This window comes from Streptomyces sp. NPDC050704 (assembly GCF_040654355.1).
Classification (GTDB): Bacteria; Actinomycetota; Actinomycetes; order Streptomycetales; family Streptomycetaceae; genus Streptomyces.
Genome location: NZ_JBFAHW010000084.1, coordinates 1 through 45939 on the forward strand (window position 1 = coordinate 1; position 45939 = coordinate 45939).

The 45939-nt window shown below is 70.3% G+C and carries 41 protein-coding genes and 4 pseudogenes; 25 read left to right on the plus strand and 20 right to left on the minus strand.

The window, feature by feature from the left end:
* Window positions 1–188 (plus strand): annotated as a pseudogene (locus AB0I18_RS36210) (MarR family transcriptional regulator); the annotation flags it as partial.
* A gap of 563 nt (window positions 189–751) precedes the next feature.
* Here the strand turns inward: AB0I18_RS36210 and AB0I18_RS36215 are convergent.
* A complete protein-coding gene (locus AB0I18_RS36215) occupies window positions 752–1279 on the minus strand; it encodes a MarR family winged helix-turn-helix transcriptional regulator (protein ID WP_363109936.1) in 528 nt (175 codons plus the stop codon).
* Window positions 1280–1525: 246 nt separating this feature from the next.
* Here AB0I18_RS36215 and AB0I18_RS36220 point away from each other — a divergent pair, with 246 nt between their 5' ends.
* Entirely contained in the window at window positions 1526–2599 is a 1074-nt protein-coding gene (locus AB0I18_RS36220) for an alkene reductase (protein ID WP_363109937.1), read from the plus strand.
* Between the two features lie 382 nt (window positions 2600–2981).
* Here AB0I18_RS36220 and AB0I18_RS36225 read toward each other — a convergent pair whose 3' ends face one another.
* Window positions 2982–3413, minus strand: coding sequence for a MarR family transcriptional regulator (locus tag AB0I18_RS36225; RefSeq protein ID WP_363109938.1), 432 nt, complete (start codon window positions 3411–3413; stop codon window positions 2982–2984).
* Window positions 3414–3523: 110 nt separating this feature from the next.
* Here AB0I18_RS36225 and AB0I18_RS36230 point away from each other — a divergent pair, with 110 nt between their 5' ends.
* From AB0I18_RS36230 to AB0I18_RS36250, 5 genes are all read left to right on the plus strand, one after another.
* Window positions 3524–5776: an LLM class flavin-dependent oxidoreductase gene (locus tag AB0I18_RS36230; protein WP_363109939.1), complete on the plus strand. Its 2253-nt coding sequence runs from the start codon at window positions 3524–3526 to the stop codon at window positions 5774–5776.
* A gap of 432 nt (window positions 5777–6208) precedes the next feature.
* The gene (locus AB0I18_RS36235) at window positions 6209–6433 is read left to right on the plus strand and encodes a hypothetical protein (RefSeq protein WP_363109940.1); all 225 of its coding nucleotides are present in this window, start codon (window positions 6209–6211) and stop codon (window positions 6431–6433) included.
* An 84-nt stretch (window positions 6434–6517) separates the two neighbouring features.
* Complete coding sequence (locus AB0I18_RS36240) at window positions 6518–7489, plus strand: sulfotransferase domain-containing protein (RefSeq protein WP_363109941.1); 972 nt, start codon at window positions 6518–6520, stop codon at window positions 7487–7489.
* A gap of 342 nt (window positions 7490–7831) precedes the next feature.
* A complete protein-coding gene (locus AB0I18_RS36245; protein WP_363109942.1) occupies window positions 7832–8020 on the plus strand; it encodes a hypothetical protein in 189 nt (62 codons plus the stop codon).
* A 101-nt stretch (window positions 8021–8121) separates the two neighbouring features.
* The gene (locus AB0I18_RS36250) at window positions 8122–8529 is read left to right on the plus strand and encodes a hypothetical protein (protein WP_363109943.1); all 408 of its coding nucleotides are present in this window, start codon (window positions 8122–8124) and stop codon (window positions 8527–8529) included.
* A gap of 258 nt (window positions 8530–8787) precedes the next feature.
* Here the strand turns inward: AB0I18_RS36250 and AB0I18_RS36255 are convergent, their stop codons facing one another.
* Entirely contained in the window at window positions 8788–9651 is an 864-nt protein-coding gene (locus AB0I18_RS36255; protein ID WP_363109944.1) for an AraC family transcriptional regulator, read from the minus strand.
* A gap of 310 nt (window positions 9652–9961) precedes the next feature.
* On the opposite strand from AB0I18_RS36255, the gene AB0I18_RS36260 reads away from it, so the two are divergent.
* The 5 genes from AB0I18_RS36260 to AB0I18_RS36280 all read left to right on the plus strand — a co-directional run bounded on the left by AB0I18_RS36260 (window position 9962) and on the right by AB0I18_RS36280 (window position 13486).
* On the plus strand, window positions 9962–10345 hold the full coding sequence (locus tag AB0I18_RS36260; RefSeq protein WP_363109945.1) for an MmcQ/YjbR family DNA-binding protein: 384 nt from the start codon (window positions 9962–9964) through the stop codon (window positions 10343–10345).
* An 8-nt stretch (window positions 10346–10353) separates the two neighbouring features.
* Window positions 10354–10716 carry an MmcQ/YjbR family DNA-binding protein gene (locus AB0I18_RS36265; protein WP_363109946.1) on the plus strand — a complete coding sequence of 121 codons (363 nt, stop codon included), beginning with the start codon at window positions 10354–10356 and terminating at the stop codon, window positions 10714–10716.
* Window positions 10717–10773: 57 nt separating this feature from the next.
* Entirely contained in the window at window positions 10774–11199 is a 426-nt protein-coding gene (locus AB0I18_RS36270) for a PPOX class F420-dependent oxidoreductase (protein WP_363109947.1), read from the plus strand.
* Between the two features lie 56 nt (window positions 11200–11255).
* Window positions 11256–12587: a replication-associated recombination protein A gene (locus tag AB0I18_RS36275; RefSeq protein WP_363109948.1), complete on the plus strand. Its 1332-nt coding sequence runs from the start codon at window positions 11256–11258 to the stop codon at window positions 12585–12587.
* A gap of 173 nt (window positions 12588–12760) precedes the next feature.
* Window positions 12761–13486 (plus strand): class I SAM-dependent methyltransferase, encoded by a 726-nt coding sequence (locus AB0I18_RS36280; RefSeq protein ID WP_363109949.1) that lies wholly within the window; start codon window positions 12761–12763, stop codon window positions 13484–13486.
* Window positions 13487–13573: 87 nt separating this feature from the next.
* On the opposite strand, the pseudogene tnpA reads toward AB0I18_RS36280, so the two are convergent.
* A pseudogene (tnpA, locus tag AB0I18_RS36285) lies at window positions 13574–13910 on the minus strand (IS200/IS605 family transposase); the annotation flags it as partial.
* Here tnpA and AB0I18_RS36290 point away from each other — a divergent pair.
* A pseudogene (locus tag AB0I18_RS36290) lies at window positions 13873–15095 on the plus strand (RNA-guided endonuclease TnpB family protein). The pseudogenes tnpA and AB0I18_RS36290 sit on opposite strands and share 38 nt — an antisense overlap.
* Before the next feature lie 56 nt (window positions 15096–15151).
* Here AB0I18_RS36290 and AB0I18_RS36295 read toward each other — a convergent pair.
* Entirely contained in the window at window positions 15152–15718 is a 567-nt protein-coding gene (locus AB0I18_RS36295; protein WP_363109950.1) for a hypothetical protein, read from the minus strand.
* A gap of 427 nt (window positions 15719–16145) precedes the next feature.
* Between AB0I18_RS36295 and kdpF the strand changes: the two genes are divergently transcribed.
* The 5 genes from kdpF to AB0I18_RS36320 all read left to right on the plus strand — a co-directional run bounded on the left by kdpF (window position 16146) and on the right by AB0I18_RS36320 (window position 21287).
* Window positions 16146–16235, plus strand: coding sequence for a K(+)-transporting ATPase subunit F (gene kdpF, locus AB0I18_RS36300; protein WP_266830789.1), 90 nt, complete (start codon window positions 16146–16148; stop codon window positions 16233–16235).
* Window positions 16236–16243: 8 nt separating this feature from the next.
* Entirely contained in the window at window positions 16244–17908 is a 1665-nt protein-coding gene (gene kdpA / locus AB0I18_RS36305; RefSeq protein ID WP_363109951.1) for a potassium-transporting ATPase subunit KdpA, read from the plus strand.
* Window positions 17905–20034, plus strand: a complete 2130-nt coding sequence (gene kdpB / locus AB0I18_RS36310) for a potassium-transporting ATPase subunit KdpB (RefSeq protein ID WP_363109952.1) — start codon at window positions 17905–17907, stop codon at window positions 20032–20034. The genes kdpA and kdpB overlap by 4 nt, the downstream gene beginning before the upstream one ends.
* A 24-nt stretch (window positions 20035–20058) precedes the next feature.
* Window positions 20059–20727: a potassium-transporting ATPase subunit C gene (locus AB0I18_RS36315; RefSeq protein WP_363109975.1), complete on the plus strand. Its 669-nt coding sequence runs from the start codon at window positions 20059–20061 to the stop codon at window positions 20725–20727.
* Between the two features lie 146 nt (window positions 20728–20873).
* Window positions 20874–21287: a VOC family protein gene (locus AB0I18_RS36320; RefSeq protein ID WP_363109953.1), complete on the plus strand. Its 414-nt coding sequence runs from the start codon at window positions 20874–20876 to the stop codon at window positions 21285–21287.
* Window positions 21288–21384: 97 nt separating this feature from the next.
* Here the strand turns inward: AB0I18_RS36320 and AB0I18_RS36325 are convergent.
* The 11 genes and pseudogenes from AB0I18_RS36325 to AB0I18_RS36375 form a co-directional block, all read right to left on the minus strand.
* A pseudogene (locus AB0I18_RS36325) lies at window positions 21385–23585 on the minus strand (MMPL family transporter).
* 2 nt (window positions 23586–23587) lie between these two features.
* Window positions 23588–23845, minus strand: coding sequence for a hypothetical protein (locus tag AB0I18_RS36330; RefSeq protein WP_363109954.1), 258 nt, complete (start codon window positions 23843–23845; stop codon window positions 23588–23590).
* 373 nt (window positions 23846–24218) lie between these two features.
* Window positions 24219–25673, minus strand: a complete 1455-nt coding sequence (locus AB0I18_RS36335; protein ID WP_363109955.1) for a nucleotide pyrophosphatase/phosphodiesterase family protein — start codon at window positions 25671–25673, stop codon at window positions 24219–24221.
* A complete protein-coding gene (eboE, locus tag AB0I18_RS36340; RefSeq protein ID WP_363109956.1) occupies window positions 25670–26857 on the minus strand; it encodes a metabolite traffic protein EboE in 1188 nt (395 codons plus the stop codon). The genes AB0I18_RS36335 and eboE overlap by 4 nt, the downstream gene beginning before the upstream one ends.
* Window positions 26858–26866: 9 nt before the next feature.
* Window positions 26867–27727: a TatD family hydrolase gene (locus AB0I18_RS36345; protein WP_363109957.1), complete on the minus strand. Its 861-nt coding sequence runs from the start codon at window positions 27725–27727 to the stop codon at window positions 26867–26869.
* Window positions 27727–28362, minus strand: coding sequence for an EboA domain-containing protein (locus AB0I18_RS36350; RefSeq protein ID WP_363109958.1), 636 nt, complete (start codon window positions 28360–28362; stop codon window positions 27727–27729). The genes AB0I18_RS36345 and AB0I18_RS36350 overlap by 1 nt, the downstream gene beginning before the upstream one ends.
* Before the next feature lie 130 nt (window positions 28363–28492).
* Window positions 28493–29389 carry a sugar phosphate isomerase/epimerase family protein gene (locus AB0I18_RS36355; protein ID WP_363109959.1) on the minus strand — a complete coding sequence of 299 codons (897 nt, stop codon included), beginning with the start codon at window positions 29387–29389 and terminating at the stop codon, window positions 28493–28495.
* Window positions 29386–30270 carry an SCO3242 family prenyltransferase gene (locus tag AB0I18_RS36360; protein WP_363109960.1) on the minus strand — a complete coding sequence of 295 codons (885 nt, stop codon included), beginning with the start codon at window positions 30268–30270 and terminating at the stop codon, window positions 29386–29388. Before AB0I18_RS36360 ends, AB0I18_RS36355 begins: the two co-directional genes overlap by 4 nt.
* Before the next feature lie 186 nt (window positions 30271–30456).
* Window positions 30457–31611, minus strand: coding sequence for a serine hydrolase domain-containing protein (locus AB0I18_RS36365; protein ID WP_363109961.1), 1155 nt, complete (start codon window positions 31609–31611; stop codon window positions 30457–30459).
* 104 nt (window positions 31612–31715) lie between these two features.
* Entirely contained in the window at window positions 31716–32120 is a 405-nt protein-coding gene (locus AB0I18_RS36370) for a nuclear transport factor 2 family protein (protein ID WP_363109962.1), read from the minus strand.
* A gap of 10 nt (window positions 32121–32130) precedes the next feature.
* Window positions 32131–33099 (minus strand): acetylxylan esterase, encoded by a 969-nt coding sequence (locus AB0I18_RS36375; RefSeq protein ID WP_363109963.1) that lies wholly within the window; start codon window positions 33097–33099, stop codon window positions 32131–32133.
* Window positions 33100–33221: 122 nt separating this feature from the next.
* Between AB0I18_RS36375 and AB0I18_RS36380 the strand changes: the two genes are divergently transcribed.
* A complete protein-coding gene (locus AB0I18_RS36380) occupies window positions 33222–34580 on the plus strand; it encodes an 8-oxoguanine deaminase (RefSeq protein ID WP_363109964.1) in 1359 nt (452 codons plus the stop codon).
* 68 nt (window positions 34581–34648) lie between these two features.
* Here AB0I18_RS36380 and AB0I18_RS36385 read toward each other — a convergent pair whose 3' ends face one another.
* Complete coding sequence (locus AB0I18_RS36385; RefSeq protein ID WP_363109965.1) at window positions 34649–35233, minus strand: hypothetical protein; 585 nt, start codon at window positions 35231–35233, stop codon at window positions 34649–34651.
* A 288-nt stretch (window positions 35234–35521) separates the two neighbouring features.
* Here AB0I18_RS36385 and AB0I18_RS36390 point away from each other — a divergent pair, with 288 nt between their 5' ends.
* Both AB0I18_RS36390 and AB0I18_RS36395 read left to right on the plus strand, forming a co-directional pair.
* Window positions 35522–37894, plus strand: a complete 2373-nt coding sequence (locus AB0I18_RS36390; protein ID WP_363109966.1) for a phosphoketolase family protein — start codon at window positions 35522–35524, stop codon at window positions 37892–37894.
* 97 nt (window positions 37895–37991) lie between these two features.
* Complete coding sequence (locus tag AB0I18_RS36395) at window positions 37992–38873, plus strand: universal stress protein (RefSeq protein ID WP_363109967.1); 882 nt, start codon at window positions 37992–37994, stop codon at window positions 38871–38873.
* A gap of 36 nt (window positions 38874–38909) precedes the next feature.
* On the opposite strand, the gene AB0I18_RS36400 is transcribed toward AB0I18_RS36395, so the two are convergent.
* Window positions 38910–39665 (minus strand): ferredoxin reductase, encoded by a 756-nt coding sequence (locus AB0I18_RS36400; protein WP_363109968.1) that lies wholly within the window; start codon window positions 39663–39665, stop codon window positions 38910–38912.
* Window positions 39658–40263 (minus strand): sulfite oxidase-like oxidoreductase, encoded by a 606-nt coding sequence (locus AB0I18_RS36405; RefSeq protein WP_363109969.1) that lies wholly within the window; start codon window positions 40261–40263, stop codon window positions 39658–39660. Before AB0I18_RS36405 ends, AB0I18_RS36400 begins: the two co-directional genes overlap by 8 nt.
* A gap of 218 nt (window positions 40264–40481) precedes the next feature.
* Between AB0I18_RS36405 and AB0I18_RS36410 the strand changes: the two genes are divergently transcribed.
* Both AB0I18_RS36410 and AB0I18_RS36415 read left to right on the plus strand, forming a co-directional pair.
* Window positions 40482–41402, plus strand: a complete 921-nt coding sequence (locus tag AB0I18_RS36410; RefSeq protein ID WP_363109970.1) for an NADP-dependent oxidoreductase — start codon at window positions 40482–40484, stop codon at window positions 41400–41402.
* Window positions 41399–42166, plus strand: coding sequence for a GNAT family N-acetyltransferase (locus AB0I18_RS36415; RefSeq protein ID WP_363109971.1), 768 nt, complete (start codon window positions 41399–41401; stop codon window positions 42164–42166). The genes AB0I18_RS36410 and AB0I18_RS36415 overlap by 4 nt, the downstream gene beginning before the upstream one ends.
* Here the strand turns inward: AB0I18_RS36415 and AB0I18_RS36420 are convergent.
* On the minus strand, window positions 42115–42570 hold the full coding sequence (locus tag AB0I18_RS36420; protein ID WP_363109972.1) for a MarR family winged helix-turn-helix transcriptional regulator: 456 nt from the start codon (window positions 42568–42570) through the stop codon (window positions 42115–42117). The genes AB0I18_RS36415 and AB0I18_RS36420 overlap by 52 nt on opposite strands.
* Window positions 42571–42883: 313 nt before the next feature.
* Here AB0I18_RS36420 and AB0I18_RS36425 point away from each other — a divergent pair, with 313 nt between their 5' ends.
* Together AB0I18_RS36425 and AB0I18_RS36430 are read left to right on the plus strand one after the other, a co-directional pair.
* Window positions 42884–43678 (plus strand): putative protein N(5)-glutamine methyltransferase, encoded by a 795-nt coding sequence (locus AB0I18_RS36425; protein WP_363109973.1) that lies wholly within the window; start codon window positions 42884–42886, stop codon window positions 43676–43678.
* A 158-nt stretch (window positions 43679–43836) separates the two neighbouring features.
* Window positions 43837–45852, plus strand: coding sequence for an NADPH-dependent 2,4-dienoyl-CoA reductase (locus tag AB0I18_RS36430; RefSeq protein WP_363109974.1), 2016 nt, complete (start codon window positions 43837–43839; stop codon window positions 45850–45852).
* Window positions 45853–45939 lie beyond the last annotated feature (87 nt).

A 45939-nucleotide genomic window follows, 5' to 3' on the forward strand; every position in this document is an offset into this window, starting at 1 on the left:
CCGAGGATGCGCGGGGGGCGTTCGTGGTGATCACGGATGCCGGGCGGGTGGCGATCGAGGCGGCGGCTCCGTTGCATGTGGAGGCGGTGCGGGAGTTGTTCCTGGACCATGTGACCCCGGCGGAGCTGCGGACGCTGGCCGACATCTCCGACCGAGTGGTGGCGAAGCTGGACGAGGACCCCGCCTGAGCGGCTGCACGGGTCTTCGGCCATGTCGGCAGGGCCGGTAGCCCGGCTCTTGTGGCTCGCGGCGATGGTTGGCCAATCGCAGTGCAGCTTGGCCGTGATGCCGTCCTGGCCATTGGTCTGGACGTCGAAGCGTGAAGCCAGTGAGCCCTCTCCGGCTGGTCAGGCATGAGGCGGGGCCGCTGGTGACTGGTGACGTCGTAGCGTCGGTTGGCGTCGAGGCGGTTGTCGGCGGTCACGGTGTGGAGTCGGAAGGGGGCTCCGGCGCCCTGAAGTCCCTGTCGCACCGCTTGCGCGATGGCCTGGAAACTCGTGCCGCATCACCCACGTCCGACCGCCCGCTCCGGTCCTGGCCAATACCGCAGACGCGGTGGGCGGCGTCGAGATCCCGGCGGTGCACGGCTTCCGCGTCTCCTGCTTGATCGCGACAGCCGCCACGGTCGGCGGACTGATTCCGGCCCTGCTTCCCGCCTGGCGGCGCCCGAGGTCCCGGACCGAGACGGCGGGCTGAGCAGCGATCCGTGCGGCGGCTCCGGATCCGGCGTGTGGTCTCTCGGCGCGGTCTCTCAGTCGAGTTGTGCTGCGACCCGCGTGAGGCTGTCCTCGATCCGGCCCAGGACCTCGAGAGCCTCGGCCTGCTCCTCAGAGGTCAGGTCGTTCACGGTGCTCGCCTCGAGATCGAGCCACGCGCGCTCCACCTCTTGCCGCAGGGCGTTGCTGGCGGCCGTGGGTTCCACGATGGTGGCCCGCTTGTCGCTGGGGGAGGGGCGGCGGCGTACGAAGCCCGCGTTCTCCAGACGTTGAATGGTGCGGGTCATGGTGGCGGCGTCGGATCCGAGCAGGCGGACGAGGTCGGTCTGACGCTGGGGGCCGCGGTCCCACAGCTGCATCATGACCAGTTCCTGACCGGGGTGGAGGCCGACGCGGCGCAGTAGCTGCCCGGCGAACATGCGGTGCAGGCGGGCCACGCGGAGGATCGCGTGGCTGAGGGGACCGGCCGCGACGGAAGGTGGCAGCGGCAAGGGGCCGTCCGCTGACGGCGTCGTCCGGGCTGCGGTCGAGTGACCTGCGTCCGCTCTCTCCGGCTGGGGCATTTCTTCCTCGCTGGGCGGTCGGAACTTGCTTGAACAGGTAGATGCTACCGCTCTCCCGGGTCCCAACGGGCCGACAAGAGCGCCTTCCGTTCCTGCGTAAGGACGGCCAGAGTGACGTGGATCACGGGTGCGTGGGGATGGCTCCGATACGATTTACTTGTTCGGACAGTTAACTGCGCGACCGGCGCTGGTACGTCATGGGCCGCGGGGAATGGCGGCCCGCCTGTGAGACAAGGAAATTGATCTATGTCAACGGCTTTCCAGTCCTACGCCCTCAGCGGCAAGCAGCTGGCCAATCGCATCGTGATGGCTCCGATGACTCGTAGTCGCGCATACGATGACGGGCAGTGCGTGACCGACCTGTCAGCCACCTACTACGCGCAGCGGGCGAGTGCCGGTCTGATCATCACGGAGGGCACCCAGCCGTCCGTGGTGGGCCAGGGCTACCCCGCCACGCCGGGCATTCACTCGGCCGAGCAGGTCGCGGCCTGGCGCAAGGTGACTGACGCCGTGCACGCCGAGGGCGGTGTGATCTACCTGCAGCTGATGCACACCGGCCGGGTCGGCCACCCGAGCCTGATGGGCCTTCAGCCGGTCGGCCCGTCCGCCGTCACAGCCAAGGGGCAGGTCTACACGCAGAGCGGCCCGCAGGACTTCGTGACGCCGAAGGAACTCACCGAGGCCGAGATCCTCGAGACGATCGCCGACTATGCCTCCTCCGCGCGCAACGCGATCGAGGCCGGCTTCGACGGCGTGGAGCTGCACGGCGCCAACGGCTACCTCATCCACCAGTTCCTGGCCCCGAGCTCCAACCGGCGCACCGACGGCTGGGGCGGTTCGCCGCAGGCCCGCATCCGCTTCGCCGTCGAGACCACCAAGGCCGTCGCCGAGGCCATCGGCGCGGACAAGGTCGGCTTCCGTCTCTCCCCCGGAAACCCCTTCAACGACATCGACGAGTCCGACCGGGCCGACGTGGAGGCCACCTACACCGCGCTGGTCGACGAGCTCGCCCCGCTCGGCCTGGCCTACCTGCACCAGATGGAGGCGCCCGAGAGCCGCGACCTGACCCTCCGTCTGCGCAAGCAGTTCCCGGGCACCTACATCCTCAACCCCTTCACCGCGCCGCAGCCCACAGGGCCGGAGGCGCTGGAGCTGATCGAGAACGGCACCGCCGACCTGATCTCCTTCGGTGCCCTGTTCCTGGCCAACCCCGACCTGCCCAAGCGGCTGGCCGCCGGCGGTCCCTTCAACGCCCCGGACCCCGCCGCGTTCTACGGCGGTGACCACACCGGTTACACCGACTACCCGACCCTCGACTGACCCTCGGCCGTCAGGCCTGCACGTGTGCCCCCGCCCGGTGGATCCGGCTGGGGGCACACGCGCGGGCGCGCATATTTTCCTGCCCGGACAACTCGGTGGGTCGACGGCATGGGTCTCACGACACGCCACGTGCTGCCGTCGATGCTCCTCGCCGGGAGGGGTGTCATCACGAACGTCTCGTCCGTCACGAGATGGCGGCCTGTCGGCGCGGTGCCGGTGAGGCTGGGAAGGCCGGTGGCGTCGCCCCGCCCGGGAGAGCGCTGACGACGACACTCCACTCCTGCGTCCCGGAACCGATCGGCTGCGGTGCAGGTCCATCCCCACGGTCTGCGGTACGTCCAGGCCGTCGTCGGTCTCACGTCCGCGTCGGTCCCCGAGGGCGTCACTCCTCGCAGGTGCTGGCGTCCCAGGTCTTGATCCGCCGAAGCAGCCGCCGCAGCTCCGTCAGCTCCTGCTCTTCGAGGCCGGCGAACAGCTCCGCCTCGGCGACGCGTACGGCGCGGTCGGCCCGGACGACCAGCGCGGTCCCGCGATCGGAGATCTCGACGACATGGCGGCGTCGGTCGGCGGGGTCGCGGCGGCGGGTCACCAGCCCGTTGTTCTCAAGGCCGTTGAGTACCGTGACCAGCACACTGGGGTCGACTTTCAGTTCCTCCAGCAACGCCTGCTGGCTCAGGCGCTCGCGTTCGGCCAGCAGCCCCAGCACATGGGCGTGGCTGAACTTGAGCCCCATTTCGGCCAGCGCCTGCCGGACTTCCGTCTCGGCGATCCGGCCCAAGCGGGCCAGGACGAAGCTGACGCGGTCGGTGATCACGAGACGATTCTATCAACCGTCACCGATGACAGGAATGATCAGATCGTTGGTAGCGTTCAATGATCTGTCGATATCCACGATCGAGCCCGCAAGGACAGGGGGCGGTTCGCATGACCGACTACGGTCACGACCTGCGCTTCGGATCATTCCTCACACCTCAGAACCAGGACCCCCAGCGTGTGGTGGACCTGGCAGTGCACTCCGAACAGGTGGGACTGGACCTGGTGACCTTCCAGGATCACCCCTACCAACCGGCCTTCCTCGACACCTGGACGCTGATCAGCTGGGTCGCCGCCCGTACCGAGCGTGTCCACCTGTCCGGGAACGTCACCAACCTGCCCCTGCGCCAGCCCGCGGTCCTGGCCCGCTCGTTGGCCGGTCTCGACCTGCTGTCGGGCGGCCGGATCGACCTCGGTCTGGGCGCGGGCGGCTTCTGGGACGCCATCGAGGCGATGGGCGGGCGGAAGCTGACACCGGGCGAGAGCGTCCAAGCGCTGAGCGAAGCCATTGACGTCATCCGCGGCATCTGGGCGGTCGCCGAGCGCGGCGCCCTGCGGATCGACGGCACGTACTACAAGGTCAACGGCGCCAAGCGCGGCCCGGCACCCGCCCATGACGTACCGATCTGGCTGGGCGCCTACAAGCCCCGCATGCTCCGGCTGATCGGCGAGAAGGCCGACGGCTGGCTGCCCAGTCTGAGCTTTCTGTCCTCGCCGACCCTGAGCGAGGGCAACGAGATCATCGACGAGTCGGCCGCACGGCACGGCCGCGACCCGCGCGAGATCCGCCGTCTGCTCAACATCCAGGGAGACTTCGGCACTTCGGGCGACTTCCTCAAGGGGCCGGCCGAGCAGTGGGTGGAACAGCTCCTCCCCTTCGTCCTGGAGGACGGCATCGGCACCTTCATCCTCGCCTCCGACGACCCCGTGACGCTCCAGACCTTCGCCGAGGACGTCGCCCCCGCCCTGCGGGAGCAGGCCGCCGCCGAACGCGAGTCCGCCGGCACGCCGACCGGCGGCGTCCGCCCGGCCGCCGCCCTGGCCAAGCGCCGCGGCGGCATCGACTACGACGGCCTGCCCGCGGACTTGGCCGACCGGGCCGTGGAGCCGGGGGACCGCGAGTACCGCAGCGTCCGCTCCACATACGTGTGGTCCGGCCAACCTGGGCTGGTATTGCGCCCCACCACACCGCGGCAGGTCTCCGAGGCGCTCGGCTACGCCCGAGCCCAGCACGTGCCGATAGCGGTCCGCAGCGGCGGACACGGGATCAGCAGTGCCTCCACCAACGACGGCGGCATCGTCCTCGACCTCGGTGCCCTCGACGGCATCGAGCTCATCGACCGTGAGCGGCGCCTGGTGCGCGTCGGACCCGGCGCCCGCTGGGGCGAGGTGGCCGCCGCGCTTGCCCCGTACGGTCTCGCGATCAGCTCGGGCGACTACGCCGGCGTGGGTGTCGGCGGACTGGCCACCACCGGCGGCCAGGGCTTCCTCGGCCGTTCCTACGGCCTCACCATCGACCACCTCAAGGGCGCGGACGTCGTCCTGGCCGACGGCTCCCTGGTACGCGCGGACGCCGAGCACCACCCCGACCTGTTCTGGGCCCTGCGCGGCGCCGGTGCCAACATGGGCATCGTCACCTCGTTCGACATCGAGGCCACCGAACTCGGCGACGTCGCCTTCGCCCAGATCCTGCACGACGCCACCGACACCGCGGGCTTCCTCCAAACGTGGGGCAAGGTGGTGGAGGACAGCCCGCGCGAGCTGACCGCGTTCCTCATCGTCGTCCATCAGGGAGGCCGGCGCATCGCCCAGACGTACGCCGTCTGGGCCGGCGACGACACCGAACGGGCGGCCCGGGCACTGGAGCGCTTCCTGCCCATCGCCCCCGTCCTCCAGCAAAGCGCGCAACTCGTCCCGTACGCGGCGGTCATGGCCCCGACGCACGACCAGCACGACGGCCAGTCCCTGATGCGCAGCCGCAGCGCACTGGTGGACCACATCGACGCCGACACCGCCGCCCTGGTGGCAGGCCTGTTCGACCGCAGGGACACCAGCTACTTCCAGATCCGCGCAGTCGGCGGAGCCATCAACGACGTACCGGCCGACGCCACCGCCTACGCCCACCGCACGCAGAACTTCTCCCTGTCCGTCCTGGTCCGCCAGGGCCACGAGCGACAGGCGGCCCAGGAATGGGAGAAGGTCCCGGCGACCGGCCTCTATCTCAGCTTCGAGACCCATGACCACGCTGCCGCCCTGACCAAGGCGTTCCCGCCGGTCACCCTGGCGCGGCTGCGGCAGGTGAAGGGCGCCTACGATCCGCAGAACGTCTTCCGCGACAACTTCCCCATCAGCCCGACGACATGACCCCGGGACGGAAGTGTCACGGCCCACGCCCGGCAATTCAGGTGGATCTCCAGTACCGGCCCCGTGCCCGGCAGCCGACGCCCCGGGAGACGCGCATCCTCGACGCCGTCCTCAGTGGTGTCTTTGACTACGCGCGAGAGAAGCCGGAAGGGTGAAAGGCCGAGCAATTTTACAATTCCTTCACGGTGTTTGCCGGCCGTTCTTGATAACTCGCAAGTAACAACGCCCCATTGATTGAACCATGACCCTCTCATGGGCGGTTGCGGGGATTCTGTTGAAGTTTCGAAGTCCGAGTGTTCTACTGATCTCGCTGCAGTGAGCTGCTGAATTGGCAAGGGCGCAGGGGTACTTCTACGTACCGGGATCCGCGCCCGTCCGCTTTCCCTGCTCCTTCTTGCAGTTGCTGTCACCCCCCTCACCGAAAGGCCCCCCATGAGGACCCCTGTTTCCGCGATATCCGCCGCCACGGGCGCTGCCGTCATCGCGCTGCTCAGCGTTCCCGCCACCGCGTTCACCGCCACCGCGGAAGGCACGACCGAGCGATCCACCTCCTACGTGGCCACCGGCAGTGTCTTCCAGGAAGCCCTGGCCGAGGGCGCTGTCGTCGGCACGCAGGACTACTGCGAGACGGGCCCCAACGAGCCGGGACGCTGCTGACCCTGCTGATCGACGCCCCGCCGGATCGGTCGATCCGGCGGGGTTGCCGACCGCGCGGAATGGAAAGGTCGGTGACGTTGCGGCATGACCGCATCGCACGCCCTGGTGGTGTCCCTGCGAAAGGCGGGGACGCATCTACTGAAGGAATTGATGACCGGGTTCGGCTACTCCCTCCACGGGGAGGTCTCGGCCGCCGCCGAAATTCAGCCGAAGCTGAGGGGCGACACGCTGTGGCGTGTACTGACCATGGTCTACGACGAAGAGGAACTGAGCCGGCTCACCGAGAGCAAGGAACGGGCCGTGGTCGACGCGGCCATCGCCGAGGCGGTCGCCGCGTTCTACGGGGCCTGGCGCATTCGGCTCGGTATTCCCTGGCGAGGCCCGGCAGAGGAGGCCCCTTCACCGGAACTCGTCGCCAGAACCCTGGCGCGGACCGCCGCCCGCGGCTTCGCCGACACTCCGGAAGACGTCTGCTGGTTTCTGCACCAGCTCGACCCGCACCGGGCCGACGAGGGTTTCCTGAGCGAGTGGCTGGACACGGGCAACCCCAGGATCGTCTTCAACTACCGCGATCCGCGCGACGTACTGCTGTCCATGGTCAACTTCCTCTCCGGTGAGAGCGGCCGCGGGGTCGGCCACTTCACCGACCACCGCGTCTACCGCGCCATCCTGCGAAACGCGGGCAGTTTCGAGGAACGGCTGACCATCGCCCTCACCGACCCCTGCTTTCCCGGCGCCGACGCCTTCGAGCGCGGGCTGTGGCTGCTGCGCCACCCCGCCGTCTGCAAGGTCTCCTTCGAGGAACTCGTCGGCCCGCGCGGCGGCGGTTCCCGGCAACTCCAGTCGGCGGCCGTCGTCCGGATCGCCGACTTCCTCGGCACGGACGGCGACCCTGTCCAGAACCCGGCCGACCTCGTCGACCAGCTCTTCAACGACCAGTCGTACTCGTTCCACCGGGGACGGATCGGCGCCTGGCGCGAACACTTCACACCGGAGCACGAGAAGCTCTTCGAGGAACGGTACGGCACCGTGCTGGACGCCTACGGATATCGCTGACCGGGGCCTCCCTTCCGGCCAGGTCACCTCTGGTCGGTGGTGTCGGGCGCCGTCACCCCCGGTCGGGAACCGACGCGATCGCCGACGGGAACCGGTACGTGAGATGGGTGTCCTGACCGACGGCTATGAGTCTCACCGGCCGAAGGCCGTCGAATGGGGAACCAACAGGGCTCCTGGGCCGGACGAGTGGAGACCCGGCGACCGGCAACAAACTAGCCTTGAATGGTTGTCGCGTCAACCATGTCCGAGGCTTCGTAGGGTGAGCCGGCGGCTAGGCTGCCGGACCGGACGACGCCCCTCGATGCCGACGAAGAGGCCGCCTGGCGGGCCTTCGCCCGGGTCGTGCTGGTCGTGCCACGCGTCCAGAAGGCCGATCTGTTCGCCGGGTGCGGGCTGAGCCTGGTCGAGTACATCGTCCTGGTGAACCTCTCTGAGGCCCCCGGCCAGGCCATGCGCATGCGCGAACCCGCCGCCGAGTCCGTCCTGTCCACCGGCGGCACGACCCGCCTGGTCGAGCCTGCTTGGGCTTGACGCCGAGGTGGGGCAGATAGATGATGCATCAACTCACTTCTCTCTGGGCGGCACATCTCACGTGCGCCCACGATGTCGAAGACGGAAGGCGTACGCATCTCATGAAGAAGCGTCTCATCAGCATGATCGTTGCAGGCGGCGCGGCAACAGCGGCACTGGCCGTGACCACAGGCCCGGCCCAGGCGGCGAGCGTGCCCCAGTGCGAGGCCGGCGCATCACTCGCCTGCGTGGCCGTCACGATGGAAACCAAAGCTCCGGTCCACAGCATCAGCGTCAACGGTGATTGCGTGCCGTTCAGCACGGGTACCACGGCTAGCACGAACGCGACTATCACGAACATTTACTTTCCCGAAGAGAGCGTGGCCCTCTCCGGGTCTCCCACCACACTGACCTATTCGGGCTACGACTGCGAGAAGACCACTCAGAACGTGCAGCGCGTGGGCTGGTCCACGGGTTCAGTGGGAGTCGGCAATTACCGCTGGGTGGCCATCGGCCGTATCTGGCAGTGACACACGCGGTGCGGTGGCCACCCTGGCGGCGGCCACCGCACCGGTTACCCGGCACATCGCTCACCGCTACCGGTGAGTTGGAACGACACAATCGGCCCGTACCTCCCCCTCCAGCACTGGCTCCGGCGGCGTTGCGGCTCAAGCGGCGGGACGCCTGAGGGCGCCGAGGCCTCACCGGCCGCCGAAGTCCCACCGGCGGCACGGCAGGCAACGTGCGCGAGCGGAACGTTCTGCTGGTTTCGACCCGGCGGGGGAGTCTCAGGGGTCCGGGGTGGCCTGACGAGCCGCGTAGGCGGCGGGTGCGAGACCGGTGTGCTGTCGGAAGAAGCGGCCGAAGTTGGCCGTGTCGGTGAAGCCGAGGTGGTCGGCGACCGCGCGGGCGGTCCACCGGGCGTGGCCGAGCAGACGGCGTGCTTCGAGCAGGCGGCGCTGATCGATGACCTGCCGTGCTCCGGTGCCGGCGGCGGCCTGGGCGGCGCGGCTGAGGGTTCGTACGGAACAGCCGAGCAGCCGGGCGTAGTCGTCGACGCGGTGCAGCTCGCGGTGGTGCAGCTCCAAGGCGTCCAGGAATCGTTCGTAGACCGGCATGACGCCCGGGTGCCTGGCATCGGCGTTGTTGGCCGAGGAGGTGTTTCCGGCGGTGACCGGAGCTTGTGCGACGCCCGGTGAGTTGGCGAGTCGTAGTAGCAGGACTTCGAGGAGACTGCACCGCAGGGCGTGATGGGCCGCGAGCGGGCGGCGTCCCAACGCACGGTGTTCGTCGAGGAGTTGGAACGCGGTCTGTGCCAGCCAGGGGGCGTCGTCGGGATGCGGCGTCAGTACGGCGGGGGCGTCGTGCGCGATGAGGGGAGCCAGCTCGCGGGCGGTGCCGGGCCGGAGCGCATCCGGCTCGAACAGGATGAAGGGACCACGCGCGGTGCCGGGGTCGTGCCAGCACTGCACGTGCCCGGGGCGCACCCACAGCCACTGGCCGGGAGCGACCGTGCGCGTGACGTGATCGACGTCGTGCCGCAGTTCACCCTCCGTCACGAGGATCAGGTAGTGGAAGGTGGCACGGCCCGGACGGGGCGGGTTCCACGGCCAGTCGTCGTGGTCGGCGTGGAAGTCCTCGACGGTGGTCACCTCCAGGCCGCGGGGTACCGACCGGGGGCTGGAAGCGGTACAGCGGGACGGACTCGGGCTCTGCGTATGCGGCGGAGTCGGGCCGCGAGACGAAGAGGGCGGAGGAACCTCGCTCGGACCGCCGCGGGTGTCGCCTGTCGACCATCATGTGTCCGCAGTCTACCGAGCGATTTGTCGTCCGCGGCGTAAGGATGGTGACCGCGGCCCACGCGGGTGCGTGCCGTCGGCGTCGTCCGATGCCTCCCCTCACCGCAGGCCACGAAGGTCCCCGCACAGCCGGGCGTTCGAATCGATGAAGGAGCTTTTGACCGTGGACGGAGAGACGCTGCAGAAGACCGCGGCCGACTGTGCCGAGGAACTTCCCGGGGCTGGGCTGGAGCACCCGTTCGGTCCCGAGTGGGAGGTGTACAAGGTGCGCGGCAAGGTCTTCATGCTCATGACGCAGGTGACGGGTGAACCGGTGGTGATTCTCAAATCGGCGCCCGACGAGGCGGCCGCCCTGCGGGACGAGCACGTGGAGATCACCCCTGGCTACCACATGAACAAGAAGCACTGGATCACGTTGGGGGGCGGAAACACGATCGAGGAGACGCTGGTGCAGGAGCTCGTGACCGACTCCTACCGACTTGTCGTCAGCGGGCTCGCCAAGTCCCAGCAGCCCGTCGACCCGCGCACCTACGGCCTCCGCGCCTGACCTCCGGCATGTCGTTCAACGGCACGAAGCTCCAGGACACAGCACGCCACACCGCACTCGCGCTCCCGGGAGTCAGCCACGGGCGCCCGTTCACCGAGCAGCTGGACGTCTACAAGGTGGCGGGCAAGGTCTTCCTGATCGTCACCGACGACCCGGACGAACTCATCGTCACCCTCAAGGCGGAACCGGAGTACGGGCGGCTGCTGCAAGGCCGGTACCCGTCGCTCACTCCGGGCCGCTACCTCGACAAGCGGCACTGGATCTCCGTAGGAGCCGGCCGGGACATCACCGCGGACCTGGTCGCCGAACTCGTCGACCACTCCTACCACCTCGTCCTGGAGACGGTTCCGCACAACCGCCGTCCCGGATGACCACCAACCGACCAACCAACCGATCACCAACCAACCGACCACGGACAAGGACCGCCCATGCACAGCATGTCGACCGAGGAATGGCACGCCTTCGTCACCCGCGGCGCGCCCACCGGACGGTTCGCCACCATCGGGGCCGGCGGCACACCGAACATCACCCCCGTCTGGTACGTCTTCGACGGCGAGGCCTTCCTGTTCACCACGGGTGGGGCGACGGCCAAGGCCCGCAACCTGCGGCGCAACCCCCGCGCATCCCTCTGCGTGGCCGACGACGCCCCGCCCTTCGCCTACGTCGAAGCGCGAGGCGAGGTGACGCTCAGCGAGGACCTCGACGAACTCCTCGATGTCGCCACCCGGTCCGGTGCCCGGTACATGGGCGCGGACAAGGCCGAGGCATTCGGCAGGCGCAATGCCGTCCCCGGCGAACTCGTCGTCCGCCTGCGCCCCACCAAGGTCATCGCCTACGGCGGCGTCACCGACTGACGAACACCCGGCCGCTCTCCACACTCACCGCGCGGCCCGGAAACAAGGACCCGTCCATGAAGCACGAAGCACAAGCACTGCCCCTGTTCTACGAGGACACGCGGCGCCCGCTGGCCGACCAGCTGCGGCCGCGCACCCTGGAGGACGTCGTCGGGCAGGAACACCTGCTCGCGACCTACGCCCCCCTCGGGCGCATGGTGGAGCAGGGGCGGCTGGTGTCGGCGATCCTGTGGGGGCCACCCGGATGCGGGAAGACCACCATCGCCCGGCTCCTGGCGCAGCGGACCGAGCTGGCCTTCGAGCCGCTGTCGGCCACCTTCTCCGGAGTCGCCGACCTGAGGAAGATCTTCGAGGCGGCCCGGCGCAGGCGCGAGATCGGCCAGGGCACGCTGTTGTTCGTCGACGAGATCCACCGGTTCAACCGCGCCCAGCAGGACAGCTTCCTGCCCTACGTGGAGGACGGCACGGTCACCCTCGTCGGGGCCACCACCGAGAATCCCAGCTTCGAGCTGAACGGGGCACTGCTCTCCCGCTGCCGGGTCTTCGTCCTCAAACGCCTCGACGACACCGCCCTGGACACCCTGATCGCGCGCGCCGAGCAGCTGACCGGGCGCGAACTGCCGTTGGACGACGAGGCCCGCCGGGCCCTGATGGCCATGGCCGACGGCGACGGCCGGTTCCTGCTCAACATGGCCGAGCAGCTCCAGGCGTTGCCCGACGGCGCACCGCCACTGGACACCTCCGGTCTCGCCCAGCAGATCCAGCGGCGGGCTCCGCTGTACGACAAAGCCCAGGAGAGCCACTACAACCTGATCTCGGCGCTGCACAAGTCGATGCGCGGCTCCGACCCCGACGCGGCCCTGTACTGGCTCGCCCGCATGCTCGACGGCGGCGAGGACCCCCTGTACATCGCCCGCCGACTCGTCCGCTTCGCCAACGAGGACATCGGAACAGCCGATCCCCAGGCCGTACAACAGGCCCTGGCGGCCTGGGACGTGTACGAGCGTCTCGGTTCGCCCGAAGGCGAACTGGCCATCGCGCAGGCCGTCGTCCACCTGGCGACCGCCCCCAAATCCATCGCGGTCCACCGGGCGTTCGGCGCCGCACAGCAGCGCGCCCGCCGGACCGGCTCCCTGATGCCGCCGCTGCACATCCGCAACGCGCCCACCCGGCTCATGAAGGACATCGGTTACGGCGAGGGCTACCAGTACGACCCGGACACACCGGAGGGATTTTCCGGCGCGGACTACTGGCCCGAGGGTATGGACCGCGAGACCTTCTACCATCCCGGCGAGGGCGGTTACGCATCAAGAATGTCCCGGAGTACACCGTCCTGTTCGAGCGGATCGTCAACGTGCTCATCGACCTCCAGCCGGACATCCGGTTGAGCTTCAGCACACATCCAAAGAACGTGTTCGAGGCGCTGCAGCGCTGGCTTGACCGCCAGGGCCGGCCTGTGTGGTGTCAGTTCAGGGCAGGCGCGCGGCAGCGGGAGACACCGGGAGAGCCCGGGTCACCCGAGCCTGCGGGCCTCGCCGGACAAGCTCTAAGCTGATCCTCGATGTTCACCGCGCAAGGCCCCACGTTCCGCGAACTCGCCGTGCAGGCGCTGTCGTCCGTCGAGCACGGCTACGACCTGCTCGCGCCGAAGTTCGACCACACCCCCTTCCGTACGCCGGACTCGGTTCTGCGCTCCGTCGCGCGGGCGCTGGAGCGGATCGGGCCCTTCGACAGCGGGCTCGACCTGTGCTGCGGTACCGGCGCGGGCATGGACGTGCTGCGGACGGTGTGCCGGGAGCGGGTCACCGGTGTCGACCTCAGCGCGGGCATGCTCGCCGTGGCGCGGGAGCGTGCGGGTCAGCACGGGCCGCAGGCCGCGTGGGTGCGTGGCGACGCGCGGGCCCTGCCGTTCGGGTCCGCCTTCGACCTGGTGGTGAGCTTCGGGGCCTTCGGGCACTTCCTGCCCCAGGAGCTGCCGGGCCTGTTCGCGCAGGTCCACTCGGTGCTCCGCCCCGGCGGGCGGTTCGCGTTCCCGATCGTGGCCCCCGCCCGCCCCGGGTCCCGCGGCTACTGGGCCATGCTGGCCTTCGACACGGCGATGCGCGCGCGGAACGCGGTGTGGCGTCCCCCGTTCGTCATGTACTACCGGGAGTTCCGCCTCGGTGACGTACGACGGGAACTGGCCCGGGCCGGTTTCACGGTGGAGCTGTACGCCCTCCCCGAGTTCGGCCGCCGGGACGACGGCAGCCCGCGCTGCCGGATGGCGGTGGCCACCCGCCAGGGGTAGCCGGCCACTCGGGCGAGTAGCTACCGGGTTCATTCGCGGTGCGTCGGGCTTCAGTCCGGTGGTGAAGCGATTCTGATGGTTGCGACGCGGGGCGCCGTCGACGGTGCCGGCGAAGTAGGAGCCCGACCACAGCTTGTTGGCCCGCCAGTAGTGCTGTACCAGGTCGGGGAACTCCAGGCGCAGACGGCGTGAGGAGACGCCCTTGAGGGAGTTGACCAACTTGGTGACGGCGACCTTGGGCGGGAAATTCACCAGCAGGTGGACGTGGTCGTTCTCACCGTTGAACTCCACCAGCGTGTACTCGAACATGCATCACGAAAGCACAGTGCCGACCAGTTCTGATCTTCTGCATCTCACTCATAACCCACGTATGTAGCGTGGCCGTCATGCAGCTCAGGTACGCCTTCAGGCTGTACCCGGACACCGGCCAGCAGAAGGCGTTGGCGAGGCGTTCGGGTGCGCCCGCGTCGTGTTCAACGACGCCCTGCACGCCCGCGAGAGCGCCCGCAGGGCCGGGAAGCCGTTTCCGAAGACCGGCGAGCTGTCCACCCGGCTGATCACCCAGGCGAAGCAGACCGAGGAGCGGTCCTGGCTGGGCGAGGTCTCCGCGGTCGTTCTCCAGCAGTCCCTGCGCGACGCCGAGACCGCCTACAAGAACTTCTTCGCCTCCCTCAAGGGCCCCCGCAAAGGGCCCAGGACCGGTGCGCCGCGGTTCAAGTCCCGCAAGGACACCCGGCAGTCGATCCGGTTCACCGCCAATGCCCGCTGGAAGATCACCGACAGCGGACGGCTGAACCTGCCGAAGGTCGGTGCGGTGAGGGTGAAGTGGTCACGCACCCTGCCCGCACAGCCCTCCTCGGTCACCGTGATCAAGGACGCGGCCGGCCGGTACTTCGCCTCCGTCGGCATCGACATCGACCCGGCCGCCGACGCCGTCCGGATGCCCGCCACCGACCACACCGTCGGCATCGACCTCGGCCTGAAGCACTTCGCCGTCCTGTCCGACGGCACGAAGATCGACTCCCCGCGGTTCCTGCGCCGCGCGGAGAAGAAACTGAAGAAGGCCCAGCGGGAACTGTCCCGCAAGCAGAAAGGTTCGAAGAACCGCGAAAAGGCCCGGCTCACGGTCGCCCGCGCCCACGCCAAGGTCACCGACGCCCGCCATGAGTTCCACCACCAGGTCTCCACCAAGCTGATCCGCGACAACCAAGGGATCGGCGTGGAAGACCTGGCGGTCAAAGGACTCGCGCGCACCAGGCTGGCCAAGAGTGTCCACGACGCCGGCTGGGCCTCATTCGTGAACATGCTGGAGTACAAAGCACAACGGTACGGACGGACCCTGATCAAGATCGGCCGGTACGAGCCGACGAGTCAGGTCTGCTCCACCTGCGGCGTCAAGGACGGGCCCAAACCCCTCGACGTGAGGGAATGGACCTGCGCCGCCTGCGGCACCGTCCACGACCGGGACCACAACGCCGCGATCAACGTGAAGACGGCCGCCGGACTGGCGGTATCGGCCTGCGGAGCGCCGGTAAGACCAGAACTCGTTCTGGCACAGCGCGGAGAGACAGGAAGCCACGGATTCCCGACCGAACCCCGTGCCGCGTAGCGGCACAGCAACGATCGAGAAGACCAGAATCCTCGAGCTTCAACCCGAGGTGCAAGTCAATCAAGCCCGGAGATCCTGAACACCGTCCGCGCCGTCTCCCGGTCGATCCGCTCCGACAGCCGCCGCAGCTCCGTCGTTCCGCAGACGAGTGAGCCATCCGCCGCCGAAGCGCGGGCGCCCTCGTCCAGCAGCCGCCACAGCGCGGGGTTGTCGGCCAGGACCTGGGGATCGAACTCGACGCGTCCGCCGAAGTCGTCGCGCAGGACGAGGCGTTGGGCCACACCGTCCGCGCGGCGCACCACCATGAGACGGTCCGTGCGCACGGACCGTTGCCCGAGCAGTCCGCGGCACACGAGAACGCCCTCGCACGCGGCGACGCGCGGGGGCAGCAGCACGGCGAACAGCAGAAAAGCCAGCGTCGTCCACAACAGAGTCCGCGTCGCCGTGATGCTCCCCGACCCGGCGTCGATCACCAGCAGCATCCCCAGCAGCAGCGCGGCACAGCCCGCGGCCGACCGCGCCTCACCCGCCCAGGCCCGGTCGTGCACCCACGTGCCGTCGTCGTCGCCCCCCGCGAGGGCGGGACAGCGGCCGGATGAGTGCCGTGGGCTACGTCGAGGCATGCCCGTGACGGTAGGCACACGCGTCATGCGGTGGGGGCCCATTTGATGGATCGCTGACTCAGCGGGGGCGAAATTGGCGCATGCCGTACGCGGACCGTCCTGAATGCGGCCACCCTGCGTCCTGAATGCGCCTCCTGGACGCGACCACCTGCCGTCGAAGGAGAACGGGGCTCTGTGCCGACAGCGCTCCCGGTTGCCCTGACGACCTCCGGCGACACCTGGGCGTATGGGTTCCGTCAAAGGCGTGCGGGCCGCCGTATGGGAGGCGTCAACGGTGGCCGAATCGGGCCGGTGAGGCGGTTTCCTCTAATCGTCCGTTCGATCCGCACCTCATCTAGGAGCTTGCGATGGCCGACCTGGCCTTCGTTGTCACCACGATCGCGGTCTTCGCGCTGGTGGCTCTCGTCGCCAAGGGGGTGACGAAGCTGTGACCGCCGAAAACGTTGTCGGCCTGATCGTGGCCGTCGCTCTGCTGGGCTATCTCATCCTCGCCCTGGTGTTCCCGGAGAGGTTCTGAGTCCTGATATGAGCTCCGTCCTCGCCGGTGTGCTCCAGCTGCTCGCGCTGATCGCGGCGCTGGCACTGGCATACCGCCCGCTCGGCGACCACATGGCCCGGGTCTACTCCTCCGACAAGCACCTGCGGGTCGAGAAGTGGATCTACAAGGGCATCGGCGCCAACCCGAACACCGAGATGCGCTGGCCCGCGTACCTGCGCGGCGTCCTGGCCTTCTCGGCCGTCAGCGTCCTCTTCCTGTATCTGTTGCAGCGGGTACAGGGTTCGCTGCCCGGTTCACTGGGCTTCTCCTCGATCGACCCGGACCAGGCGTTCAACACCGCCACGTCCTTCGTGTCGAACACCAACTGGCAGTCGTACTACGGCGAGCAGGCCATGGGCCACGTCGTGCAGACCGGCGGCCTGGCGGTGCAGAACTTCCTGTCCTCGGCCGTCGGTATCGCCGTCGCCGTGGCGCTCGTACGGGGCTTCGCCCGCTCCCGGACCGGTGAGCTCGGCAACTTCTGGGCCGACATGGTGCGCGGTGTCGTCCGCATCCTGCTGCCGCTCTCCGTGATCGCCGCGATCGTGCTCGTGGCCTGCGGTGCCATCCAGAACTTCGCCGGCATCCACGAGGTCGGTCAGTTCATGGGCGGCTCGCAGCAGTGGAACGGCGGCGCGGTCGCCTCGCAGGAGGCCATCAAGGAGATCGGCACCAACGGCGGCGGCTACTTCAACGCCAACAGCGCGCACCCCTTCGAGAACCCCAACGCGTTCTCCAACCTCTTCGAGATCTTCCTGCTCCTGCTGATCCCGTTCGCGCTGACCCGCACCTTCGGCCGGATGGTCGGCTCGCTGCGCCAGGGCTACGCGATCCTCGCCACCATGGCGACCATCTGGGTCGGCTTCATCTGCCTGATGTGGTGGACCGAGTTCGCCCACCACGGCCCGGCGTTCGAGATCGCGGGCGGGGCGATGGAGGGCAAGGAGGCCCGCTTCGGTATCGGTGCCTCGTCGATCTTCTCGATCTCCACGACGCTCACCTCGACCGGCGCGGTGGATTCCTTCCACTCGTCCAACACGGGTCTTGGGGGCGGGCTGAACCTGCTGGGGATGCAGCTCGGTGAGATCGCGCCCGGTGGGACCGGCTCCGGCCTCTACGGCATGCTGATCATGGCGATCATCGCGGTGTTCATCGCCGGTCTGATGGTCGGCCGCACCCCCGAGTACCTGGGCAAGAAGATCGGCACCCGTGAGATCAAGTTCGCGGCCTGCTACATCCTCATCACCCCGGCACTGGTGCTCATCTTCACCGCCGCGGCGATGGCGCTGCCGACGCCCGGCCACTCGATGACCAACTCGGGCGCGCACGGATTCTCCGAGATCCTGTACGCGTACACCTCGGGCGCCAACAACAACGGCTCGGCCTTCGCCGGTCTGAACGCCGACACGCAGTGGTTCAACACCACGATCGGCATCGTGATGCTGCTCGGGCGGTTCCTGCCGATGGTGTTCGTGCTTGCGTTGGCCGGTTCGTTGGCCGAGCAGAAGCCGGTGCCGGCCACCGCGGGCACCCTGCGTACCGAAAAGCCGCTGTTCACCGGGCTGTTGGTGGGCGCGATTCTCATCATCACCGGTCTGACGTACTTCCCCGCCCTGGCGCTGGGGCCGCTCGCTGAAGGGCTGGCGTCATGACCACCGACGTAACGAAGCAAGAGGACACGATGTCCACCTCGACTCCCACACTCGCTCCCCACCAGGACGCACCGACCGGCCACAAGGGCGGCGACGGCCGGGTCGGTGCGGGTCTCTTCGACCCCAAGCAGCTGGTCAGGTCGCTGCCGGACGCGCTGCGCAAGACCGATCCGCGGGTGATGGTGAAGTCACCTGTGATGTTCGTGGTGTTGGTCGGCTCGGTGCTGACGACGGTGTTCTCGTTCAAGGAGCCGGGGGACTGGTTCGGCTGGGCGATCAGTGCCTGGCTCTGGCTGACCGTGCTCTTCGCCAACCTGGCGGAGGCGGTCGCCGAGGGCCGCGGCAAGGCCCAGGCGGACACCCTGCGCAAGGCCAAGACCGACACGGTCGCCCGGCGCCTGGTGGACGGCCGCGAGGAGCAGGTGCCCGGCACCGAACTGCGCGTCGGCGACCTGGTCGTCTGCGAGGCGGGTGACATCATCCCCGGCGACGGTGACGTCGTCGAGGGCGTGGCGTCGGTGGACGAGTCGGCGATCACCGGTGAGTCGGCGCCGGTCATCCGGGAGTCCGGCGGTGACCGCTCGGCCGTCACCGGCGGCACGAAGGTGCTGTCAGACCGCATCGTCATCAAGATCACGACGAAGCCGGGCGAGACCTTCATCGACCGGATGATCAACCTGGTCGAGGGCGCGGCTCGGCAGAAGACGCCCAACGAGATCGCGCTTAACATCCTGCTCGCCTCGCTGACCATCGTCTTCCTGCTCGCGGTGGCCACCCTGCCGCCGTTCGCCGACTACGCGGGCACGCACCTGAGCATGGTGGTGCTGGTGGCCCTGCTGGTCTGTCTGATCCCGACCACGATCGGCGCGCTGCTCTCCGCGATCGGCATCGCGGGCATGGACCGGCTGGTGCAGCGCAACGTGCTCGCCATGTCGGGCCGGGCGGTCGAGGCAGCCGGTGACGTGTCGACCCTGCTGCTCGACAAGACCGGCACCATCACCCTTGGCAACCGGCAGGCCGCCGAGTTCGTACCGGTGCGCGGCACGACCGAGGCCGAACTCGCCGACGCCGCCCAGTTGTCGTCGCTGGCCGACGAGACGCCCGAGGGCCGCTCCATCGTGGTCCTGGCGAAGGAGAAGTACGGGCTGCGTGAACGCCACCAGGGCGAGCTCGCGGGTGCCGAGTGGATCGCCTTCACCGCGCAGACCCGGATGTCGGGTGTGGACGTGGACGGGCGCAAGGTCCGCAAGGGCGCGGCCGGTTCGGTCGTCCGGTGGGTACGGGAGCAGGGCGGCACCGTCGCCGAGGACGCTGATACCCTCGCCGACCGGATCTCCGAGGCGGGCGGCACCCCGCTGCTGGTCGCCGTCGAGGACGACAAGGGCGCGCGCGTCCTCGGAGTCATCCACCTCAAGGACGTTGTCAAGGAGGGCATGCGGGAGCGGTTCGACGAGCTGCGCCGGATGGGCATCAAGACCGTCATGATCACAGGTGACAACCCGCTGACCGCCAGGGCGATCGCCGAGGAGGCGGGCGTCGACGACTTCCTCGCGGAGGCCACCCCCGAGGACAAGATGGCGCTGATCAAGCGGGAGCAGGCGGGCGGCAAGCTGGTCGCGATGACCGGCGACGGCACCAACGACGCGCCGGCCCTCGCGCAGGCGGACGTCGGGGTGGCGATGAACACCGGCACGTCGGCCGCCAAGGAGGCCGGCAACATGGTCGACCTCGACTCCAACCCGACCAAGCTCATCGAGATCGTCGAGATCGGCAAGCAACTCCTCATCACCCGGGGCGCGTTGACGACCTTCTCGATCGCCAACGACGTCGCCAAGTACTTCGCGATCATCCCGGCGCTGTTCGCGGCGGTCTACCCGGGCCTGGACAAGCTCAACATCATGAACCTGTCCTCGCCCGACTCCGCGATCCTGTCCGCGGTCATCTTCAACGCACTGATCATCATCGCGCTGGTGCCGCTCGCCCTGCGCGGGGTGCAGTACCGCCCGGTCAGCGCGGACAAGATGCTGCGGCGCAACCTCGGGATCTACGGCCTGGGCGGGCTGATCGCCCCCTTCATCGGCATCAAGATCATCGACCTGCTCATCTCCCTCATCCCCGGGCTGTAATCTCCTGAAAGCGTGCTGACCGCCATGAACAACTCGGTTACGAACACTGCCCGGTTGCTCTGGGCAGGGCTACGCGCCCTCCTGGTGCTGACCGTGGTGACGGGCGTCCTCTACCCGCTGGCCATCACCGGCGTCGCCCAGGGAATCTTCCCCGGCCGGGCGAACGGCTCGGAGATCAAGGCGGACGGCCGGGTCGTCGGCTCCTCGCTGATCGGCCAGGCGTACAACCTGCCGCTGAAGAAGGGCCAGGAGACCCCGGAGCCCGACCTGAAATGGTTCCAGGGCCGCCCGCAGAACGGTCTGGGTACCAACAGCGTCAACACCCAGTACAAGCTGATCCTGTCCGGCGCCACCAACCGCTCCGCCGACAACAAGGACCTGATCGACTGGGTGAAGGCCGCCAAGGCCGCCGTCATCAAGGACAACTCGACCCCGGACTACGAGGTCAGGGCGTCCGACGTGCCCGCCGACGCGGTCACCTCCTCGGGCTCCGGCCTGGACCCGGACATCTCCCCGGCGTACGCCGACCTCCAGGTCCACCGGATCGCCGAGAACAACGGGCTGTCCGTCGCCCAGGTCCAGAAACTCGTGGACGGAGACACGGACGGCCGGATCCTCGGCTTCATGGGCGAGCCCACCGTCAACGTCCTCGAACTCAACATCGCGCTCAAGGAACTCGTGGCGAAGAGCTGACGGCCTTATGGCCCCTGGTCACCCAGCGGCAACTGCTCCAGGAGTTCGAGGCGTGACAGGCTCCCGATCGCCTACGACGGGCCGTTGTCAGTGCCCCGCGCTAGTCTGCGGAGATCTGATCGATTGGCCCGATCTGGGAGGTTTTCATGGCCTCGCGCCTCAATCCGTACATCAGTTTCCGCGGCGACGCCCGGCAAGCGATGGAGTTCTATCAGGAGGTGTTCGGCGGCACGCTGGTGCTCAACACCTACGCCGACTTCGGCTCGCCGGGCACTCCGGAAGCCGACAACATCATGCACGGCATGCTGGAGACCCCGAGCGGCTTCGCTCTGATGGGCGCCGACAACCCGCCGGGCATGGAGTACACGCAGGGCAGCAACTTCTCGGTGAGTCTCAGTGGCGACGACGAATCCGAGCTGCGCGGCTACTGGGAGAAGCTGTCCGCCGACGGCACCGTGTCCGTCCCGCTCGACAAACAGATGTGGGGCGACGTGTTCGGCATGTGCACGGACCGGTTCGGCATCCCCTGGATGGTCAACATCAGCCAGGCGCAGAACTGAGCTGGCCCCGTCCGAGGGCAACCCGGCCCGGTCGCACGTCCCGGGTCCCGCCGACTCGACGGTCGGCGGGACCTCCGGCGTCATCGCGCAGGCGGCGTCAGTGGTTGCCAGGGCGTTCGAGCGCGACCTTCGGCAGCCTGCGGGCCAGTGTCGCGGGCAGCCACCACGCGTGCCCGCCGAGCAGTTGCATGACGGCCGGCACGATCAGACAGCGGATCAGCAGGGCGTCCAGGAGAATCGCCACCGCGAGCCCGAGTCCGAACTGCTGGAGCATCCGGTCGGGGCTGAGCACGAAGGCGGCGAAGACGACGATCATGATGGCCGCGGCGGCGGTGATGACCTTGCCGGTGGCGGCCAGGCCTTCGCGGACGGCGTGCGAGTGGTCCCTGGTGCCCTCCCACTCCTCGTGGATGCGGGAGACGAGGAACACCTCGTAGTCCATGGAGAGCCCGAAGACGATCGCGAAGATCATCACGGGAACGAACGCCTCGATCGGCCCCGGCTCCACACCGAACCAGCCGTGCTGGAAGACGAGGGTGATCGCGCCGAGCGCCGCCGCGATGGACAACAGGTTCAGCAGTGCCGCCTTGAGCGGGATCAGCACTGAGCGGAAGACCACCATCAGCAGCAACGCGGACAGCCCGACGACGATCGCGACGAAGAGCGGCAGCCGCGCGGACACGGTGTCCGCGAAGTCCTGGGTGGACGCGGTGGGCCCGCCGACGAGGTACTCGGCGCCGGTACGCTCCCCGAGCCCGGGCAGCACGTCGTCGCGCAGCCGGTGCACGAGGTCCGTGGTGCCCTCGTCCTGCGGGGACGTGGTGGGAAAGGCGATGACCGTGGACACCGCACCGTCCTCCGAGGGCAGTGGTGGAGTGGTGGCGGCGATCCCGTCGGTCGAACCGAGCACGGACTGAAGGGACTTGGCAGCCGCCTCGTCACCCTGACCCACCACGACCAGCGGGCCGTTGAAACCGGGCCCGAAGCCCTCGGCCAACAGGTCGTAGGCCTGACGGCCGGTGGACGACGGCGCGTCGTTGCCCGCGTCGGCGAAACCCAGGCGCATGCCCAGCGCCGGGGCGGACAGCGCGAGCAGAGCCACGACGGCGGCGAGCAGCGCGGGCAGCGGCCTGCGCTGCACGGCCGAGGCCAGCCGCCGCCAACGCCGGCCCTCCACCCTGCCCTTGGCCTGCGCGGTGGCGGCCTGCTTGAGCACATGCCGCTGGATGCGTGCGCCGAGGACGGCCAGCATCGCGGGCAGCAGGATCAGCGAGGCCGCCATCGTGACCAGGACCGTCAACGCCACCGCCAGCGCCACGCCCTGCAACGAACCCAGGCCGAGGGCCACCAGCCCGAGCAGCGCGATGATGACCGTGCAGCCGGCGAAGAAGACGGTACGGCCCGCCGCGTCGAGAGCCGTACGGGTGGCGGTCTCCCGGCCCGCGCCCTCGACGAGTTCGTGCCGGTAGCGGTAGAAGATCAGCAGTGCGTAGTCGACGCCGACACCGAGCCCGACGAGCATCATGATCGGCGGGGTGAAGTCGGCGACCGTGAACACGTGTGAGGCCAGCGCGATCAGGCCGATCGAGGCTCCCACCGCGAAGAGCGCGGTGACCAGCGGCACCGCGGCCGCCACCAGCGACCCGAAGAGCAGCACGAGCACGACCAGCGCGGCCAGCATGCCCGCGCCCTCCGCGGCCCCGCCCTCTTCCTCCTCGGCGCCGCGCACCGCGTCGCCGCCGACCTCGATCCGCAGACCCTCGTGCTGCGCGTCCCGCGCGGTGTCGATGATCCGGGTGACATCCTCCTTCGGCACGTTCTCGGCCTTGGCGTCGAGGGTGACCGTGGCGTAGCCGACGGTGCCGTCCTCGGAGACGGCGGAGGTGTCGGCGTACGGGCTGCGTACGTCCGCGACGCTCGGCAGGGTGCGTACCCGGTCGAGCATCTCCTCGATGCCCGAGCGCTCGGCGCGCAGCCCGTCCTCGTCTGTGCCCTCGCCTCCGTCCTTGTCATTGAAGACGATCTGCACGCTGTCGCCCGCCTGCAGGGAACCGTGCTCTTCCAGCAGGTCGGAGGCGGCCTGGGAGTCGGTGCCGGGCAGGGCGAAGTCGTTGCGGTAGGCGCTGCCGGCGGCCTGGGAGCCCACCGTGATGGCGGCGACCACCACGATCACAGGAGCAGCGCGCCCCATCGGTGGCGCTGGGACCAGGAGGCGAGGCGCCCGAAGACGCCGGCGCGGGGAGTGGCTCGGTCGGTGTCGGACGGGATCGGCGCGTTCGTATCGCGTGCCGTGGACATGGTTACTTGCCTCGGTTCTGGAGGAGAGGGCCTCGGCCCGCACGGCGGGCGGCTACGACGGCGCCGAGTACGGCACCCAGCAGGGGCACGGCGACATGGGCGGTCAGGAGCGCGCCGGTGCCGTCCACGTCGAGCGTGCGGTCGAGGACGTAGGCGAAGAAGGCGCCCGCGGTCCCGGTCACCAGGAAACCCGCGGCACCGCCGACCAGGAGGCCGACGAGGACGGCCGCGGCCTTGCCGGAGAGGGATCGTGTGCTCATGCCCCACAGCGTCGGAGCACGGCTTGCCGCGGGGCGTCGCCCCGGGGCTGACACCTGGCGTACCCCACCGGTTGCGGGCGTCGGCCCCGACTCGCAACCCGTGGGGTACGGTCACGATCTCAGAGTTCCGTCACCAGGTGACGGGCAGTTCACTCACGCCGTGGATGGCCCGGCCGTGCAGGGCGAACTCCTCGACGGGTGCGGCCAGCCGCAGCTAGCGTGACCGCTCCGAGCGACAGCATGCTCGCCGTCGTCTCGTGGTCCGCGATGAGGAGTTGCACCATCATCCCGGCCACCTCGGCCGGGGTGGCCTCGCCGGAGGCCACGCGGTCCGTCGCGAGCCGGCTCATCAGATCGTCGCCGGGGGTGGGTCTCAGACACGGTCGGCGTCTTCCTTGTCGGCGGTACCCGAGGCGGCGGCATCCGTGGGGGTGGCATCCGTGGGGATGGGGATGTCGGCGAGCCGCAGCAGCAGGTTCTTGACCTCGGTGGCCGCGAACTCGTCCTGGCCCAGGTCGGGTTCGGAGCACAGGAGCACCGGCCCGTAGTCGGGATCGTCGGGGAGCCGGCCGTGGGTGCCGCGTACCCCCGACGGGTCGAGTGGGACAGTCCGGATGCGGTAGCGGAACCCGAGCTTCTTGCGGGCCACCTGACCCACGACGCGCAGTTTCAGCGCCGGGACATCGGGGTCGTACAGCAGCTCGGCCGGGTCGTAGCCGGGTTTGCGGTGGATCTCGACCTGCCGGGCGAAGTCCGGGGCGCGGGCGTCGTCCAGCCAGTAGTAGTACGTGAACCAGGCGCCGGGCTCGGCGACCGCGACGAGTTCGCCGGAACGCTCGTGGTCCAGGCCGTGGGCCTTCTTGCCCTCCTCGTCGAGGAGTTCGGCGACGCCGTCGAGCCCGGCGACGATCTCGGCGGCCTTCGCCAGATCGGCCGGGTCGCGGACGTACACGTGGGCGATCTGGTGGTCGGCGACGGCGAAGGCGCGCGAGGTCCAGGGGTCCAGGTACTCCATGCCGTCCTGCGTGTAGACCTCCAGGAGCCCCGCCTTCCGCAGCGCGCGGTTGATGTCCACCGGCTGCTCGGCGGGTGCGATGCCGTACTCGCTGAGGGCCACGACGGTCGCTCCCGCGGCGAGCAGGTGGTCGATCAACGGGCGTATGGCGTCGTCCAGTTGGCGTGCCGCGCGGGCGGTCTCGGGGGAGTCGGGGCCGGTGCGCTGGGGCTCGTAGTCCAGGTGCGGGAGGTAGACGAGGCTGAGGTCGGGCCGGTGCTCGTCGAAGAGCTGGCGGGCGGCGCCCAGAATCCACTGGCTGGAGGGCATGCCGGCGTTCGGACCCCAGTAGGTGAACAGGGGGAACGGGCCGAGCCGGTCGGTGAGTTCGTCGTGCAGGGAGGGCGGATACGTGTAGCAGTCAGGCTCCTTGCGGCCGTCGGAGTAGTAGACCGGGCGGGGAGTGACGGTGAAGTCGACGTCCGCGCCCATGGCGTACCACCAGCAGATGTTGGCGACCTTGAAGTCGGGGCGGGAGCGCCGGGCGGTGTGCCAGAGCTTCTCGCCGCCGACGAGTTCGTTGTGCTGCCGCCACAGGAGTACGTCGCCGACGTCCCGGAAGTACCAGCCGTTGCCGACGATGCCGTGCTCGCGGGGGAGAGCGCCGGTCAGGAAGGTCGACTGGACCGCGCAGGTCACGGCTGGCAGGACAGTGCCCAGGCGGGCCTGGAAACCGCGGTCGGCGAGCGCCGCGACGGCGGGCATGTGGCGCAGCAGCCGGGGCGTCAGCCCCACGATGTCCAGCACCACGACGGGCTTGGCTGGGGCGGTCATGCGGAGATCTCCTTGCGCTGAGGGTCGGGCGTCAGACCGAGAGAGGTCAACTCCCGCTGGAGCCAGGTCAGTTCGGCAGCCAGGCCCGCCGCGAGGCCGGCCGGGCCGGTGGGCCGCGAGCCGGCCGGCAGGACGTTCCACGTGTACGTCTCGACCTCGATGTGGTCGCTCAGCGCCTCGGCCCCGCCGAACAGCCCGCGCAGCGTCTCGGAGAGCACCGGGGCGGTCGTACGCAGCGGAGGCTCGGCGGGCGCGTGCAGCGGGGCGTGGAAGTGGACCCGCCAGGGCGCGGTGTCGGGCAGCGCGCCGGCCAGGGCCTCCGGGAGGTCGTCGACACCGCGCAGGCCGCCGGGGGACGGCGTACGGGTCTGGTGCAGAAAGCGCTGCTCGGCGAACCCGGCCAGCGCCGCCCGGGCCGCCGGGTCGGCCGGATCGTCGGCCTGGAGCGCGGCCGAGGCCTGCACCTTGACCACCGGCAGCCCGGCGTCCGTCAGCCGGGCGATCGCCGCCACCGGGTCCTCGAACTGGACGGCGAGATGGCAGGTGTCCAGGCAGACGCCGAGCCACTCGGGATCGAGCCCGCCGAACTCCCGTACCGCCTGGGTGGTGTTCTCCACCACGCAGCCAGGCTCCGGCTCGAAGGCCACCCGGATCCGCCGCCCGGTGTCCCGGTGCAGCGTGGCGAGCCCCGTCGTGAGCCTGTCAAAGGCCCGGTGGGACCGCTCCCAGTGGGCTCGCGGCCAGGGTGTGCGCCAGGCGAGCGGCAGGGTCGACACGGAACCGCGTACGGCGTCGTCGGGCAGCAGACCGGCGAGGACCCGGGCGCAGGCCAGGGTGTAGTCGAGGCGTCTGTCGTCGGCCCAGTCCGGCAGATAGACGTCCTTCTTGACGACCTCGCGGTGGAAGCCCTGGTAGGGGAAGGCGTTGAGCGTGACCGTCTCAAGACCGCGCAGGGCCAGCTCGTCGCGGAGCCGGGCCACGGCGGACGGCTGGTCGACGAGTTCGATGACGACGTCATGGGCGAGCCACAGCCCGATGCCGAGCAGGTCGACGCCCAGTTCCCTGCGCACCGGCTCGGCGTATTCGGCGAGTTGGGCGACGACGCCGTCGAGGGTCTCGGCGGTGTGCACGTTGCTGCAGTAGGCGAGGTGGACGGTCGTGCCGTCCCGGTGGTGCAGTCGCATGACGGCCCGTCACTCTCCGCCGCGTCGAACGGAGTTGCCCTCGAAGAGCCCCGAGTCGTCCGGCTTCGGTACGTCGTCGAGGTCGAGGCGGCCGCTCTGCCCGTAGAAGGCGACCGGGTTGCGCCACATCACCAGGTCGACCGCGTCCTGGTCGAAGGTGCCGTCGGCGAGCATCGCGTCGGCGGTCTTCCGGGTCTTGAGCGGGTCGCTGCGGCCCCAGTCGGCCGCCGAGTTGACGAGGACGCGCTCGGTTCCGTACTCGCGCAGGATGCGGACCATCCGGTCCTCGCTCATCTTCGTCTTCGGATAGATGGAGAAGCCCAGCCAGCTGCCGCTCTCCTTGACCATGGCGACGGTCAGTTCGTTGAGATGGTCGACGAGGACGTGCTCGGGCCGGATACCGGACTCGCGGACGACGTCGAGGGTGCGGCGCGTACCGGCCGCCTTGTCGCGGTGCGGAGTGTGGACGAGGACCGGCAGCTCGTGTTCGATCGCCAACTCCAGCTGACGGGCGAGGACTTCGTCCTCCTCCTTCGTCATCGAGTCGTAGCCGATCTCGCCGACCGCCACGACCCGGTCCTTGGTGAGGTAGCGCGGCAGTTCGTCGAGGACGGGCAGACAGCGCGGGTCGTTGGCCTCCTTGGGGTTGAGCGCGATCGTGCAGAAGTGCTGGATGCCGAACTGGGCGGCTCTGAAGGGCTCCCAGCCGAGCAGGGAGTCGAAGTAGTCGGTGAAGGCGCCGACGGTGGTGCGCGGCTGGCCGAGCCAGAAGGCCGGTTCGACGAGGGCGCGGACACCGGACGTGTACATCGCCTCGTAGTCGTCGGTGGTGCGGGACGACATGTGGATGTGGGGGTCGAAGATGCGCATCAGGCGGCTCCTTCGGATATGCGCGTAGATCTCTGGGTGGTTTCGTCGGTCTCGGCGACGAGGCCGGTGATGTCCGCGGGGACCGGGCGGCCCGCGGCGGTCCGCTCGCGGGCGAAGTCGGTGAGCATGCGGGTGAGTTCGGGGTCCGTCCGGTCGGCGAGTCCGCTGATCCGGTCGAGCGGGATCTCGCAGAACACGCACTTCAGCACGGCCTGGCGGAACGAGGCGGCGTCCAGGTGCCGTGCCCCGTAAGGGCCGAGGGCCGCCTCGACGAGGGTCGTGTCGTTGCTGCGGAGCGCTTCGAGGGTGAGGGGCAGCGCCCGGTCGGCGAAGTCCGGGTCGGCGGCGTCCAGCAGGGGCAGGGCGTGCAGTACGGCGCGTTGTTCGGCGGCGTCACCGTGCCGGTAGAGGGTCGTCACCTCGGCCGCGAGGGCCGGGCCGCGCAGGGGGAGGGCGAGCAGCAGCGCGGCGCGTACCCGGTCGGCCGCCGCCCTGCCGCCCCGCCGGGCTGCGGCGGGGAAGGCCGTTCGGACGGCGGTCGGGTCGGCGGCGATGCGCGCGCTGGTGGTGTCGAGCCAGTCGCGTGCGGCGGGGGCGAGATCGGGAAGGTTGTGTGAGGCAGGCAGGTCGGTCATGGTGCACCTCCTGGGGTGCTCCCGGACCGGCGCGCAGTGTGAACCGACGCACCGGGCCGGGGAGTTGGGGGTGAGGTGTGGTGGTGGAGCCGAAGTCGGCGACACGGCAGTCAGCGGCGGAGGGCGCGGGTCAGGAACGCGTACCGGCCGTCAGCGCCGTGCGCAGGAAGTCCAGGGAGCGGCGGGCGACTCCGGGCGCGTCGAGTGAGCCGCCCTGGATCTCGACCGAGACGAGTCCGCGGTGCCCGAGGGCGGCGAGTTCCCCGAGGAGGGGCGGGAAGTCGATCTCGCCCTCGCCGAATTCGAGATGCCGGTGGACCCCGCGCCGCATGTCCTCGATCTGCACGTTCACGACGTGCGGGGCGGCGAGCCGCAGACAGTCGAGCACCGGGGCGTCCTCCACGCAGTGCGCGTGACCGATGTCGAGGGTGATGCCGAACCGCTCGTGTCCGCCGAGGAGTTCACGCAGCCTCAGGCAGCGCCCGACGGTGTCGACGAACATGTACGGCTCCGGCTCGAAGCCCAGCGTGATCCCGTACTCCTCCGCCGTCTCCAGCACCGCCTCGCAGCCCGTCACCAGACGCTTCCAGACGACGTCCTCCGGAAGACCGGCGGGAGCCGGACCGCTGCACACGTGAACCGTGGGCGACCCAAGGTCGGCGGCGATCCGGATCGCGCGCCGCAGGACGTCGACCCTGCGTTCGGCGCCGGAGTCCGACATGAGGTTGGGGATGTGGGTGTGCCAGGGATCGAGGAGGTAGGGCCCGCCCATCTCGACCGTCACGGACAGCCCGAGTGTGTCGAGCGAGTGGGCGAGCCGGTCCACGCGGCGGGGCAGGTCGTCGGCGAACGGGTCGAGATGGCCGTGGTCGAGGGTGAGCGCCACACCGTCGTAGCCGAGGTCGGCCAGTACCCGGAGCACGTCGTCCAGGCGGTGGTTGGTGAAGCCGTTGGTGCCGTAGCCGAACCGCAGATCCGTACCGCCCCGCCGCGGGACGCCCGCGTCGTCGGCGGGAGGGGCGCTCACGTGGGAGACACCTTGCGCGCGAGCCGGCGGGCGAGCGGATGGGCGGCCGCCAGCAGCGCGGCGGCCCGGGGCGCGCCCGCGCCCGCCGTGAGCGCGGCCTGCAGCGGCAGCAGCCCGAGAATGCCGACGCCGACGGCTCGTTGGATGTTCGGCGCGGAGGGCTCGCCCAGGGCGCGGACCTGCGCGGAACCGAAGGCGACGAGGTAACCGGCCGCGCCGGCGGCGGCGCCGAGGCGTGAAGTACGCCCGGCGGTACGGGCCGTCGCCGCCGCGCTCAGGCCCACCACCGTGCTGGCGGCGAGCGACGCGGCCGGCACGGCGGTCGGGGCGCCCGTCGTCTCATGGCGGCTCAGTGCCGTGACCGTGTAGGTGTGCAGGCCGACCACGAGTGCCGCGGGCAGCGCGGGTGCCGTGGTGCGCGCCCCGGCCAGGACGTCCAGGACCCGGGTCCCGGCCATCGCGGCAGGGCCCGCGGGGGTGTTCTTGAGCACGAGGTCGTACGCCCACACCAGTCCCGCGAGCGGCACCGCCGTACGCAGTGCCCGGCGCCCGCCCGAGAGCGCGGCGAGCCCGAGTCCGGCCGCGGTGAGGGCGGTCGCGGTGGTGAAGGCGGTGCGGCGGGGTATCCGGCCGGACGGGATCGGCCGGCCGGGCCGCTCCACGGCGTCCAGTGTCGCGTCGGCGTAGTCGTTGAGAGCCATGCCCGCCCAGTAGAGGCACACCGACGAACCCATGGTGCCCAGCGTGCGTGGTCCCAGTGGGCGTCCGCTCGCGACGGCTCCGGCGAGTACGTCGCCGGGGACGCTGAGAGCCGCGGGGGCGCGGACCAGTTCGGCCAGGTCACGCAACCGGGGTCTCCGGTAGATCTTGTGGGGGATCATGTGGAGACAATACCTCCACCTATTTAAGGTTCAAGTAGAAGCTATGGAGGTTCGGTGAATATAGAGGCGGCCCCTCCTGTGCTTGTGAGTTCACTTGACCAGGGTGTCCTCGAATTCACTCGGCAATGCGCGAACAGGTTTCATGAGGCATCGAATTCACGTGCTCAGGAGAGCAACTCCGTTGACTCAGAGCGCGCCGTAGAGAGCGTCGATGAGCGCCATCTTCCGGGGGTCGTTGGCGATGTGCGGTCCCATACGGTTCATGACGTAGCCCAGTGAGACCCCCGCCTCTGGGTCGGCGAGACCGCAGGAGCCGCCGAAGCCGTCGTGTCCGAACGCCCTCGGGTTGGGGCCGTAGGAGCGGTCGGGGCCGCTCAACCAGAGACCGAGGCCGATCTCCGTCTCGTACTCGAAGCCGGCCCCGAGGACCAGATCACGGCAGGTGCCCTGTCCCTCACGGGCCCGCTCGGCGGCTTCCGGTGAGAGGACGCGGTGTGCGCCGTACGACCCGCGCCCGGCGAAGATCCCGTACAGCGCGGCGATCGCGCGCGCTGTGCCGTGTCCGTTGAGGGCCGGGAGTTCGGCGGCCCGCCAGGCCGCCGAGTTGGCCTCGGTCGCGCCGACCAGGGGATTGGCCAGGGCGGCCAGTGCCGCCGGTGCCAACTGGCTGAAGATCGCCGACTGTTCACTGGACGAGGCGGCCGGCGGGCGCACCAGCTCGGCCGCGCGCCCTGCCTCCTTCCCCGGCAGCCCGATGGCGAAGTCGATGCCGAGCGGCCCGGTCACCTCCCGCTCCAGGAACGGGCCCGGCAGCAACCCCGAGACACGCCGGACCACTTCACCGACCAGGAAGCCGTATGTCAGCGCGTGATACCCCGACACCGTCCCCGGCTCCCACCAGGGCTCCATCGCCGCGAGCCGCTTCGTGGTCAGTTCCCAGTCGTAGAGTTGCCCGATCGAGTGCGGCTCACGCAGTCCGGCCAGTCCCGCCCGGTGCGACAGCAGATGCCGTACGAGCACCGACTCCTTGCCCGCCGCCGCGAACTCCGGCCAGTACGCGGCCACCGGCGCGTCGAGATCGAGCAGTCCGCGGTCGGCCAGGATGTGCGCGCACAGCGCCGTCGGTCCCTTCGTGGTCGACCACACGTTGACCAGCGTGTCCCGCTCCCAGGCCCGCGTCCGCGCCGCGTCCGCCCAGCCGCCCCACAGGTCCACCACGGTCTCGCCGCCCACCGTGACGGTCACGGCCGCGCCCAGCTCGTCGCGGTCCCGGAAGTTCTCCTCGAACGCGGCGCGCACCGCCTCGAAGCCCGTCTCGCAGTGGCCCTGAACCTGGGACATGGATCCTCCGCCGTCCGCCGGGAACGCCGGACGCGGAAGGGTGGCCCGGCTTCCCCGAACGTACCGACTGGTCGGACTGGATGGAACCCGTCGTACCCGCCGGACTATTCGAGGAACAGCGGACCGGCGGGTTCCCGGTGGCCGGCCGCGGTGTGCCAGTAGTCCCGCGTCTCCACGGCCAGACCGTCCGCGTCGAAACGTACGAAGACACAGCCGGCCAGCGTCGAGGGGTCCTCGCCCTCCTGGGTGAGGACCCTGAACTCGGCGACGGCCACACCCTGTTGGCCGATCACGGGCGGACCGAACCGTACGTCGGCCACCCGCTCGCCGGCGAACGACCAGCGCAGATACGCGGCGAGCTCGGCCCGCCCGCGATGCGGTTCGCGGAACGGCATCGAACGGTGCACGCACGTGTCGGCGTACAACGCCAGCAGCGCCTCCACATCGTGCTCCGCCCAGGCCCGCTGCCACACCCGGACGAACCGCTCGGCCGCCTCGCGCGTCTCCATCGCGGCCGGCTCAGAAGTGCTTGGGCAGCCAGGCCAGCTTGGCCGCCTCCTGGTAGGGGCCGCCGCCCTCGTGGTCGTTGAAGTCGTAGACCTCGATCGCCTTGTCGTCCTGGCTCCAGGCGTTGAAGGCGGCGAACACCGTCGACGGCGGGCAGGTCTGGTCCTCCAGGGCCGCCGAGAACAGGGCGGGCGCCCGGCCGCGCGTCGCGAAGTGCACCCCGTCGAAGTAGGAGAGCGTGCGCAGCACCTGCTCGGTACGGCCGCGGTGCGTCTTGAGGTAGTTGCCGATCTCCCGGTACGGATCACGGTCCGTGAGCCGCGTCGCGCGCGGGTAGTCGCACAGGAACGGCACGTCCGGCGCGACCGCCGCCAGGTCCGGCACCAGACCGCCCACCGCGATCGAGATGCCGCCACCCTGGCTGGAACCGACGACCGCGGTGCGCGCGGCGTCCACCAGCGGATGCGTACGGGCCGCCTGCACGGCCCGTACCCCGTCGGTGAACACCCGCCGGTAGTAGTAGTTCTCGGGGGCGTCGATGCCGCGCGTCATGAACCCGGGGAACGCCGGCGCGCTGCCCACCGGATCCGGGGTGTCACCGCCGCCGCCCCAGGCTCCGCCCTGACCCCGGGTGTCCATCACGAAGTGCGCGAACCCGGCCGAGGCCCACAGCAGATGGGTGTGCGCGAGACCGCGTCCGCCGCCGTAGCCGATGAACTCCACGACCGTCGGCAACGGCGTGTTCGCCGAGGCAGGCACGGTCAGCCAGCCCTTCACCGGGTGACCGCCGAACCCGGCGAAGGTGACGTCGTACACCTGCACGTTCTTCAGGTGCGTCTCGACCGGTTCGAAGCGGGCGTCGAGCTCGTGCTCGCGCGCCTCCTGAAGCGTCTTGCCCCAGAAGGCGTCGAAGTCCTCGGGCTCGACGGACGCGCTGCGATAGTCCCGGAGCTGGTCGAGAGGGAGGTCGAACAAGGCCATGGAAGACCGCCTTCACTACGGATAAGGGTGCGGATGATCACACCGTACGGGGGCGGCCGGAGGGCCGCCAGACCGTGTCCAAGGACCGGCGGGTCCGGGCCGGTCCTGGCTACGATGACGCCATGCCGCCTGCCGTGGACCTGCTGGTCAAGGACGCCGAACTGCTCGTCGTGGACGGAGACCGGGAGATCTCCGGTGGCTGGCTCGCCGTTACGGACGGCAGAGTCGCCGCGGTGGGTGGGCCGGGTACCGAACCCGAGGCCCGCTCGGTGGTCTCCGCGGCCGGGCGGATCGTCACGCCCGGACTGATCAACACGCACCATCACATCTACCAGAACCTCACCCGCTCCTACGCGCCCGCGGTGAACGGCTCCCTCTTCGACTGGCTCACCACGCTGTACCCGCTGTGGGCCGCGCTCGACGAGGAAGCCGTCTACGTGTCGGCGTACGTCGGCATGACCGAGCTGTTGATGGGCGGCTGCACGACCTCCTCCGACCACCTCTACGTCCACCCGCGCCCGCGCCTGGTGGACGCCGAGATCCGGGCCGCGCGGGACATCGGGTTCCGCTTCCACGCCACCCGCGGCTCGATGACCCGGTCGGTGGAGGACGGGGGACTGCCGCCGCGGAGCGTCACGCAGACCGAGGAAGAGGTCCTCGCCGACAGCGAGCGGCTGATCAAGGCGTACCACGACCCCGAACCGGGCGCGCTGGTCCGGGTGGCGCTCGCCCCCTGCTCGCCGTTCTCGGTGACCAAGGAGCTGATGACGGCGACCGCGGAACTCGCCGAACGGTACGACGTACGGCTGCACACGCATCTCGCCGAGGACCGCGACGAGGACACGTACTGCCTTCAGACGTACGGCTGCCGGCCCGTCGAGTACTTCGAGGACACGGGCTGGCTGAGCGACCGCAGCTGGGTCGCGCACTGCATCCACCCGAACGACGACGAGCTGCGCCGCCTTGCCCGGGCGGGCGTCGGCGTGGCGCACTGCCCCAGCTCCAACATGCTCATCGGCGGCGGCACCGCCCGGGTGAGGGAGATGCGCGAACTGGGTCTGCCGGTCGGCATCGGCTGCGACGGCTCCGCCTCGACGGACCACGCCTCGCTGTGGATGGAGACCCGCGGCGCGCTGCTGCTCGGCCGCTACCGGGGCGGCCCCGGCGCGATGACCGCTCGCGACGCCCTCGACATCGCGACCCGCGGCTCCGCCCAATGCCTCGGCCGCGCCGACGAGTTGGGGCATCTGCGGCCGGGCGCCTGCGCCGACCTGGTCGTCTGGGATCTCCACGAGGTCGCGCTCGCGGGCGCGTTGAGCGATCCGGTCGAGGCCTGGCTGCGCTGCGGTCCCGGCCGGGCCTGGACCACGGTGGTCGGCGGCCGGGTCCTGGTGGACCGGGGCGAACCGGTACTGCCCGGACTGCGCGACGCCCTGTCGGAGCACGGGCGCATCGCGCGCCGGATGCAGCGACTCGGGTGACGCGGGCGCGCGTGGCGTAACAGGGGACGACGAGAACGACACATCCGGCCAGGGGCCGGCGGGCCGGGTCACGCCCGGTGCCGTCCCCACTCGGGCCCCGTGCGGGCCCACTCCCGCTCCCACTCGGCCAGCCGCCGGTGGACGGCGACCCGGCGCACGACGAGGTGCACGACCAGGACCACAGCCGCGAAACCGCCGGTGGTGCACGCGCCCGCCGCCATCGCGTACTGCCAGATCGTGGTGGCGTCCGCCGGGGCGGGCACGATCCGGCCCCGGTCGTCCAGCCAGACGGACGTGCGCTCACCTGCCCGGGTACCCGCGGGCACCCGGGCCTCGTCCGTGCGCGGCCCGTCGCCCGGCTCGGTCCAGCGCACGGTCACCCGGTGGGTCGGCTCCTTGCCGCCGTGGGTGGTGGGCATCGCGGCGGGCGCGTGCTCGGTGACCACGGCACGCACCCGGTGGCGTTCGGCACGCTGCTCCGCGGCCGTGGTCCGCGCCCCGTCGTACGCCCACCAGCCCGCCGCGAGCCCGGCGAGCGGGGCGCCGACGCACAGCAGGACGGCGACGATCAGCGCGATCCACGCCTCCACCACGTCCGAGCGGCGCCGCAGCGGATTGTGCCGCCACCGCCAGCCGCGCACCCGCGTCCGCATGTCCCGGCCTCCTCACCGCGCCGCACTTCTGTCACGTCGTTCGTCATGCCGGCCCGTCGTCGCTGCGATACGCCGCCCGGGTTCCCCGCGAGGGCCGAACGACCCGGAGAAGTGACCGATCCGTCACGACCACTGGAGCGAACCGCTGCGTCGGCCTCGCGCGCCGGCCGCCGTCGCGTACGTCGGCATCCGCCGAGTGCGCCGGCCTGTGCCGAATCGCGCCGCTCGCGACTGATCCGCGCCCCCTGTGGAACCCGCGTCCTACCCCTCGGGAACAGGAGCCCCACCATGGCGAAGGACCGCACGGCAGCGCTCGACGCCCACTGGCGCGCCGCCAACTACCTGGCCGTCGGCCAGATCTACCTGCTCGGCAACCCGCTGCTGACCGAGCCACTCGCACCCGAGCACATCAAGCCACGGCTCCTGGGCCACTGGGGCACCTCGCCCGGCCTCAACCTGGTGCACACCCATCTCAACCGTGTCATCACCGACCGTGACCTCGACGCGATCTGCGTCTGGGGGCCGGGACACGGCGGGCCCGCGGTGCTGGCCAACTCCTGGCTGGAAGGCAGCTACACGCAGACGTACCCGGACATCACCCGGGACGCTTCCGGCATGGAGCGACTTTTCCGGCAATTCTCCTTTCCCGGCGGAGTTCCCAGCCATGTGGCGCCCGAAACTCCGGGCTCGATCCACGAGGGCGGCGAGCTGGGCTACTCGCTCGCCCACGCGTACGGGGCCGCGTTCGACAACCCGAACCTGCTGGTCGCGTGCGTCATCGGGGACGGGGAGGCCGAGACAGGCCCGCTCGCCGCCTCCTGGCACTCCAACAAGTTCCTCGACCCCGTGCACGACGGGGCGGTGCTGCCGATCCTGCACCTCAACGGCTACAAGATCGCCAATCCGACGGTGCTCGCCCGGCTCCCGGAGTCCGAACTCGACGAACTGCTGCGCGGCTACGGCCACGACCCGCTGCACGTGACCGGCGACGACCCCCGCCGCGTCCACCTCGGCCTGGCGAAGGCGATGGACCAGGCACTGGACCGCATCGCCCGCATCCAGCAGGACGCCCGCACCGGACGGCCGGGCGCCCGCGCCGGCCGGAAGGGCGAGCGCCCCCGCTGGCCGGTGATCGTCCTGCGCACCCCGAAGGGCTGGACGGGCCCCGCCGAGGTCGACGGCGAACCGGTCGAGGGCACCTGGCGCTCCCACCAGGTACCGCTGGCCGGTGTGCGCGAAAACCCGGACCACCTGCGCCAGTTGGAGGCCTGGCTGCGCTCGTACCGCCCCGAGGAACTCTTCGACGCCGAGGGCCGCCCCACCGGCCTCGTCCTCGACTGCGTGCCCGAGGGCCCGCGCCGGCTGGGTGCCAACCCGCACACCAACGGCGGTCTCCTGCTGCGCTCGCTGCCCGTGCCGCGCCTGGAGGACTTCGCCGTCCCCGTGGACAAGCCGGGCAGCAGCCTGCACGAGCCCACCCGTGTCCTCGGCGGCCTGCTCGCCCGGATCATGGCCGACACGGCGGAGCGCCGGGACTTCCGCGTGGTGGGGCCCGACGAGACCGAGTCGAACCGGCTGGGCGCGCTCTACGAGGCCACGGGCAAGGCCTGGCAGGCCGCCGTCACCGGCACCGACGAACATCTGGCCCGCGACGGCCGCGTACTGGAAGTCCTGTCCGAACACCTCTGCCAGGGCTGGCTGGAGGGCTATCTCCTGACCGGCCGGCACGGCATGTTCTCGTCGTACGAGGCGTTCGTGCACATCGTGGACTCGATGGTCAACCAGCACATCAAGTGGCTCAAGACATCGAGGAAGTTGGCGTGGCGGGCTCCGATCGCCTCGCTCAACTACCTGCTCACCTCGCACGTCTGGCGGCAGGACCACAACGGCTTCTCGCACCAGGACCCCGGATTCGTGGACCACGTACTCAACAAGAGCCCCGAGGTCGTACGGGTCTATCTGCCGCCGGACGCCAACACCCTGCTGTCCGTGGCGGATCACGCCCTGCGCAGCCGCGACTACGTCAACGTGATCGTCGCGGGCAAACAGCCCTGCTTCGACTGGCTGTCCATGGACCAGGCCCGTGCCCACTGCGCGCGGGGCGCGGGAATCTGGGAGTGGGCGGGGACGGAGAACGGAGACCGCGAACCGGACGTGGTCCTGGCCTGCGCGGGTGATGTGCCGACCCAGGAAGTGCTGGCCGCCGCCGGGCTGTTGCGCAGCCAGCTGCCCGACCTGGCCGTACGGGTCGTCAACGTCGTCGACCTGGCCCGGCTGCTGCCCCAGGACGAACACCCGCACGGCATGGCCGACTTCGAGTACGACGCGCTGTTCACCGCGGACAAGCCGGTCATCTTCGCCTACCACGGCTATCCCTGGCTGATCCACCGCCTCGCCTACCGGCGCACCGGCCACGCCCACCTCCACGTGCGCGGCTACAAGGAGGCGGGCACCACCACGACACCCTTCGACATGGTCGTCAGCAACGACCTCGACCGCTACCGACTGGCCATGGACGTCATCGACCGTGTCCCCGGCCTGGCCGTGCGCGCCGCGGCCGTACGCCAGCGGATGGCCGACGCGCGCACCCGCCACCACGCCTGGATCCGCGAACACGGCACCGACCTGCCGGAGGTCGCCGAGTGGACCTGGTCCGGCTGAGCGCCGAGTCGGCGAGGGCATCACATGAGCGAAAGACAGGAATCAGCGAAAGGCACGAGCGAAAGGGACGAAGCATGAGCTTCGAAAGGCATGAGCCATGAGCAAGGACACCCGGAGCGTCACCGTCGGCATCGACGGCTCTCCCGCCAGTCTGGACGCCGCCGACTGGGCGGCCCGCGAGGCCGAACGCCGTCGGCTCGCCCTGCGGCTGCTGCACGCGGGCGACGAACCCGCCGTGCCCGCACAGCCCCCGGGACCCGATCGCAGCATCCTCGACCGGGCCGCCGTCCATCTCTCGTACGCCCACCCGGCGTTGGAGATCATCGCCCGCCGCACCGACACCCCGCCCGTGCCGGCGCTGCTCGCCGCCGCCACGGAGTCGGAGACACTGGTCCTTGGATCACGCGGCTTCAGCGGCCTCGCCGGCTTCCTGGTCGGTTCCGTCGCGCTCACCGTGGCCGCCGGTGCCGAGCGCCCGGTCGTGCTGGTCCGCGACGGCGAACTCCCCGAGGACGAGCGGGTGCCCGTCGACGCCGACACACCGCCGAACCGGGCCCCGTACCTGCCGGTGGTCCTCGGCCTCGACCTGGCACACCCCGCCGACGATCTGATCGGTTACGCCTTCGACGCGGCCACCATGCGCGAGGCACCCCTGCAGGTCGTGCACACCTGGACGCCGCCCCCGCCGCGCGGCTACGCCACCGGCGCGCGGAGGCCGGACGACACTGCAGAACAAGAGGACGCCAAGTGGCGTTCCCTGGCCGTGATTCTGCAGCCGTGGCGCCACAAGTTCCCGGAGACGTCCGTCGCCGAGCAGGTGGTGTACGGGACCACCGCTCGCCATCTGCTGAAGGCGTCCACCCGGGCCGGGCTGCTGGTCATCGGCCGCCGCGCCTCGGCCGGAAAGGGCCTGGGACGCGCGGCACACTCCTTGATCCACCACTCCATGTGCCCCGTCGCGGTGGTCGCCCACGACTGAGAGCGACACGACGGAGAGCGACCCGACTGACGACGATCAGCCGAAGCGTTCGATCCGGATACGGTCCACCGGCTGGCCCGCGTCCACCAGCAGCCGCGAGGCATGCTCGGCGAACCCGTTGGAGCCGCACACATAGGCCTCCCACCCACCATCGGGCCGGTCGGCCAGGAGCGCCGCCACATGTGCGGCCGACACACGGCCCACCGGCACGCCCTCTGGGGCACCGCGTGTGAACACGGGCGTGGTCTCGGCGCCGTACTCCGACGCGTAGATCAGCTCTTCCGGGCCGCGCGCCGAGACGAGCAGCCGCAGCGGCACCGAAAGACCCCGCGCGCGATGGTGGCGGACCATCGACATCAGCGGTACGACACCGGAGCCCGCGCCGATGAGCAGGGCGGGCCGGTCGCCGGGCCAGGCGAAGAAACCGCTGAGCGGTCCGCGCACCTCGACCTCGTCGCCGGGCTCGGCGACCGTGTGGAACCAGCCGGACACCTCGCCGCCGTCGACATGGTCGAGGGTGAGTTCGATGTGCCCGGCGTCGTCGGGCGGCGACGCGATCGAATAGTGCCGTTGGGCGACGTAGCCGTCGTCCGCCCGAAGCCGCAGCATCAGATGCTGGCCGGGCAGGTGGCCCGCCCAGTCGGGCACGGCGAACCGGAAGGTCGCCGCGTGCGGGGTCTCCCGGCGGATCCCGGTCAGCGTGGTGCGCTGCCAGGCGGTGGCAGTGCTGTCGCTCACCGCGATCCGGCCGGGCACGGCGAACCGGGTCAGAGGTGTGAAGGTCTCAGTCACCGGAGTAGCGCTGCTCTTCCCAGGGGTTGCCGCGGTGGTGGTAGCCGTTCTGCTCCCAGAAGCCCGGCTCGTCGTGGTCGAGGATCCTGAGGCCCGCGATCCACTTGGCGCTCTTCCAGAAGTACAGGTGGGGCACGAGCAACCGCGCTGGACCACCGTGCTCGGCGGGCAGCGGCCCGTCCCCGTATTCCCAGACGATCCAGGCGCGCCCGCCGGTCAGGTCCGCGAGCGGGAGGTTCGTGGTGTAGCCGGTGTGCGAGTACGCGACCGCGTGGGTGGCCTCCGGCGCCGGGCGGGCGAGATCGAGGAACGCGTCGAGCGACACGCCCCCGAAGCGCACCCCGAACTTCGACCAGCTGGTCACACAGTGGATGTCGCCCTCGTACGCGGACGGCGGCAGCGCGTGCGCCTCGTCCCAGGTCCAGGTGCGTGGCTCGGCGACCAGCCCGTCGACGGCGAACGTCCAGTCCGCGGGCGCCAGTTCGGGCGTGACCTCGGCGGACAGGACGGGCCAGTCGTCGCCCGCGTCGTACTGGCCGGGCGGCAGTCCGGAGCGGGGGACGCGGGTGCGCCCGGTGAAGCCTCGGGTGACGTTCATACGGGTGGTGCCTCCAGGCCGGCGGAGCGTCGGGCCCTTGATCGTTGCGTACGCCTTCCACGGTACCGGGCCCGTCCACGGAGCCCGCCCCCGGACCATTGCGACCGTATGAACACCGATGAACGCCGGTGAAATCCGATCCGTCGCGGGAATAGCGGCACCCGCGATCTTCCTTGCCCCTCATGCCGACCTCGGCGCGAAGGAGAGTGAGGGAAACCATGCCCAAGGCGTACGTCTTCACGCGGTACGGCGGTCCGGAGACCGAAGCCCTTGTCGACCAGGACCCGCCGCGCCCCGGGCCCGGCCAGCTGCTGATCGCGGTACGGGCGGCCGGCGTGAACCCCGTCGACTGGAAGCAGCGCACCGGTTACCAGCGCCCCGGCCAGCAGCGGCGCGAGCTGCCCGCGGTGTTCGGCAACGAGGTCGCCGGGGTCGTCGAGGAGATCGGTGACGGTGTCACGGGTTTCGCGGCCGGGGACGAGGTGTTCGGCAACCCGGTCGCCGGCGGCTACGCGGAGTACGCGCTGCTGCCCGTCACGGTGACCGCGCACAAGCCCGCCGGGATCTCCTTCACCGACGCCGCGGCCCTGCCCGTCGCGGCGGCGACCGCGTACGACGGAATCCGCCAGCTCGACCTGCCGGCCGGGGCGACCCTGGTGGTCACCGGCGCGGGCGGCGGGGTGGGCGTCGCGGCCGTGCAGATCGCCCGCGCCGAGGGGCTGCACGTCATCGGCGTCGCGAGCGCCGCCAAGAAGGACCTCGTCGAGTCGCTCGGTGCCGTGCACGTACCGTCAGGACCGGACTTCGTCGCCGGCGTACGGGCCGTGGCGCCCGACGGCGTGGACGCCGTCTACGACCTGGTCGGCGGCGAGGTCCTGGAAGCGGCGGCCGAGCTGCTGACGGACCGGACCGGGCTGATCACCGCGGGCGGCAAGGACATCGTGGCGCGGCTCGGCGGCTCGCCCGTCGTGCGGGCCCGTAGCGCCGCGGTGCTCGACGCGGTGGCCGAGCTGGTCGTCAACGGCTCGTTGAAGCCGCTCGTGACCGGGACCTTCCCGCTGGAGCGGGCCGCCGAGGCGCTGCGGACCGTCGAGGAGGGGCACGCCCGGGGGAAGCTCGTGATCGAGATCGGCATATGAGCGTCCGGGCCCGACGGGTGGCGGAGAACGGCTCCACGCGGGAGCGGCACCCGCTGGACAACCCCGCGCTCGCCTCGCTGACCGGCCCGCACGCCCGTTTCGCCGAGCGGCGCGGCCGGGTGCTGCGCTACCCCGTCGACGTGTCGCCCTGGCTGGCCCTGCCCGACGAGCCCGATGCCGAGGACTGGGCGGATGTCGCGGCGCTCGCGGGTCCCGGCCAGGAGATCGCGCTGCCCGGCTTCGGCGGGGAGATCCCGGACGGCTGGGACGTGACCTTCAGCCTGGACGGCGTAGAGCTCGTGGACGACGGACTGGCCGCCGCACCGGAACCGGAGGCCGTACGGCTCGGCCCCGCCGATGTCCCGGAGATGCTGGACCTGGTCGAGCGCACCAGACCCGGCCCGTTCCTGCCGCGCACCGTCGAGCTCGGCACGTATCTCGGGATACGCCGGGGCGGTGTCCTCGTCGCGATGGCGGGGGAGCGGCTGCATCCGCCGGGCTGGACCGAGATCAGCGCGGTCTGCACCGACCCGGACTTCCGCGGCGAAGGCCTGGCCACCCGGCTGACCCTGGCCGTCGCCCATGGCATCCGTGCCCGCGGCGAGACACCGTTCCTGCACACCGCCGCCGACAACACGGGCGCCATCAGGCTCTACGAGTCCCTGGGATTCCGGCTGCGGCGCAGGACGAGGTTCCTCGGGGCGCGTGTGCCTCAGCCGCCCGCGGACGCCGTCTCACGGGGCGCCCCGGCCGCGAGGTTGTAGCGCAGCAGATACCCCGCGAACCGCTCCAGATCCTCCTCGGGCCAGCCCGCCAGCCGCTCGTGGAATGCCAGCCGTCGGCTCTCGGACACCTGGGCGAGGATCTCCGTCCCCGCCGACGTGAGGTGGAGTACCTGGACGCGCTGGTCCTGCGGATCGGCGCGCCGCTCGATCAGCCCGGCGCGTTCCAGGGCCCCCACCTGCCGGCTCACCGTGGACTTGTCCAGGGCGTAGTGCGCCGCCAGGTCGGTGGCCCGGCAGCCGCCGCTCTCCTCCAGGTGTCCCAGCAGTGTGTACGAGACCAGGGACAGCTCGGGGTGCAGACGGCCGGCCGAGGCACGGGCGCGCCGGGCGAAGGCGGTCATCTCACGGTGGATGGTCTCGACGGCCACGTCGGCTGTGGTCACGGGCTCTTCCCTCCTCGATTCTAGTTGCACTCTACACCTACTATGTTGATATGGCAACTAGTGGTCGTGGGGCTGGCTGATGGTGCCCTGGGGAGGCGTGAGGTGTTCTCGCGGGCGGCCTGGATTCGAGCGCGACCGCAGGCTGGGGCCGTGTAATGTTGCCGTCCGGCTGCGGATCGCCCCAGCCATCGATGGACCAAGGAGGTGAGCCCCATTACCGCTGTGTCAGCTCGGGTGCTCTCGCCTCAGGTCCTCACCTGCGTCAGGTGACATCGAGGGCGCCCTTCGGCTTCCCGAAAGGCTCTCGGCTTCCATGCCAAGCTCTTACGCAAGTGTCGTCACTGTGCTCCGGTCCGCAGGCTGTGTCTTCGCCGAGGACGAGGCTCGGCTGATCCTCTCCACCGCCCGCACTCCGGCCGAACTCGCCGCGATGGTGGACCGTCGCGCCACGGGCCTGCCCCTCGAACACGTCCTGGGCTGGGCCGAGTTCAGCGGACTGCGCATCGAGGTGGAGCCCGGCGTCTTCGTCCCTCGCCGGCGCACCGAGTTCCTGGTCCGGCTGGCCGTCGCCCTCGCTCCCGAAGCTCCGGAAGCCTCCGTCGTCGTGGACCTGTGCTGCGGCTCGGGCGCGGTGGGCGCGGCACTCGCCGCCTCCCTCCCCGGGGTTGAACTGCACGCCGTGGACATCGACCCGGCCGCGGTGCGCTGTGCCCGCCGGAACGTCGGCGCGCACGGCCATGTCGCGGACGGTCATGTCTACGAGGGTGACCTCTTCGAGCCGCTGCCACGCACCCTCCGCGGCCGTATCGGCATCCTGGCGGCCAACGTTCCGTACGTCCCCACCGGGGAGGTCGGGCTCCTGCCCGCCGAGGCCCGCGACCACGAACCCCTGGTGGCGCTCGACGGGGGAGGGGACGGGCTCGACATCCTGCGCCGGGTGGCCGCCGGGGCTCCCCGGTGGCTGGCTCCCGGCGGCAGCCTCCTCGTCGAGACGAGCGAACGCCAGACGGACCTGGCCGTCGAGATCTTCGCCCGCAGCGGCCTGGTTCCCCGCCTGGAGGTCTCCGAGGAGCTGTACGCCAACGTCGTCATCGGTACGAAGTCCTAGCGTTGGCCGAATCGCGGCGTCGGTGCCCGCCGAGGCCGCCGGTGCGCCGATGCCGCGAGGTCCTGGTCACATCGGCCTTCCGTTCATTTGCAACGAGTTGCAAAAAGCTCGGCCCGTCGTCTACAACAGGAGTGACGACACCGCGTACGGAGGGCCCGATGAGCCGTTACCCGCATCTGCTGAACCCGCTCGACCTGGGCTTCACCACGCTGCCGAACCGCGTGCTCATGGGCTCCATGCACGTAGGCCTGGAAGAGGCCGAGCGGGGCTTCGAACGGATGGCGGAGTTCTACGCCGCCCGGGCCCGCGGCGGCGTAGGCCTCATCGTCACCGGCGGCATCGCCCCGAACGACGCGGGGCGGCCGTACGAAGGCGGTGCCAAGCTGACCACCGAGGCGGAGGCCGGGCAGCACGCGGAGATCACCGCCGCGGTGCACCGCGAGGGCGGCAGGATCGCCATGCAGATCCTGCACTTCGGCCGGTACGCCTACCACCAGGACCTGGTCGCGCCGAGCGCGGTCCAGGCGCCCATCAGCCCCTATGTGCCGCACGCCCTCACCGACGACGAGATCGAGCGGACGATCGACGACTACGCCCGGGCCGCCCGCCTCGCCAGGCGCGCGGGGTACGACGGCGTCGAGATCATGGGCTCCGAGGGCTATCTGATCAACGAGTTCATCGCCGCCCAGACGAACCACCGCGAGGACCGCTGGGGCGGTTCCTACGAGAACCGCATGCGGTTCCCCGTCGAGATCGTCCGGCGGGTGCGCGAGGCCGTCGGCGAGGACTTCATCCTCATCTACCGGCTGTCGATGCTGGACCTGGTGCCCGGAGGATCGTCCTTCGACGAGGTGATCACGCTGGCCAAGGCCGTCGAGGCCGCCGGGGCGACCATCATCAACACCGGCATCGGCTGGCACGAGGCCCGTATCCCCACCATCGCGACCTCGGTGCCGCGCGGCGCCTACGCCTGGGTGACCAAGAAGGTCATGGGCGCCGTGTCGATCCCGCTCGTGACGACGAACCGCATCAACACGCCTGAACTCGCCGAGGAGTTGCTCGCCGACGGCTGCGCCGACATGGTGTCGATGGCCCGGCCGATGCTCGCCGACCCCGACTTCGTCGCCAAGGCGGCAGCCGGACGCCCCGAGGCCATCAACACCTGCATCGGCTGCAACCAGGCCTGCCTCGACCACACCTTCAACGGCAAGATCACCTCGTGCCTGGTGAACCCGCGGGCCTGCCACGAGACGGAGCTCGTCCTCGCACCGACCCGCCTGCGCAAGCGAGTTGCCGTGGTGGGCGCGGGCCCGGCCGGACTCGCCTGCGCGGTCAGCGCCGCCGAGCGCGGCCACGACGTCACCCTGTACGACGCCGCGAGCGAGATCGGCGGCCAGCTGAACGTGGCCCGCAAGGTCCCCGGCAAGCAGGAGTTCGACGAGACGATCCGCTACTTCCGTACGCAGCTCGAACTGCACGGCGTGGACGTCCGGTTGAACACCCCGGTCACCGCCGCGGACGTCTCCGCGTACGACGAGGTCGTCGTCGCCGCGGGTGTCAGCCCGCGTACGCCCGAGATCCCCGGCGTCGACCACCCCAGTGTCGTCGGCTACCTCGACGTGCTGCGCGACGGCGCCCCCGTCGGCGACCGGGTCGCGATCCTCGGCGCCGGCGGCATCGGCTTCGACGTCGCCGAGTACCTGACCGACAGCGGCGACAAGGCGAGCGAGGACCCGGCGACGTACTTCCGGCACTGGGGCGTCGACATGGACTACCGGGCGCCCGGCGGCCTCGGCACGCCCGACCGGCCCGCCCCGCCGCGCACGGTCCACCTGCTCCAGCGCAAGGCGTCCAAGGTCGGCGCCGGACTCGGTAAGACCACCGGCTGGATCCACCGCACCGAGCTGAGGCACCGCGGCGTCACCATGGTCCCGGGCGTCCAGTACGACCTGATCGACGACGCGGGCCTGCACCTCACCGTCGACGGACAGAGCTCCGTGCTGCCGGTCGACACGATCGTGCTCTGCACGGGACAGGAACCGCGCCGCGGACTGTACGAGGACCTGCTGGCCGCGGGCCGCAGCGCGCACCTCATCGGGGGCGCCGACGTGGCGGCGGAGCTGGACGCCAAGCGGGCCATCAAGCAGGGCACGGAGCTGGCGGCGGCGCTCTAGGCGGCCTTGGTGAAGTCCGGTGCCGTACAGCGCCCCGTAAGGGGCGCGGGGCTGTGTCGACGTGCGGCTCCGCCGCGGGGCAGATCT

Bases quoted from the DNA above. Each gene is read 5' to 3' on its own strand.
- AB0I18_RS36230 (WP_363109939.1), top strand. From the start codon at position 3,524: ATGACCGACTACGGTCACGACCTGCGCTTCGGATCATTCCTCACACCT.
- AB0I18_RS36330 (WP_363109954.1), bottom strand. From the start codon at position 23,845: ATGAGCACACGATCCCTCTCCGGCAAGGCCGCGGCCGTCCTCGTCGGC.
- AB0I18_RS36375 (WP_363109963.1), bottom strand. From the start codon at position 33,099: ATGGCCTTGTTCGACCTCCCTCTCGACCAGCTCCGGGACTATCGCAGC.
- AB0I18_RS36385 (WP_363109965.1), bottom strand. From the start codon at position 35,233: ATGCGGACGCGGGTGCGCGGCTGGCGGTGGCGGCACAATCCGCTGCGG.
- AB0I18_RS36270 (WP_363109947.1), top strand. From the start codon at position 10,774: ATGCACAGCATGTCGACCGAGGAATGGCACGCCTTCGTCACCCGCGGC.
- AB0I18_RS36345 (WP_363109957.1), bottom strand. From the start codon at position 27,727: ATGCGCATCTTCGACCCCCACATCCACATGTCGTCCCGCACCACCGAC.
- AB0I18_RS36410 (WP_363109970.1), top strand. From the start codon at position 40,482: ATGCCCAAGGCGTACGTCTTCACGCGGTACGGCGGTCCGGAGACCGAA.
- AB0I18_RS36335 (WP_363109955.1), bottom strand. From the start codon at position 25,673: ATGACCGCCCCAGCCAAGCCCGTCGTGGTGCTGGACATCGTGGGGCTG.
- AB0I18_RS36365 (WP_363109961.1), bottom strand. From the start codon at position 31,611: ATGTCCCAGGTTCAGGGCCACTGCGAGACGGGCTTCGAGGCGGTGCGC.
- AB0I18_RS36430 (WP_363109974.1), top strand. From the start codon at position 43,837: ATGAGCCGTTACCCGCATCTGCTGAACCCGCTCGACCTGGGCTTCACC.
- AB0I18_RS36295 (WP_363109950.1), bottom strand. From the start codon at position 15,718: ATGCCTCGACGTAGCCCACGGCACTCATCCGGCCGCTGTCCCGCCCTC.
- AB0I18_RS36370 (WP_363109962.1), bottom strand. From the start codon at position 32,120: ATGGAGACGCGCGAGGCGGCCGAGCGGTTCGTCCGGGTGTGGCAGCGG.
- AB0I18_RS36350 (WP_363109958.1), bottom strand. From the start codon at position 28,362: ATGACCGACCTGCCTGCCTCACACAACCTTCCCGATCTCGCCCCCGCC.
- kdpB (WP_363109952.1), top strand. From the start codon at position 17,905: ATGACCACCGACGTAACGAAGCAAGAGGACACGATGTCCACCTCGACT.
- AB0I18_RS36415 (WP_363109971.1), top strand. From the start codon at position 41,399: ATGAGCGTCCGGGCCCGACGGGTGGCGGAGAACGGCTCCACGCGGGAG.
- AB0I18_RS36390 (WP_363109966.1), top strand. From the start codon at position 35,522: ATGGCGAAGGACCGCACGGCAGCGCTCGACGCCCACTGGCGCGCCGCC.
- eboE (WP_363109956.1), bottom strand. From the start codon at position 26,857: ATGCGACTGCACCACCGGGACGGCACGACCGTCCACCTCGCCTACTGC.
- AB0I18_RS36265 (WP_363109946.1), top strand. From the start codon at position 10,354: ATGTCGTTCAACGGCACGAAGCTCCAGGACACAGCACGCCACACCGCA.
- AB0I18_RS36250 (WP_363109943.1), top strand. From the start codon at position 8,122: ATGAAGAAGCGTCTCATCAGCATGATCGTTGCAGGCGGCGCGGCAACA.
- AB0I18_RS36360 (WP_363109960.1), bottom strand. From the start codon at position 30,270: ATGATCCCCCACAAGATCTACCGGAGACCCCGGTTGCGTGACCTGGCC.
- AB0I18_RS36405 (WP_363109969.1), bottom strand. From the start codon at position 40,263: ATGAACGTCACCCGAGGCTTCACCGGGCGCACCCGCGTCCCCCGCTCC.
- AB0I18_RS36280 (WP_363109949.1), top strand. From the start codon at position 12,761: ATGTTCACCGCGCAAGGCCCCACGTTCCGCGAACTCGCCGTGCAGGCG.
- AB0I18_RS36380 (WP_363109964.1), top strand. From the start codon at position 33,222: ATGCCGCCTGCCGTGGACCTGCTGGTCAAGGACGCCGAACTGCTCGTC.
- AB0I18_RS36395 (WP_363109967.1), top strand. From the start codon at position 37,992: ATGAGCAAGGACACCCGGAGCGTCACCGTCGGCATCGACGGCTCTCCC.
- AB0I18_RS36220 (WP_363109937.1), top strand. From the start codon at position 1,526: ATGTCAACGGCTTTCCAGTCCTACGCCCTCAGCGGCAAGCAGCTGGCC.
- AB0I18_RS36235 (WP_363109940.1), top strand. From the start codon at position 6,209: ATGAGGACCCCTGTTTCCGCGATATCCGCCGCCACGGGCGCTGCCGTC.
- AB0I18_RS36275 (WP_363109948.1), top strand. From the start codon at position 11,256: ATGAAGCACGAAGCACAAGCACTGCCCCTGTTCTACGAGGACACGCGG.
- AB0I18_RS36240 (WP_363109941.1), top strand. From the start codon at position 6,518: ATGACCGCATCGCACGCCCTGGTGGTGTCCCTGCGAAAGGCGGGGACG.
- AB0I18_RS36215 (WP_363109936.1), bottom strand. From the start codon at position 1,279: ATGCCCCAGCCGGAGAGAGCGGACGCAGGTCACTCGACCGCAGCCCGG.
- kdpA (WP_363109951.1), top strand. From the start codon at position 16,244: ATGAGCTCCGTCCTCGCCGGTGTGCTCCAGCTGCTCGCGCTGATCGCG.
- AB0I18_RS36320 (WP_363109953.1), top strand. From the start codon at position 20,874: ATGGCCTCGCGCCTCAATCCGTACATCAGTTTCCGCGGCGACGCCCGG.
- AB0I18_RS36425 (WP_363109973.1), top strand. From the start codon at position 42,884: ATGCCAAGCTCTTACGCAAGTGTCGTCACTGTGCTCCGGTCCGCAGGC.
- AB0I18_RS36315 (WP_363109975.1), top strand. From the start codon at position 20,059: ATGAACAACTCGGTTACGAACACTGCCCGGTTGCTCTGGGCAGGGCTA.